Here is a 42,832-nt window from a genome sequence, read left to right on the forward strand (position 1 = left end):
TGCACTTCTTTTGATGGACCGGTTTATCTCTCAATTGACTCAGCCAGCCTATCCAACAATTGTCCATATGTAAGTTGCGAGAATCCTCCATAGACCACTACGGGTGAGGTTGATAGAATACATGAGACTAGTAATTGATAACTATTCTCATTTGTAGTGGCGAAAATGAAGGAGGAATATGGAGATGAAAAAGACGTATTGGATATGTGCTGTCATTCTTCTAATGATATTGACGGCTTGTGGCAATAAAGAACAAGCCAAAACAGCAGAATCAAAGCAAGAAACGAAAACGGTTGAAACAGTGAAAGGAAAGATAGAGATTCCAGCTGAACCTAAACGAATTCTCGTAGATGGATATTTAGGGAGTGTGATTGCACTTGACGTTCAGCCTGTTGGATCGACCACGCAGGATTTAAAGAACGTACACTTGAAAGACAAGATAAAAGGAATAGAGGACATCAGTGACGAGCGTTCAGCTGAAAAAGCACTTAGCTTAAAGCCTGATCTGATTATCACAGCAGTACAGGATGAAAAAGTCTATGATGTGTACAAAAAAATAGCCCCTACCATCGTGTATCCTTATGGCTCTTTCAAAGATGCACATGAAGAATTGACGACACTGGCAAAAGTTTTAAATAAAGAAGAGGAAGGAAAAGCATTCCTCACCGCCTTCGATCAACGAATCGAGGCTGCTAGAAAAAAAGTGAAGTCTGCTTTAAAAGAGAATGAAACGGTCTCGATCATGGGCGCTTTTAAAAATGATGTCTATGTATATGGTAACGGAATTTATCGAGGCGGGCAGGCATTATATGAGCAATTACAGGTAAACCCGCCAAAACAGGTCAGAGATACGATTTTAAAAAGTAAGACAGGGTATGAAGTCATTTCTTATGAAACCCTTCCTGAATATGCAGGAGACTACATTTTCATTGATGAAAGCAACGGCGGAACATTTGATAAAAACAATTCTATTTGGAAGAGTCTAGAATCTGTCAAAAAAGAGCAGACCTATCAAATGGATACAGAGTTCTTCTGGCCTTACGATCCGATTGCAGTAGCAAATCAAGCGGAAGAGTTTGCTGACATATTGACAGAAATGTCTGATCGGTAGGAGGTCTGTCAATTGTTAAAGCGTTTCTTCTCATACTACAAACCATATATGGGGCTGTTTATATTAGATTTTTCCTGTGCGGTACTGGCAGCCTTACTCGAATTATCCTTTCCCCTTGCCATCAGTAAAGTGATGGACGATTTGCTGCCAAACGGTGATTGGGATGCCATTTGGTTTTGGGGCATTCTGCTCCTCGTTTTATACGTGATCAGTTCTACGATGCATTATGTCGTGACCTATTTTGGGCACAAATTAGGCATTAATATAGAAACGGATATGAGGAATCAGCTATTTTCTCATGTACAAAGAATGTCCTTTCGCTTCTTTGACAAAAAGAAAACGGGAAAACTTGTGTCCCGTATGACAAATGATTTAATGGATATTGGAGAAATCGCGCATCATGGCCCGGAGGATTTATTTATCGCTGTGATGACACTCACAGGTGCCTTTGGTTTGATGCTGTCGATTAATTGGCAGCTGGCGGTTCTCACATTTATTGTCGTTCCATTCTTGATCGGATTATCCGTCTACTTTACGAAAAAAATGTCTGCTGCTTTTGATAAAATGTTCTCGAGTATTGGTCAATTCCATTCACGTGTGGAAAACAATATTAGTGGCATACGAGTGGTGAAAGCATTTGGAAATGAATCACATGAAATGGACCGATTTATTGAACATAACGAGCAATTTAGAAAGACAAAGCTAACCACATATCAAATGATGGCTGTGCATACCGCTGTTAGTCATTTTCTTATTAAGAGTGTGACAGTGTTTGGCCTTGTATGCGGCGCATGGTTTGTGCTGCAAAAAAATATGACGTATGGGGAATTTGTGTCATTTGTACTATTAACAGGCATCTTCTTAGGCCCCATTCAACAAATCAATGCAGTCATTGAAATGTATCCAAAAGGTGCAGCGGGCTTTAAAAGATTTGCATCACTCATCGATCAATCGCCAGATGAAAAGGATGCGGATGATGCCATTGAAGTTGATCAGTTAAATGGAGATATCGTTTTTGAGCATGTGTCTTTTCAATATGAATCAGACAAACCGGTTCTTCATGACATCAATCTTGAGGTGAAACAAGGAGAGACCATTGCGGTCGTAGGTCCCTCTGGTGCTGGGAAATCGACGCTTTGTAGTTTGCTGCCACGTTTTTACGAATGGCAGGAGGGTACCATTACAATTGATGGCATAGAGACAAGAAAGATGACACTGCCTTCGCTGCGGAGACAAATTGGTGTCGTCCAGCAAGATATTTATTTATTCCATGGGACCATCCGAGAAAACATTTTATACGGAAAACTCGATGCATCTGATGAAGAAGTGTGGCAGGCAGTGGAGAAAGCCCAACTGAAGGATCTTGTAAATAGCTTGCCAAATGGGCTTGATACGATCATCGGTGAACGCGGGATGATGTTATCTGGCGGACAAAAACAGCGTATCTCCATTGCACGTATTTTCCTTAAAAATCCGCCAATTTTTATTTTAGATGAAGCCACTTCTTCTCTGGATACGGAGACAGAATCCTTTATTCAGGGCTCACTTGAAGAACTATCTGAAGGACGAACCACGTTTATTATTGCGCATCGCCTAGCGACCATCCAGCATGCTGACCGGATTGTGGTTTTGACAAAAGAGGGCATCAAGGAGCAAGGCAGGCATGAAGACCTGCTGGAAATGGACGGCATGTACCGGCGTTTGTATGAAACACAGTTTAGAATGTAAAAGAGGAAAAGCCGGCATATTGCCGGCTCAGCGTGTAGACAAACCCTCGCATTCGGTGTCAGTCCTGCGCTTCGGTGCTCACGAATGTCAAATTCGCTCCGCGCCGATGCTCGTCCTTCCTAGACTGCAAAGGTTTTCTATCACGCTGAAAAGAAGACAAAGGGCTAAAATAAAGTTTATTTTAGCCCTTTGTCAACAATCTGAAGCCGGCATATTGCCGGCTTTTTAGCGTGTGATCATCATTCGACCATTAACTGCGGGGGGCAAATAACATCACACTGACACCAGCTAAACAGATCAAAGCACCCATCCAGTCATAGAAATCAGGGGTTTTGCGATCGACCCACCAGCCCCAAAACACAGCGAGAACGACAAAAACACCGCCATAGGCCGCATAAACCCGCCCAAAGGTCGGGAACTGCTGGAATGTAGGGATGACGCCGTAAGCGACCAAGATGAGGCTACCTGCGATTCCGTAGCTGACGGGTTTTGCTTCACGCAGCCACAGCCAGACAAGATAACCACCGCCTATTTCAGCCAGACCAGCTAATAAAAAAAGAACAATCGTTACAATCATTTTCGGACACTCCAGTTCTCCTGTTTCGTTCTATTATGACATGATGAAAGGATGCGTTCTACCTGATGTAAATTGAGAGACTAATGAGAGTTTGCTAAAATCAACTGAACAGTGAATGAAACACATGCATTCTTGACTTTCCTTGAGGTGGGTGATCCAAATGGTCAATCCCTCCGTTTAGTAAGTACATTCTCATGAGGAACACATTTCCTTTTTCAGTGCTCTTTTTTTCTCCTTGAAAAAAGAGTAAAGTACAAAGGAGGCTGATCTCAGCAATTTGAGTGATGAGCCATACGTGAAGATTTCATGATGAATGCATAATGCTCTTTCTCATGAAAAAGGAAGGAGATGACCATGGACACACTGAAGGATTTTGAGCTGTATCACAAGATCAAACATGATCGACACAAGCCCTCGCTTGAAATATTGTATGATCGCTATGAACGTGTGTTATATTCGTTTATTTATAAAATGACTGGAAACCGTGAGCTGGCGGAGGAAGTGCTTCAAGAAGTCTTTATCAAGCTCTGGCGCGGCATAGGAGAATACAATACAGATAAAGGGAAATTTTCCTCATGGTTATTTATGATGTCACGAAACACGGCAATCGATCTATTAAGGAAACACCGAAATGAAACAGCTCTTGAAGATGAGCATATTGAATACTTGGCAGATCATCAAGAAGATGTGTCAAAAGAAGTAGAATGGAACGAAGAAAAACAAATCATACGTGAAGCAGTATCAACATTGTCGAAAGAACAGCAAACCATCATCGAAGATGTCTATTTTAAAGGAATGACACAAAAGAGCATTGCGGAAAAACTAGGCATCCCTATTGGAACGGTGAAGGGAAGAGTTCGATTGTCATTGAAGCATTTACGAACGAAACTGTCTCGCGGAGGAAAGGAGGAAGAGGCATGACTCAGTGTAAACATCAAGTCATTGATTACTTTAACGGGCATTTACAAGGAGAAGAAAAGGCGCAGTTTGAAGAACACATCAAACATTGCTCGGATTGCAAAGAAGAGCTTGAAGAACTGACATCGCTCATGTCTGATATTCCGTTTCTAGCAGAGGACGAAACGCCTCCGGCAGGGATGAAAGACCGCATTTTATCAAGAGTATTTGAAGAAGAGATACGAGAGACAACAATCGCTGCAACATCGAACCCGCCTCAAGATCTCAAAATAGTGCGTGATGCAAATGAGATGAAACCGCCAATGAAGAAGAAAAATCAATGGCTTTTGCCTCTCGTTGCCGCACTGCTTCTCATTTCTGCAGCTGGGAACGTGTATTTCTTAACAAATGGAACAGATCAAGCAGAAGAATCTATCAAAGTTGTTGCGACAAAATCACTGGCATCTGCCGAATCAGCAAAAACAACGGGTGCTTTTTCAGTGATTGAGCATCACGGCAAAAAAGAGCTTGTCGTGAGTGCCGACGGATTAAAAGGCCAGCTTGATTCATCAGCTGTTTATCAAGTATGGCTCATTAAAGGAGATCAGCCCGTTCCGGCCGGTGCCTTTAAAACAGATAGCAAAGGAGAGGGCACCGTCACCTATGCGTTATCTGAGAAAGAAGCAAACGAATCATGGGATACGGTGGCTGTCACCCTTGAACCAAAAAAGGATAACAAGCTTCCGCAAGGCCCTGTCGTACTGAGTGCTGCATTTTAAGCTTGATTCATGAAGGATGCCTTTTTCAGGGCATCCTTTTTTGATAGGCAGAAGAAACCTTATGACAAATGAGACGTACTACATATAGAGGTGAGACACATGCAGCGATACATAGAAAAACAACTATTTCTCTTATCAGCTAGACACGCATTTACCGCATTTTATTTTTTGGTGATCCCATTCATTATAAAAGACCTTTTTGAATCAACTCCTTTATTTATGGTCATGATCGCTCTTTTTATCATTCATCATCTAGTGACAAGTATCGTATGGTTTTATAAATCAAGAAACATTCGAAAGCGTCAATCAGGTGACCTAACAAAACGGGGACATTTCGTTGTCCAGATCGTGCAGAGGCTCGAACAGCTCATGATGCTCGGTTTTGTGATGTTATTGATCAGTGGATCGATGCAGGGAGACATTGTGACGCTATTATTCACAATTTTTCTGTTCATCGTCGTTTTCTTGCAGCACATTCAGTTTTATTATGTTCAGTACTTTTTTAAATCGAGCGGCTGGTTCACCTATGTCCTCTCTTTACAAAAGGCTCGTCCTTCTTACATCGTGAGGGAACGAAGGGCTTTGAAGAAATCCTAAATGTGCAATCCCTTGCTGACTGATCCATCAGCATCAGAAATGTATGATAAAATGTGGAAAAGAAGCATGGAGAAAGGGAGTGCGAGCGAGTGAAAGCAGTTGGATTATTTGAGTATTTGCCAATTGAGCATGAACAAAGCTTGATCGATCAGGAGGTGGCAAAGCCCAAAGCAGCTGACAGAGATATTTTGGTGAAAGTAGAGGCTGTGTCGGTGAATCCAGTGGATACAAAGGTGAGGTCACCGAAGAATCAGAAAGAAGATGAATTGAAAATTCTTGGCTACGATGCAAGCGGTACGGTAGTGGAAGTGGGCGAAGCATGTACGTTGTTTCAGCCGGGTGACCACGTCTATTACGCAGGAGATATCACGCGACAAGGCTCAAATAGTGAATACCAGCTTGTGGATGAGAGAATTGTGGCGAAAAAGCCTGCAAATCTCTCTTTTGCCGAAGCAGCTGCCATGCCTCTTACAACAATTACGGCATATGAAGCGCTATTCGACCGAATGCATATGAAGCGGAATGCAGAAGGCTCGACCTTGCTGATCATCGGTGGAGCAGGCGGAGTGGGCTCTATCGCCATTCAACTCGCCAAATTAGCAAAGGCGACTGTGATCGCCACTGCATCAAGACCTGAAACAAATGAATGGTGTCTCTCATTAGGGGCTGATCATATCATTGACCATCACCAGCCGCTCTTAGCGCAGCTTCGGGAAAAAGGGATTGGCGAAGTGGATTACATTTTATGCTTAAATGATACAGATGGTCATTTCAAAGGGATGGCAGAAGCGATTAAACCTCAAGGGACGATCTGTACCATTGTTGAAAATCAGCACCATTTAGACATTCAATTACTCAAAAATAAAAGTGCTGCATTTGTATGGGAATTCATGTTCACACGGCCGATGTACAAAACCTCGGATATGATGAAGCAGCACGAGCTTTTAAAAGAAGCGAGTACATTATTTGAAGAGAAGAAGTTAAAACATACATTAACAAAGGTGCTCAGCCCCATCAATGCCACCAATTTGAAGCAAGCACATCAAACACTTGAGCAAGGGAAGATGATAGGTAAATTTGTTCTAGAAGGATTTTAAGGAGGGACAGCAGATGACATCATTACAATATCCGATTGGCTTATATGAACCGGTGGACCAACAAACGAAAAAGCAGCTGGAGGCATGGATTGATGAGCTGGCACTCATTCCTCAAAAGTATGAAGAGGCAGTTGTCCCATTGACAGATGATCAGCTGGATACCCCATACCGGCCAGGTGGATGGACTGTTCGTCAGCTCATTCACCACGTAGCGGACAGCCATCTGAACGCTTACTTGCGATTTAAGCTTGCGCTGACAGAAGAAACACCGCACATACGTCCATATGATCAGGAGGCATTTGCTTCACTTCCTGACAGCAAGGCGCCTATCAGTCTATCACTGCCGTTAATCAACAGTCTGCATCGCCGATGGGTCACATTACTTCGCGAGATGACAGAGGAAGATTTCAACGCTGCATATTACCATCCAGCCGATCAACAAACGGTGTCCTTATATGATGCAACAGGAATGTACGTCTGGCATTCACAGCATCATCTCGCCCATATCACGGAATTAATCAAAAGAAATCATTGGAAGTAAAGGAGTCAACACATGTCTAGTAGAAGAATTGTCGGCGCTATGTTTATCTGCATGGCGGCATTGTTTTATATAGCAAAATTCGTTTTGTTTGAGATTCGTTATGGTGGAAATGTAGGCGCAGAAAGAACGATCGAGGAACTGGAAGATATACTCCCAGGCGGTACGTGGATCAGCATCATTTTTCTCATTATTGGTTTAGGTTATCTCTTGTGGGATGACAGGGAAGTCATTCGTCAGTATCTTTTGAACCCAGATAGACAAGGAAAAGAAGAATGAAAAAAGACGGACCTCAAGTGACCGTCTTTTTTCCTTTTTAGCCACGTTCGGGACGAAGTGCTTTTTCTAAAATAGCTAGACCTTCATTGACTTTTTCTTTTTCCTCGTCATTGAGCCGTTGCAGGGAATTTTTAATTTTTTCATGCCCTTTTTGATAAATACTTCTGAAAATATTTTTCGCTTCCTCTGTCAATTCTACGACAATGATTCGACGGTCACGCTCAGAATGCTTTCGTTCCACAAAGTTCGATTGTTCTAACCGATCAAGCAGCCCTGTCATATTGGACAAAGAAGCCCCCATTTTTTCAGCAATTTCGGACACCTTAAGAGAGCCATGGTTATTGAGCAGCATGAGCACCTTCATTTGAGGCATACTCATATCCAGCTTCATCCATTCAGAAACATCTCCAAGTCCTGCAGCAGTGAGCACTTTCATATACAGCACCCATGTCTTTTTTTCCTCAGGAGATAGGATTTCCTCTTTTAATACGGTGGTGTCATGAATATTATATTCCACGCTTGTTCACTTCCTTTAAGCGGCTCTTTTCTTTATATTACTGATTTTTACTTCTAATTGAAAGTATCATGAAGCTTTTGAATGTTAAACTGCATGAATTAAGTGGTATTTGTTGTATAATAATGGTCAGTTGAAATTAATGAAGCAACTTAGAAAGTTGGGAAAAACATGTGGAACAAAAAAACGGGTATGACGATCTTAAAAATGCTCTTTCCGATCGTGATCATCCTTGTCTTAGTTTTTGTCGCCAAGCAGGAGCTGAGCGGCCTTTCCATTAAAAAGACGTTTTATATTATTGACAGCTTGAATCGAATGGACTTGTTTATTCTTGTCTTTCTTGGACTTGTCGCTGTTTTATCCATGTCCTTATATGATTTTATTTTAAGAAAAAGCCTTGATATGCCCATCAGCGGCTGGAAAACGATCCGTATTTCTTGGATCGCCAACTCCTTTAATAGTGTACTTGGATTCGGTGGTTTATCAGGAGCAGGGCTTAGAACGCTTCTATACAAGGAATACATAACTGATACGAAAAAACTGCTGAAAGGCATTGCCCTTTTAACATCCTCTGTTCTGCTGGGCTTATCTATTTTCAGTGATTTGATTTTAGTTAGGGTCCTGCCAGTTGAAAGTATTATTAGTCAGGAGCCGTGGTTATGGGCATTTGTCATTATTTTTGCCTGTATTGTGCCCATTTACATCATCATGGCGTCCATTCGAAAAAGCTCGATTGAGAGCGGTGAAAACGGACTGAAGCACCCGATCTATGCTTATATTGGTGCATCGTTTTTAGAGTGGCTGGCAGCTGGTCTTGTCATGTACATGGCTGTTGTCTCTATGGGGATGAACGTTGATGTCCGTATTGTATTAGGCGTCTTTGCGATTGCGTCAATCGGCGGTTTAATCAGTATGGTTCCGGGCGGATTTGGTTCGTTTGATCTGATCTTTTTACTCAGTATGCAATACATTGGGTTTGATAAAGAGATGGTGCTGACAGCGCTTGTCTTGTACCGCTTCGTTTACTCCATTTTCCCGTTTATTCTTGGACTTTGTCTAGCGGCATACGATTTAACTGGAACAACACTCAGGCGTCTTGAAGGCAATCCGAGAATGGCGCCTGCAATTGAAACAACAAACGTCTTAATTGTTTTGCACCGAGCTCTGCTCATCCGTTTATTGTACGGATCTTTGTCCATTTTAACGTTTGGAAGCGGTTTGCTCATTATGGCTTCCGTTGTGCTTCCTGTTGATCGTTTAGGTGTGATTACAACCATTCCACGCTTTTTGTTATCAGGATTTAATGGTCTTTCTTTAATGTTCGGGATCATTTTAATGATTTTGTCCATTGAAGTGTATAAAAGAACAAAACGGTCTTATCTATTGACAATGATTGCCCTAGCAGGCGGCTTTGTGTTTACTTTACTAAAAGGGTTTAACCTGAGTTTGATCTTTATATTGCCGGTCATCATGGTGGTATTTTTCTCGCTTCGAAATCAATTTGTGAAGCAGCAGGCCCCTTATTCTTTGAATCAGTTTGTGGCGGCCGCCGCCGGATATTTACTCGTGTTGTTTAACTATAATGTCATTGGGAACTTCATTTGGATGAAAATTGGTCATTTTCTAAGCAAGGACTATTTGGTTCATAATGAACGGCATATCACGATGACCAGCATGATTGCTTTAATTGGCGTCCCTCTTTTCTTTTTCATTAGCAAATTGATTTTTAATAAAAAAGCAGTTCCAATCGGCGAAGAAGCCGATGAAGAAAAATTAAAAACTTTTCTCGAAGAAAAGGGAGGAAATGCTCTTAGTCATCTAGGTTTTTTGGGAGACAAAAAACTGTTTTTCTCAAGTGATGGAGAGGCGATGCTTCAGTTTGGCCGGATTGGCCGCTGCGTTATTGTGCTTGGAGATCCTTCTGGGCGTAGAACCTCTTATCCGCTTGTACTGGAAGAATTTTTGGAGCAGACAGAAAAAGCAGGCTATCGTGTCGCTTTTTATCAAGTAGAACGTGAAGGAATGGCGCTTTATCATGACCTAGGTTTTCACTTCTTTAAGCTTGGAGAAGAAGCCATGGTCGATTTAGAAACGTTCTCTTTGTCAGGAAAGAAAAAATCAAACTTACGGGCTGTCGCAAATAAATTTGAACGAGAAGGCTATACGTTTGAAATGCTGGAGCCGCCCTTTTCAGAGGAATTGATTTCAACCTTAAAACAAATCTCTGACAGCTGGCTGGGCAAGAAAAAAGAAAAAGGATTTTCATTAGGCTATTTCCATGAAGACTACCTTCAAAAAGCACCGATTGCGATTTTAAAGGATGAACAAGGGCAGATCATATCTTTTGTGTCCTTAATGCCGATGTACCAAAAAGGAGAGATATCCATCGACCTCATGCGTCATATGCATGATGCACCGAACGGGATGATGGATGCACTCTTTATCCACCTTTTTCAATGGGCGAAAGAAAAAGGCTACACATCCTTTAACATGGGAATGGCGCCATTATCGAATGTAGGCACGTTCCACCAGTCCTTTCTGACAGAACGTTTGGCGAGTGTCATCTTCAATAACGTCAGATATATGTATAGTTTCAGCGGCTTACGGTCGTTTAAACAAAAATATAAACCAGAATGGCGCGGAAAATATTTAGCGTATAAAAAGAATACATCACTGCCTGTCACAATGGTGCTCGTCACTAAGCTGATAGGAATGGACCCAAATCGAAAACGGCGTCCATAAGTCCAAAGAACCTTTACCTTTCACTAGGTGAAGGTTTTTTTAGACAAAAGAATAGCAAAAGTGGTAAAGTTGAAGGGTAAGGGGGATGTTCACATGACACTAAATGAATGGTTTACAAAGGGATTAGCTGAACGTACATATGTACACAACATGGAGAAAAACCGTGAAAACTTACTCACGGTGTACAACCAGTACGCAATTCATCAAAAGGAAAAAGAGCTGCTTCAAAAACTTCAAAAGAAAAAACTGAGAGCGCTTGTGATCACGGCAGATTGGTGCGGCGATGCGATGGTTAATGTACCTATTTTCATGCGTATTGCAAATGAAGCACTGATTGATGCGCGCTATTTCATTCGGGACGAGCACCTTGACCTGATGGATCAGTATTTAACGAACGGGACCGCAAGATCGATTCCGATTATCGTCATCATTGATCAGGACGGGAAAGAAGTGGGGAAATGGGGACCTCGCTCAGCAGAAGCTCAGCGCTTTGTCGACGAGAAAAAGCCGGATAAAGATGCACCCGATTTTGAGGAAGCATTTAAAGTGTTTGCGAAAGAAGCCGCACATCACTATACGACAGATCGTTACTTATGGAAAGATATTGAGAAAGAAATAGTAGAAGTTTTGGCAAAAATATAAACCAAAAGACTACTTCGCCGCAATGGGAAGTAGTCTTTTTTTATCTTGTTTTTGCGTTTCACCTACAAAACACCGCATAAAGATGTAGAAAAACCGCAGAATTCTATCAAATACCGCAGAAAACCGCAAAGCATCACGATTTTCCCAACCACTTTTAGTTGAAAAACCTCATATATGCCATGAAATCAGCTATTTTGCCCTTATCTAAAGGCTCATATAACGCACATCGGATGGCTTTTTCCCAATACAAGAGGCCCAGCAACTATAGTAATCTAGTTGTAATCTCCTTTGAACGAACTAAAAAAAATAAATGAAGGAAAAGGGCTGGCGATCAATTTATGAAAAAAATCATCTATCTCGATCAAGAAAAAAAGAAGCTCGCTGAATCAAAGAAAAGAGAACAGCGTTCCATCAAATCACTCAGACTGCTTGTGTTTTATGACGGACAAAGTCCTTCATGTGCAAAAGCAATTGACCTGTTGAAATCACTCGATTGGAAAAACCGAATTCACTTTGAATCATTTAGACACTCACAGCTGCTGAGACTGAATAAAATTAGTGAAGAGAAGGCAGAGAAACGAATCGTGTCTATTTCCTTAGCAAAAAATCAAAAAAACTCAGGGATTTATACGTGGCTAAGAATGGCTTGTCACATCCCTGCATTATGGGGAACGGTCCCATTCATTGTACTCAGCATTTGGCTTGGCTTTGGGCAGCATGCTTACGATTATTTTGCGAGAAAACGGTACATTCATTCTGTCGAACAAGTCACCCGTCCCGATACAGATCAACAAAAGACCATCTAATCATAGAAAAAGCATGACCTTCGATCGGCAGAAGGTCATGCTTTTTTGTAATACGGGATATATGATGCTAAGTGATCAAGCAGCTTCGTTGTGTAAGACATATATGCACGCTTATCAAGCTCAGAAGCCGCATAGGAAAGCAAGGTTCTAAGAGCAAACAAGTACTCATTGTGGAGCTGATTGTGTTCAAAGTAAGGAATCGCTGCTTCTACTAAATAAGTTTTCAAATCATGAGGATTCTCTTCAATCATCAATTTATAGATTTTAATCATATATAAACAGTTAGGTTGAATACGAGGCTGTTTGAGCAGCTCGTGTATGTATGGAAGCGCCTTTTTGCGATCATATTCCGCATACAATGTCGCGATTTCATAGAGCGTTTCACAGTAACGATCTTCTATCTGTTCTTGATTAAAATAATTGAGTGAATCTAGTAAATAAGGCACAGCGGATGAGAAATCGCCTTGGCGTTTTAAGAGAACCCCGTAATAAAAATAAGCTGTCATCTTAATATAAGCATCAGGGTGAAGCGATGTGTGTAAAATCACCTCTTTTAAATATCTTTTAGCTGTTTGAAAGGCCTTTAATTCCAGTGAGATGACCCCATGAATGAGTGTACAATGAATGACCCGCTTGAAATTATTTTTTTGTCTATACAAATCCATTGCTTGATGTGTGGCCTCAAGCGCATCACCGAGATGCCCCATAGCTCCAAGTGCTTTTGCATAGTGATAATACAGGTCACTCTGTTCAACAGAAGCGTAAGAAAAGCAGCTTTCAAGTCTTTTCAATCCTTCTTCGAGCTGACCGATTTTAATCTGGTGGATGCCATCTAGATATTCAAACGTTTCTTTTTCTGTGTCAATAAAGGTTTTTTCAAACTTCTTAAGCACGCGGTGTGTTTTTAAGGCAAGCTGCTGTTTTTCTGTTAATAAATAAAATTGAAATAAGGACAAATGATACTGAATCCCTAAATCTAGCGAAAAGAACTGTTCCTCGTGATGAATGATCATTTCTGCATTTTGCTCTGCTTGATCGAGCGCATAGAAATACATGTTCATTTGAAACTCATCGAGCAATGACAGCAGGTGACGCGCCTTTTGCGACAGCGTTTCTTGACTAATTCCAAGCCGTTCAAGCAAAAGATTGATCGTATCTTGATTGGCCTCTTTTGAGCCATTTTCAATTTTACTTAAATGAGAGACAGAACAAATTCCTTCTGCCAACTCCGATTGGGTCATATTTTGTTTATAACGATAGAGTTTGATGATTTGCCCAATATTGATTTTCATTCCATCCAGAAGCCTCCCTTCCAATCATGGGTTGAAAGCTTTTTGAAAAAATAGCCGCATGAGACAAAGTGGAAATACCTGAAATCATTTCATCATCTTGGCTTTTTTCTCAAAATTTGTTTAAAACGTAATATGATTGTAACATTACTTGAAAAAGTCAAACAACTTTTTAGCAGAGAGGTGAGGTCCTATTTGCAAACAACACATGATCATGTTTATAATGTGAATGAGAATCAATTTCAATTAAGGTTGATTGAAAGGATGACATATATGCCAGAAACAAAACAACAAACAGAAGCGTTAACGGTTCGAGACGCTGTCAGATATAGACGATCGATTCGAAAATTCAAAGAAACGCCGGTGAGCATTGAGCAGCTTCAGCCATTATTAGAGGACGCAGTCTATGCACCCAATCATAAAATCACGGAACCTTGGCGTTTTTTATATGCAGTGACGGATGAAGCGAAAGAGGTATTTGTTGAGCGGTTTATTGCTTTCTTTAAACGCAACAATCCAGACGCAAAAGAAGAAAAGATCAATCAGTACAGAGATTATTTTTCTAAAGTACCAGCACTTTTACTTGTTGTTCTAAAAGAAGACGAAAATCCAGTTGTGAGAAATGATGATTTTGCCGCTGTGAGTGCGCTCATTCAAAACTTCCAGCTGCTGGCTTGGGATCAAGGAATCGGTATGGTATGGAAGAGCGGCCGTATTTTATACGACAAAGGGTTTCAACAGGATATGGGATTAAAGGAAAACGAACGCTTTGCAGCGATTCTTCACATCGGTTATCCAGAAGAGGTACCTGAGGAAAAGTCACGTCAGAAGGCATCAAGCCTGCTAACTGAAATCAAATAAAAACAGACCTTTTGATAAGGTCTGTTTTTTTACTTATTGTTTTTTGGCACGCTGATCGGCTGCTTTCATACGTGCCATCGCTTTTACGTCATTCGGATCTGCAAGTTCTTTGGAAAATTCAACATATTCGCCATCCGTCTCTTGTGCCGCAAGCTGATGGTTGGATTTTTTGTGTTGGTCTTTTTTCAAAGCTTTTCCCTCCTTTACAAGATCACTTTAGTTATGTGCTTGTAAAAGAGGAATATCCGTTTTATTTGTTTCTTTTTTCTGCTGCTCTTTCCGCTTTTTTGAATTCCTGCTGATACAGAACTTCCTGGGTTTTCTTCAGTTTTGAAGTCGGCTGGTGTTCTTTTTTCTTCATCAAAATCGCCCCCTCATCTCATTTTTAATAGGATGGGTGTTTTTGACAAAATTTATTCCTCTGAATGCAAAATCGCTTCTTTTAGCTCAGGGTGTAAAAATTCATAAGAAGACAGCAGTGCCTTTTTCGGCAGAGCACGTTGGCCTTCTAATACAAGCAATGACATGTCGCCAAGTGCGGTTTTGATGACAAAGGACGGCACCTTCAGCCAGTGAGGGCGATGAAGGACAGATGCAATGGTTTGCCCCAGCTGCTTCATTTGAACAGGATTTGGAGACGTGACATTGAGTGGACCTGATATGTGTTCATGCTCAATGGCATACGCAATAAGATGTGCTACATCCTCAACATGAACCCAAGATACCCATTGCGAGCCAGAGCCAATCGTTCCACCGGCAAACAGCTTGTATGGCAAGGTCATAAGAGGAAGTGTGCCTTTTTCTCCTAGCACTACCCCAAAGCGTGTATAAACCGTGCGAATACCGAGCGCCTCAATTTTTTGACCTTCAGCTTCCCAAAGTTTAGATGTATAACTTAAGAAATCTGTCTCGGCTGGAGGGGCCTCCTCCGTAAAATCCTCTGTCTTGGAAGTGCCATAGATACCGACAGCACTTGCTTGAATGAGCACAGATGGTTTCGATTCCTGCGCTTCTATGATGCGTCTTACTTCTTGCGTTGATTGAAGACGGCTGGAGAGAATGCCTTTTTTTGCTTTGTCCGTCCAGCGTGTGAAAATGGATTTTCCAGCAAGGTTAATCCATACATCAATCGCAGGCAATTCATGTTCAGGCTTAGCACCATCTGTCAGCCACTGCACGTAATGTAAATGATTTTGTTCGGATTCCTTTGGATTTCTTGTTAAAATATATAGATGATGTCCTTCAGCTGCGAGCACCTTTGTGACATGCTGGCCGATAAACCCGGTTCCTCCGGTAATGGCGATATTCAATTGACATCTTCTCCTCTCATATACATACCTATATCTTTCACGATTTTGAATCAGAAGAAACATCCTGACTGTTTGAAAAAAGGAGTGATCACAGGATGCCCTATATTACGAAAATCTCTGCTCAGAAAAACAATACAGAACGCGTGAACATCTTTCTTGATGAAAAGTACGCTTTTAGCGTTGATCTAGATGTGCTCGTCCAGCATGATTTGAAAAAGGGAAAAGAGCTGGACGAAGCCGATATCATAGAGATTCAATTCGGTGATGCAGTAAAAAAAGGATTTCAGCAGGCCGTCGATTATTTATCGTATCGGATGAGATCAGTGAAAGAAGTCACCGATTATTTGACGAAAAAAGACATACCAGCACCTGCTATTAGTGAAATTATACACAAATTAAAACATTATAAGTATGTAAATGATCTTGAATTTGCAGAAGCATATGTAAGCACCCACCGAAAAACGAATAGCAAAGGCCCGTCAGTGCTAAAAAAAGAATTAAAGCTGAAAGGCATAGACGATGACACCATCGAACAAGCACTATCGCAATATCCAAATGATTTGCAGCTAGAAGAAGCAGTGAAACAAGTGCTGAAGCTGGTTAAGAAAGAGAAAAACCGGTCCGCAAAAGAAATTGAACAGCGTATCAAATTGCAGCTTCAGCGAAAAGGATTTTCATTTGATATCATTGATAAAGCCCTTCAAGAAGCCTATGATGGACAAGAAGAGGAAAAGGAAGAAGAAGCCCTTCACCATATGCTTGAGAAGGCAAAACGCAAGGTAGGATATGACGGATCATTTGAGAAAAAAATGAAAGTGAAGCAATTCCTTTACCGAAAAGGCTTTGATCTTGATACAATTGATCACGTTTTAGACAAAGGGGAATGACAGATGGAAAAACGCTATAGTGAAATGACAGAATACGAATTAAAGCAGGAGATTGCCGCTCTTTCTGAAAAAGCAAGAAAGGCTGAGCAGCTAGGCATTGTGAATGAATTTGCCGTGTTGGAGCGGAAAATTGACATGGCGAAAGCCTATTTATTAGATCCAGCTGCTATTCAGACCAAAACGACTTATCACATCAAAGATACAGACGAGCAGTTTTATGTGGAGTATTTAAATGGTGTTTTTGCTTGGGGCTACAGAGTTTCAGCGCCAAATAAAGAAGATGCTCTGCCGATTTCAATGCTTACGCAAAAGGACTGATCCCTAGAGATCAGTCCTTTTCTTTACTTCGAACGTTGTTTACGGACGTTGTTCTGAAGTACGATGTCGTGCTGCGTTTGCTGCGTTTCTCCGTTGACCTGAGAGGCAGAATGTTTAGCATTCGCCCATGGTTGAGGGTAAGCGGTTGTTCTTAATTGAACAAAGTCTTCCATATACGATTTCCCATTTGAACTCATATCTCAAGCACTCCCTTTGGAAAAATTAGCGTTTCCCTGATGCCCTCATACGTTCCTGTGGACGTGTATTCGTCTCACCGTTCGGCCTTTTAGACGCATAAGCATCTGTGGCTCCTGGTTCGCCTTCAAACTTGTGATTCACTTGATTTGGAAAGCCCTTTGCTTTATTACGCATACTGATTCCCTCCAAACAATACAAATCATTTGCGTCTTTTGAAGACGTAAGGGTAGTATATGAAAAAAGAGATTTTTTTAAAAAGGCACTTTCTGCTAGATGAAGGAGGAACCAGTATGGAACAATATTTTGAGCGATTAACCGAACAACTAATGGAAAAAAACAATATGCTCACATATGAAGAAGCACGTACATGGGTAGAGCTCCTTTGGAGTGATTTTGAAACAACCTATGCAAAGGCTGGCCGCAAATATAAAGGACAGGAAACGACTGAACGGATTGTCCGAGAATGGATCGAAAGCTACGGCGCTCAGCTGCATTTATTTCAAAATAAACAATCGAAGGCAAATGAGCATCTGCAACAAAACGACAAAGGGCTACTGCATTAAAAGGGTTGCCCTTTTCACTTCGACTCATCTTTTTCAACAAACAGGAAAATATATAAATGACCAAACAATTTTATGAAACAATACCCAGTCTGTGATCAAAATTACAGGCTTTTTACAATGGATAAACTTAAAATTACATTAAATTCATGTTGGTGAAAATCACTGGAAATAAAACTCTGATATAATGTAACGATTAAGGATACATGAAATTTATGGATAATAAAAAAGGGTTTCGTTTTCTGACAAAAAAGGAATAATGAACATAACAGACTATGTGAAAAAAGTGAAGAGAAGGTGCGATATGGAACGGGAACTGCTCTCTGTTATAATTCCTTCTTACAATGAAGGTGAAAACATCAGACGAATCTTTGAGGCACTCGAGGAAGAGTTTCGCGATTTTCATTATGACTTTGAAATCATCTTTGTGAATGATGGAAGCAAAGACAATACGCTTCAATACATGAGAGAGCTCTCTCACAAAAGTGCAAAAGTCAAATACATTTCCTTTTCTCGTAACTTTGGGAAAGAAGCTGCAATTTTAGCAGGTCTTGAGCATGCAAAAGGGGAAGCTGCGATCATTATGGACGCCGACCTGCAGCACCCAACGTATTTGATTCAGGATTTTGTTAGAGGCTACGAAGAAGGTTATCATCAAGTCATTGCCAAACGAAACCGTAAAGGGGACAGCAAGCTTCGTTCTTACCTATCATCGATGTATTATAAAGTGATGAACAAGGTGGTCGAAGTGGACTTGCGTGATGGTGTAGGAGATTTCCGCTTAATTTCCCGTCAAGCGATCGACGCATTGCTTCAGCTGAAAGAGGGAAATCGTTTTTCAAAAGGCCTTTTTTGCTGGATTGGCTTTGAAGAAAAGGTCATCTATTATGAAAATGTGGAAAGACAGCATGGTGATACAAAATGGTCACTGAAGAAATTATTTAACTATGGGATTGATGGTGTCATTTCCTTTAACAACCGCCCGCTGCGTATTTGTTTTTATACGGGTATTTTGATCTTATTTCTCTCTTTGATTTACATCGTGGCGACCTTTATTCAAATCGTCAGAACGGGCATCATGGTACCGGGTTATTTCACTTTAATCTCAGCTGTGCTTTTCCTCGGTGGTGTCCAGCTCTTGAGTCTAGGTGTGATCGGAGAATACATTGGCCGAATTTACTATGAAACGAAAAAGAGGCCGCATTACTTAATTCAAGAATCAAATGTCATGGAACAAGAGACAAGCTCAAAAAAACAAGACCGAGTGTTAACGCAGTTATTTAAATAACGTGGAGTCAAATAACCGGCAAGCACGAATCGCTTGCTGGGTTGTTTTGTTTCAAAGAACAGTGGATCTTTTGGAGAAAGGATTTAGATGATGAAACGTAGATGGATACTCATTGGAATGTGCCTCATTCTTGCTTTATTAGGCCACTCCTTTTTCTTATATGAATATACGCAAGGCCGATATATGACGGGAGATGGGGATGGCATTTCGCAAATGCTCCCGTTTAAAAAGCTGCTGTATGACGAATATGTCAAAGGGAACTTCTTTTATTCCTATCAATTTGGTCTAGGTGGCGGTACATATACGCAATTAGGTTATTATTTTACAACGTCGATGGTCTTTATGGTCACAGTCGCTGTTGTCTGGCTGTTAAATGCGCTTCACCTTGTACAGTCAACAGACATTCATTTTTGGGCAAATGCTGTTATTTGGCTGAGTGTGATCAAGCTGACAGTCATTCTGTTCATCGCATATCGTGTGCTCCTTTCGATTGTGCAGCATAGGCTGGGCGCGCTCACAGGTGCCGGTATTTACGGACTGTCTATTGTGTACTTTCGGCATCAAACGTTTTGGGAGTTTTTCACCGACAGCATGATGTGGCTTCCGCTCCTTGTGCTCGGGGTTGAACGTATTTTCAAAACAGGCAAGCCGGCTTGGTTTATTGCGGCTTGCAGTCTCATGCTGATCAATAATTTTTACTTTGCTTACATTCACTTTATCTTTTTAGCCATTTATCTCGTCTTCAGATATATGATTAAGCTTCAAAGCGAGGAGCGAGGCTGGAAGGTGTTCTGGACCCTTGCGATCTCTACGTTGTTATCGTTTGGGATCAGTGCTGCCTTTTTTATCCCGTCTGTTTACGGCTTTCTCAATAATGTAAGACCGCCGTATGAACAGGCAATTCCTTGGTTCGAGCTGCATGATCATCTGCTGTTTACAAGCAGGGTGTATTTATTGCCGGTCATCTTTCTGATTTGTCTGTTCCTCGTTCCGCTATACCGGAACAGATGGTTTTTCATGTTCACATCGATCAGTGTTCTGCTGATCATTTTTCACTACAGTCCAAAGATGGCGAGCGTGTTTAATGGTTTTTCTGCACCGCAGTACAGATTTGAATATATTCTTGCTTTTACAGTTGGAGCAGCCGTAGCCATCACCATCAAGCATTTCTCGCAAATTGAGTGGAAGTGGAAAACACGTGCGGTTTTAGGCGCTTGGATTGTATTCCTTCTCGCAGTCACCCTTTCAGAACGAGCAAAGGGAAATATGGATGTTGTTGTATTTACCGGAATAGGACTGCTTGTGATCAGTTTGTTCTTCCTCTCGATACATGCGGGAAAACGTCTGCACCTTCGTCTCTTTTCAGCTGTGCTCATCGTTGTGAGCTTACTGACAGCAGCTGTGTATCAGCAGGGCTACTTATTTGAAAGAAGCAATATTAAGAGCGTATCAGATACGTATCTGAATAGTGAGGCGTATGCTGGACATGAGCAAATGAAGCTCATTCAGCAGATTCAAAGCCGCTCAAAAGAAGATCCGCTTGCCCGGATTGATTGGATGAACGGCGTGCGCAACAACACCCCGTTATTTGAAGGCTTTCAAGGCATGAGTGCGTATTCAAGTATATTGAATCAGCATCTGCTCCATTTCTACTGGAATGACCTGCAAATTGATATGGGACGGGAAAGTGTCAGCCGGTATGCAACAATGGGGGACAGGGCGAATTTATACAGTCTGACCTACGGGAAGTATTATATGAGAGACAAAAGGATGTCTTACTCACCGCCAGCTGATTTCAAGCCAATCTTGGAAAGCGAGCATTATGAAGTGTATGAAAATACACGTCCGCTCCCATTTGCAAGAACAACGAGTACCGTCTATTCAGAAAAGTCACTAGAGCATGCGTCAGCACTTGATAAAGAACATGCGATGTTGCAAGGTGTGATCTTAAACAAAAAAGGAAATGCTGAAATCGACCAATCGCCTGATCGAATAAAGGATACAAACATTCATACTGAACAAGCGGTATACGAAAATGGTGTGCTTGATGTATACGGGAAAACGGGTGGGCTGAAGATCACCCTTCCAGATGATATCGCTCGCGTGGGGGATGTGTATGTGAGTTTTTATGTGAAGCGGACCGACCGAAACGAAGGGTTTCAGTTATCTGTGGATGACTACGTCACATCACGCAAAAGCAATACGTCTATCTACAAAACAGGCGTTAATGACGTGACGATTCGAGTCCCTGCGGAAAAGAATATCTCCATACGAGTGCCAAAAGGGACGTATGAGCTGAGTCAATTAAAGCTGTATCATGAGCCTTACCGCACCCTTGCGCGGGTATCTGAAAAAGAAAAACAGGATGATGGCAGCCAGCAGGTGAAGCTTAAAAATAACCGCTTTACGATTTCTTATGAGAACAAGCGCGGCGATGATTATATGATTCTGCCTGTTCCATATGAAAAAGGCTGGGAGCTCACGGTGAATGGCCATCAAACCGAGATTGAACAAGCCAATTATGCGTTTATCGGTTTTCCAATAGAAAAAGGCAAAAACGAGATCGTGCTAACCTACTATCCGCCTTATATCAGAATACTAGCGTTCATTTCACTGATCAGTTTGATCGCTGCGATTTTATATGCATGGAGAAAACACAAGAAACACCACTTTTCATCATAAGTGGTGTTTTTTTATCTTTCTCATCATTGATACAATCTACATAAAAGCATGAGAATGGGGGAAAACCATTTGACGTTAAACAAAGAATCCATTATTGATCATTATGAACACGCCATTGAATGGGTACAGTCGCTAATGGACGTAACAGACAAAGAATGGCGTAGAGCGATCGTTGATGGAAAATGGAGCATGGCTGAGATCATCGCACATTTTGTCCCGTGGGATGAATTTATTTTACACGATCGCCTAAAGGAATTTTGGAACAATAAAGCGTTACCTCAGGCACCTGATGTGCATGAAATGAACCGGCAGTCAGCCGAAAGAGCAAGAAAGGAAGAGAGAAGCGAGACGATCGGGCGATTTATTGCTGTTAGAACAAAATTGCTTCAAGAAATGAAGAAAATCGAAGCACCTCGCTGGACTACACCCTTTCTGATCGGTCAAACCGAGCTGACGTTATCAAGTTATTTTCAAGGTTTGATTAAACATGATCTCCATCATATGGAGCAGATTAAAAAAGTACTCTCTACAGAAAGACGATAGAGCGTCACGAGGCTTCCTTATCAAACGAAAACGTCGCATAATCAAACAAAAAATGAAATAGCCAAAGACTTAGCGCAAAGAGAATTTCTTCAGAAGTAGTCAGCAAAATGCCGTCAACCAATTCATCTGATAAGTAGACAGCACCCCAAATAAACAAAAGGTGAAATAAGACGGCATAGAAAACGATGGATCTTTTTTTGGACCGACACTTACGAACAAAACACATGAGCACGTGTTCCAGATGTTCAAAAGAGATCCCGAGTACAACGTAGATGCCCATAAACAGAAGCAACGATAAAACCGATTGATAAAAAGCACCCGTCAAATGAAAGAACAGTACACAAAACAACAAAAATATGTAACAGACAGCTGATAGCGCTATCAGGCATTTCACCCCTTGCCATAAAGCGTGAACAGATTGCTGCATGGGTAAACAACACTCCTTTACATGAAGATACCTGCAAAAAGGACAGCCTTTTTGCAGGAAGGTAGAATTAATCCTCTTTTTTAGGTGCAGCGATGACAGGGTGTTTTTCTGTATCAAGCAATTTCAAGAATTCTTCGCCTTGATCTAAATGATCCAAAACAAGCTGTTTCGGTGTAACCGCAAGCCACTGATTGAGCGAGATATCTGCATAATGATCACTCTTGAAGATTTCTAAGAAATAAAGCGGTTCGTCGCCTGTATTTTCTACATAATGCCCCATCGCAAATGGCACATAGCCAACGTCTCCCGCCTGATAGTTGAAGGTTCTCGCATGTCCATCAGAAGCAAACACCGTCATTCGAGCTTTTCCAGAAATGAAATATTGCCATTCATCCGTATTTGGATGCCAGTGCAGCTCACGGATGGCACCTGGATCAACTTTCACAAGAGCGGATGCAATCGTTTTAGACGCTTTAAAATTGGTAGAGTCCGCAATCCACACTTGTCCACCGCTTGACGTAATTGGCTCCTGTTTTAACAGCTCATATTTAAAGGAATTCGGGACCTCTCCTTGCTCTGTTTTCACCTTGTCACACTCAAGGGAACCAGGAATTCCTTTTTGGAAAATATACTTCTCTTTCTCTGGCAGCTTCTCAAATTGCTCCTTTGTCATTCCAAAGTTTTGGAGAACAACTTCCTCTGGGGTATGGGCAAGCCAATCAGTCACTTGGAACGTACTATTTTCAGAGAAGGAACCATCATCAAACACAAGCAAGAATTCCGCTCCCGGTTCAAGTGCTTGAATAGAATGCGGCAAGCCTGAAGGGAAGTACCACAAATCACCCTCTGTTACATCCTCTGTAAAATTGCGCCCCTCTGCATCAACCGATGTAATTCGGGCTTCCCCATAAATCATGTACGCCCATTCCGCTTCCTTATGCCAGTGAAGCTCACGAATCGCACCAGGCTTTAGCCGCATGTTCACAGAGGCAAGACTTTTAGAGATTGGCAGTTCACGCACCGTTACCTCGCGGGCATAGCCGCCTTTTTCTAAACGGTTGTGCGTATCAGAAAAAGAATATTTCATGTTGGGAACCGTTCCATGATCGGTTTCTGGTGGCGTGAGCATATCTGGGTTTTGTCTGTCTCGCTCGAGATTACGTGGAATTTTGACCGTTGCTCCTTTTTCTCCTCGAATCGGCTGCGGTACACCATTTTGCTTTTCACTCATGATAAAATCCCCTTTCAACATCGTATTGTGTGAGGTGACAAAAGGCCTTTCATTTCGCCCTCGTTTTCATAAGGTGAAACGAATCAAGAAGATGTCAATCTGATTCATCATTTTTTTGAGCAGCGACCAATCGTTGGATGAGCTTACTTAATTCATCAAACTTTCGTTCAAAACGTGTCAGCAAATAAACCGTCAAAATGGCAGGAAAGCCAGCCTGACCGAGCTGCTTCAACCATTCCTCCGAAAAAAAGGTCTCCATTTGTCTCACCTCCCAGCGGATGCTCGTCTTCTCTATAAGTGGTATGAAAGAAGAAATAGGAAATTAAAGGGGGAGAAAATGAACCATTAGACCCGTTTTACAAAGTTTACTTTTTTTAACTTTTGTCCACTTAATGCAAGTAGAGAGAACAAAGGGGAGGATGCACATGGATTATCGGCTGTTACTGAAAGCGAAATGGAAGGAGATCATTGATCACCCGCTCATTCAGCAATTTTTAAGCAATCCTAAAAACGAGCAGCTGCTCCGGCAAGTCATGGAAGAGCCAAACGAAGAAAATGCGAAAAAGCTAGATTCCGAGTTCAAACAGTTCTATCAAAAAATCCGCATCATCAAGTATATTTCCACAATGATCCGTATCTTTTCAGTCGACTTTGACAAACGAGTCAAAAAAAAGCAGCAGCGTTTTCCGCTCATACTCGATCATCCTGATACGCAAGAAGTGAAAGACCCTGTTCAAACAGATACGTATGAAGCCGTGATCTTCAACCAGCAAGACTTAGGAGAGCACTTGCAAGACCAAAGGTTGTACAAGGCCTACCAGCAGCTCACAGACAAACAAAAAATGGTCTTAACCCATATTTATGTTGAAGGTCAAACAATGAAAGAAATAGCCGACCGGCTAGGCGAAACGAGACAAAACATCTCAAACATCCACAAAAAAGCGCTCAACAAACTAAAAGAAGAAACAGGGGGAGATGCCCGTGAACGAAGACAAAATCACCAATGGAGAAATGGAAGAACTCATTGAAACCTTCACACCCATGATCAAAAAGAAACTACAAAACACGGCATATCAAGAAAGAGAAGACCTTGAACAAGAACTTTATATCAAACTCATCGAAAAAGTAGACTGGCTGATTTACCAAGAGGGACCGGGCTTTTGGGAGTTTATTGTGGAATATATGACGAAGTTGTAAGCACAAAAAAAGACTCGCTCACACAGAGCCGAGTCTTAATTTTTTTTGCAGTTTTTCTTCACTGAAAATCCAGCCGGTATAGGAGTTTTTGATTTGGTGGTCCATGTCGATATGGCAGATCGCGACAAAAGGATAGTGACCTTTGCTGCGGTAGCGCAAATCAATGAACCGCACTTCATAATGATCTTTGTATTTATCCACTTCCCACCGGTAGACAGGGGAGAAGGAGAGAAAGGCTGAAATGTTTTCATCTTGTTTGGCAATTTTCATAATCTCAGTATCAGGGACCGGCACACGGTTAAAGGTGTCTAAAATGATGATCTCACCATTCATACTGCGTCCAACATGGAAAGAGGATTTACATTTCACGGCAATGCGCCATTGTCTGAACTTCATTGTAGGCGAAATAATAATGTCTTCAATCTCATCGAACCTTGCACGTAGTTGACGTTTAATCTGAAGCTGCATGATGACCCTGACGATATAGTAACAAAAAATCACCGCATACAGCGTAATGAACGTATAGCCAGGATGACCGCCAATCGCCCAAACGACAATGGCGACAAGGTGTGTAAAAAAGATAAACGGATCAAACGTATTAATGATCCCAAGCGCTACCCATTTCTTTGAAAATGGACGAATGGCCTGCGTGCCGTAAGCATTGAAAATATCGACAAACACATGAAGCACGACGGCTAATAGTGTCCATAACCAAAGATGAAGTAAATCCGCCCCCGGCACAAATGGGAAAATCACAGCCGGAATCAGCAATGACCAAAACAGTACGGCCGGAATGGAATGAGTAAATCCTCGGTGATTTCTTATATAAACTGCATTATTTTTTAGTTTTAGCACAGTATCAATGTCTGGTGCTTGGGAGCCGGCAATAGTCGCGATCATCACGGCATGAGCCATGTGTGGATCTGCGCTGACGGCTGGATCTAAAAGCGCAAGTCCCCCAAGAGAAATGCCCATTACTACATGAGTACCAGTGTCCAATTGATTACCTCCTAGTTGTCATGCTTAGGAACAATCATACAAAGTATACGTTTCTCATCAAGACTATGTGCAAAATCACTTTTGCTTTATCCCGATTTAATGTAACATGTTAACGTATCTACAAACAGTATACAACAAATAAGGTTCTTTTCAGAACGTTAGCTCTCGGTTCGATAAGAAGGAGTATAGAGATGAAAGACATTCAAGAAAAGCTGGACCGCAAAGATATTGCGGGTTTTCAGCATGATTTAATCGATTGGTATGAAAAAGAACAACGAACACTTCCATGGCGTGAAAATCAAGATCCATACCGCGTCTGGGTATCAGAAGTGATGCTCCAGCAAACGAGAGTGGATACGGTCATTCCGTACTTCAACCGGTTTATGGAGCAATTCCCGACGGTGAAAGATCTTGCTTTAGCTGATGAAGAAAAGGTCATGAAAGCATGGGAAGGTCTGGGCTACTACTCAAGAGTGCGTAATTTACAGGCTGCTGTGAAAGAAGTATATGAATCCTACGAGGGCGTTGTCCCTGATACGAAAGAACAATTTTCAAAGCTGAAAGGTGTAGGTCCGTATACGAGCGGCGCAGTGCTGAGTATCGCTTATAACAAGCCATACCCTGCGGTAGACGGCAACGTGATGAGGGTTATTTCCCGTATCTTGTCCATATGGGATGATATTGCAAAACCAAAAACGAGAAACATTTTCGAATTTGCGGTTGATCAGCTCATTTCCCGGGAAAAGCCGTCAGAATTCAATCAAGGGCTAATGGAGCTAGGTGCACTTATTTGCACCCCAACCTCCCCTGCATGCCTCATTTGTCCTGTAAACATGCATTGCTCAGCACTGGAGGAAGGCGTTCAGCATGAGCTGCCGGTGAAAAGTAAAAAGAAAAAGCCGACTGCGAAATCAATGGCAGCGGTGGTGTTATTTGATGATGCAGGCCACCTCTATATTCATAAGCGTCCAAGTACAGGTCTGCTTGCGAATTTATGGGAGTTCCCAAACATGGAAACAATGAAGGGAAGAAAAACGGAAAAAGAGCAGCTGATTGATTTCTTAAAAGAGGAAGCGGGTGTACAAGCAGAACTTGGTGATTTAGAAGGCACCATTCAACATGTATTTACCCACCTCATCTGGAATATTTCTGTTTTCTTTGGACGTGTGACCTCTGTATCTGATGACACGATGCTGAAAAAAGTCACAACAGAAGAATTTGAGGCATATGCTTTGCCAGTCTCACATCAAAAAATATGGAAGATGGCACTTGAACAGCCTAGTCATATTTAACCGTTGTACCATGGGTATAATCGGCTTCATTTCGGTGCAGACCCCCGCGGTTTTCAATTTCAGAAATGATTTCTCGATACTTAGATTGCCCTTCTTCGTTTAAATAAGGTAAAATTTGTTGGAAAGCATGATGAAAAAATGCAAGCTCAGTATCTTTCCATTGATCCTTTGACATCATGCCAAGCTGGCTTAAATCGCGTCCGACATACATGAATGTAACCTCCTAATAGGAACTTTCCTATTAGTGTGAAGCGAATGGACGAAAACTATTCAAATCAGGAGATGAACCATAATGAACAAGCGTAAATGTGCACTAATTACAGGCAGCAGTAGAGGTGTCGGGAAAGAAGTAGCCCTTCGCCTGGCTGAAAAAGGATATGACATTGTCATTAACTATGCAAGAAGCAAAAAAGCAGCACTTGAAACAGCTGAAGAAATTGAAGCGATGGGTGTTAAAACATTAGTTGTCAAAGCCAACGTTGGTCAGCCAGAGAAAATCAAAGACATGTTCCAGCAAATTGACGAAACGTTTGGCCGTTTAGACGTATTTGTGAACAATGCGGCATCTGGCGTTCAGCGCCCAATCATGGATCTTGAAGAAAATCATTGGGACTGGACTATGAATATCAATGCGAAGGCCTTGTTATTCTGCGGACAAGAAGCAGCCAAATTAATGGAGAAAAACGGCGGCGGACATATCGTCAGCATTAGCTCACTAGGCTCTATTCGCTACCTTGAAAACTACACGGTGGTCGGTGTATCTAAAGCAGCACTAGAAGCTTTGACACGCTACCTATCCGTTGAGCTGTCACAAAAAAATATCGTCGTAAATGCCGTATCAGGCGGCGCCATTGATACAGATGCACTCAAGCACTTCCCAAATCGTGAAGAGTTATTAGAAGACGCTAAGAAAAATACACCAGCAGGCCGTATGGTGGAAATTAAAGACATGGTCGACAGTGTAGAATTCCTTGTATCAGGCAAAGCAGATATGATTAGAGGACAGACGATTATCGTCGATGGCGGACGTTCTTTGCTTGTTTAAAAAAATGATGAATAAGATGTACACCTTCTGCACAAATTAATGTGCGTGGAGGTGATAATGATGGATAAACAACAAAACAAAACAAACGCACAACAAGTGAAAAAACAAAACCAAGCTGCTGCACAAGGCGGTCAATATGGCACTGAATTTGCTAGCGAGACTGACGCACAGCACGTAAAAAAATACAACCAAAAAGCTGAGCAAAACAAACAACAAAACAGCTAATCACTGAAACAAAGGGAAGCACTTCATCTACGAATGAAGTGCTTTTCTTTTTGCCTCTTTCCACCATCCGACAAAACCTGTAAAACCTCTACATAAACAGTCAAAGGACTTCTTCCTTCTTTCAAGAAATGGTATAGATACAAAAAGTGGAATCGAAGGAAAGGGAGGAGTTAGATGTCTGATTTCGATCAGCTTGTCAAAGAACAAATGCAGCTTATGGATCAGCTGCTCGATGTACAAGGAGAACTTGATCTGTACTTAGAGACAGAAAAACAATTGCTGCAAGGTGAAAAAAAGGAAGAGCGGCATAAGCTTCATGATCAAATCAAACAGAAACGAGAGGAACTGCAAAAAGTCCAGACACTATTTACAAAACAGACTAAACAAGTCATCAATTCGTATAAACAAATGGAGAAGAGCTCAACCGTGATGTAAAAGAGTGTGCCGTTCAATTGGGTTGAATGGCTTTTTCATTTCATTTTTTAATGATGTAACGGTATAATATAATAGAGACATGTTTAGTTGGGAAATTAGGTCTTTGGACTGTTAGGTTTGTTTGTTATAGAAAGTAGGGGAGAAAATATGGGCTATCCCAAGGAAGGAGAAACCATCCAAATTCAAAGCTATAAACATAATGGCTTGATCCACAGGATTTGGAATGAAACCACCATTCTGAAAGCAACGGAATTGTGTATCATTGGTGCAAACGATCGAACAATGGTGACTGAATCCGATGGCCGAACATGGATGACAAGAGAACCGGCTATTTGCTATTTTCATGCAAAACAATGGTTTAATGTCATTGGGATGCTTCGAGATGATGGGGTGTATTATTACTGCAACATCAGCTCTCCTTTTGCGACAGATGAAGAGGCGATTAAGTATATTGATTACGACTTAGATGTCAAAGTCTTTCCGGACATGACGTATAATATTTTGGATGAGGATGAATATGCAGATCATAAGAGGCAGATGAATTATCCAAAAGAAATCGATAGTATCTTACGAGAGCATCTAAATACATTACTGCATTGGATTCACCAGCGGAAGGGACCGTTTGCTCCAGAATTTGTGGATATGTGGTATGAACGTTTTTTGCGTTATACAAAATAAGTAACAGCAGCTAAAACCTGTTTGGCTTTTCAAAGCCAACAGGTTTTTGATTGCGTACGGATAAGAGGCACTGATAGATTGGGAAGGAGATTTACATGGGGGTCATAAAACGTTACATGGCTTTTGTAACACCGTATAAAAAACAGATTGCATTGACAATGGTGATCGGAATGATTAAGTTCTCGATCCCCTTAACATTGCCTCTGCTTTTAAAGTATGTCATTGATGATGTCATTCAAGGCTCTGGATCGGCTGAAGAAAAAACATCCACTCTCTTTATTATTATGGGAATCATGCTTGTATTATTTTTAGTGATGAGACCGCCTGTTGAGTACTACAGACAATACTATGCGCAGTGGACAGGCAGTAAAGTATTATTTGATATTCGGGAAAAACTGTTCTCGCACATTCAAAAGCTAAGCCTTCGTTATTACGCCAACACGAGAACAGGGGAAATTATTTCAAGGGTCATCAACGATGTGGAGCAAACAAAGGAATTTGTCATCACAGGGCTTATGAACATTTGGCTTGATTTGATGACCGTCCTGATTGTGATAGCCATTATGTGTACACTGGATCTTAAACTCACCATTGTGTCTGTCATTATTTTTCCGCTGTATGCGTTAGCAGTGAAGTATTTTTACGGACGGCTTCGCAAGCTGACAAAAGAGCGGTCGCAGGCACTGGCTGAGGTACAAGGGCACCTGCATGAGCGAGTACAAGGAATGCCTGTCATTCGCAGCTTTGCGATTGAAGAATACGAACAAGAGAATTTTCACGATGAAAATAAAAATTTCTTAAACAAAGCGATCAATCATACGAATTGGAATGCCAAAACATTCGCTGTCGTCAATACGATCACAGACATTGCGCCGCTGCTCATCATTGCTTTTGCTGGTTATACCGTCATTAACGGGTCGCTTTCAATTGGGACAATGATTGCCTTTGTCGGCTACATTGATCGGATGTACAACCCGATTCGCCGTCTCATTAACTCATCGACGACTTTAACTCAGTCAGTAGCATCAATGGATCGTATTTTTGAGTTTATTGATGAACCGTATGAAGTAACAGACAAGCCGAATGCAAAAGAAGCCAATCACTTAAAAGGAGAGGTAGAATTTAAAGATGTGTCGTTCCGTTACGAACATACACAGGAAGAGATTTTACACAATATCTCCTTGAAAGTAGAAAAAGGCCAAACCGTTGCGCTTGTAGGAATGAGCGGCGGAGGGAAGTCGACACTCGTCAGTTTAATTCCAAGATTTTATGATGTCACAAGCGGATCACTCGAAATTGACGGCATTGATATTAAAGAGTACAAGGCAAGAAGCCTGCGGAATCAAGTCGGGATGGTGCTCCAAGATACATTCTTATTCAGTGACACCATTAAAGAAAATATCGCTGTGGGAGACCCGGAAGCATCCTTTGAGAAAATTGTGTCGGCGGCCAAAGCGGCTAATGCCCATGAGTTCATCATGTCTCTTCCTGAAGGATATGACACAAAGGTAGGAGAACGTGGCGTAAAGCTATCAGGCGGTCAAAAACAACGAATTTCAATTGCGAGGGTATTTCTTAAAAATCCACCGCTGCTTATTTTAGACGAAGCGACGTCTGCACTTGATTTAGAAAGTGAACATTACATTCAAGAAGCGATGCAAAAGCTGGCAAAAGATCGCACAACTTTTATTGTTGCGCACCGTTTATCAACGATTACACATGCGGACCTCATTGTGGTCATGGAGCAAGGCGAGATTGTGGAAAAAGGAACACATGAGGAGTTAATGAACCGAGACAGCCACTATCGCCATCTATTTACCATTCAAACATTAAATTAGTAGAAGCCTATCCGATTCTAGCGGATAGGCTTTTTTATGCTTGTCAAAAACATGACATATTTCCCAGCTTGTCTCAATACAATTTTAAAAAGTATGACGGGGTGGTGAAGATGTGAAAGAACAAGAATTATTGCTAGATGTCAAACAGCTGTCTATTGCCTTTCAGCAAAAAAAGCAGAGAGTGCCGATCGTCCATGACATCTCATTCTCTATTCAAAAAGGAGAAACCTTAGGTATTGTGGGCGAATCTGGCTGCGGGAAAAGCATCACATCGATGTCTTTAATGGGGCTGAATCACCAAACAGAAACAACAGGTCACATACAATTTGAAGGTCAAAACCTGCTGTCACTGTCGGAGAAACAATGGCGAGAGGTCAGAGGGAATGACATCTCAATGATTTTCCAGGAACCCATGACTTCTCTCAATCCACTCATGACCATCGGCAAGCAAATGACAGAAGCCCTTTTCACACATCAGACTATCAACCAAAAAGAAGCAAAAGTGAAGGCGGTAGATTTGCTTCAAACGGTTGGCCTGAAACAAGCAGCGTCATTACTCAAAAAATATCCACATGAACTATCGGGCGGCATGCGTCAGCGTGTGATGATTGCGATGGCGATGCTGTGTCACCCAAAGCTCATGATTGCAGATGAACCAACGACTGCACTTGATGTCACCATCCAAGCACAAATTCTTCGTTTGCTCAAAAAGTTAAATGAAGAGATGGACACCGCTATATTATTTATTACTCATGATTTAGGCGTCGTGCGGCAAATATGCCAGCGTGTCATGATTATGTATGCCGGTCGAATCGTAGAAGAAGGAACCGTTGACCGTATTTTCCAAAAACCTCTCCATCCCTACACGAAAGGTCTTTTCGCCTCTGTTCCATCATTTAAAGAGAAAAAAGAAAAACTCATGTCTATTGCGGGTCATGTACCTAAGCCAGGAGCTATTCAGTCCGGCTGTCAATTTGCACCACGCTGTCCATATCAAATGACGCAATGTCTTGAAAAAGACCCATCTTTACAATCCATTTCACACAATCACCGCGTCGCATGTTTTCTAATGGAAGGAGGAGAAGACACTGAATCACCCACTGTTGCAAGTGAATCAACTGACGAAGCGTTATGACACATCGGCATTTTTTTCTAAACACAAACAGACGACTTTGGCTTTAAATCAAGTGTCCTTTCACGTGAAAGAAGGAGAGACGCTCGGCATTGTGGGCGAATCTGGCTGCGGGAAATCAACCCTTGGCAAAAGCTTAATGAGATTAATCGAACCGACTTCTGGCTCAATCCAAATGAAAGGAAAAGAAGTGACGCTTCTGAAAGAACGAGACATGCGTTCCTTCAGAAAAGACATTCAAATGATTTTCCAAGATCCATACGCTTCCTTAAATCCACGAATGAAAATCAAAGACATTTTAGAAGAACCGCTCATTGTTCATAAACATGGAACAAAAGCAGAAAGACAAAAGCGGGTAAAAGAGATGCTGCACATTGTTGGGTTTGACCCATCCTATGGAGACCGTTATGCGCACCAATTCAGCGGCGGTCAGAGGCAGCGTATTGGAATTGCTAGGGCGCTCATTACTCATCCAAGTCTTGTGATTGCCGATGAGCCAGTTTCCGCTTTAGATGTATCGGTTCAAGCGCAAATATTGAATTTAATGCTCGAATTGCAAAAGACGCTTTCTCTGACGTACTTGTTTATTTCTCACGATCTAGGCGTTGTCAAGTATATGAGCGACCGAATTGCAGTGATGTACGCTGGCCGTATTGTAGAAATGGGTCCTGCGGAGGACGTATTTCACAAGCCGCTTCATCCTTATACATCGCTTCTTCTGAAATCCATTCCACATATGGATCACGTGCTGGAAACGCAGGATGTGTCAGCGGAAGAATCCACCCTGGTGTCAGAAGATGGCTGTCCTTTCTATAAAAGATGTCCAAAAAGGTGGGCGCAATGCTTGCAAGATGTTCCGCCTTTGTATGAGGAGGAAACAGGCCATGCAGCTGCGTGCTATTTATATCAAAAGGAGGAACACAATGAAGAAGACATGGTTATTCAGTAGTTGTTTCATTTTTGTGCTGGCACTTGCGTTATTTTTAGGGGGCTGTTCATCTTCATCAACATCAGAAGAAAAAGCCACCAAAAACACTCTCGTATTTGGCAGAGGAGGGGACTCTACGTCACTTGATCCGATTACAACAACAGAAGGCGAAACCTTCAAGGTCACAGAGAATATGTTTGAAAAGCTTTTGAATTACGGTGAAAAAGACACGACTATCCATCCGGGCCTCGCAACAGAATGGGATGTTGCGAAGGACGGAAAATCGTACACGTTCTTCTTAAGAGAAGGTGTGAAATTTCACGATGGCACAGACTTTAATGCAGAAGCAGTGAAATTCAACTTTGACCGCTGGATGAATGGAGATGCCGAAAAATTTCCTTACTACGGCATGTTTGGCGGCTATAAAAAAGATAAAGGGCATGTCATTAAAGACATCATCGTTAAAGGAGAGCATGAAATTGAATTTCAACTCAAACGCCCGCAAGCAACATTTCTGAAAAACATCGCCATGTCACCATTTGGTATCGCTAGTCCTGCAGCAGTTGAAAAAAGCGGTGATTCATTTAGAGAAAACCCAGTGGGCACAGGACCATTTAAGTTTAAAGAATGGAAGCAGAACGACCGTATTGTCTTAGAAAAGAACGAAGATTACTGGCAAAAAGATAAACCAAAACTGAAACAAATCATCTTCCGCTCTATTCCTGAAAACTCTGCTCGTTTAAATGCGCTTAAAACAGGCGAAATCGACTTAATGGATGGCGTCAATCCGTCCGATTTAGATGGCATTAAAACAGACAAAGCGCTCCAGCTGATTGAGAGACCATCCATGAACGTGGGTTATATCGGGCTGACAGTGACTAGAAAGCCGCTTGATAACAAGTTGGTTCGTCAGGCACTAAATTATGCAGTTGATAAAGAATCAATCATCGAGTCGTTTTATGGAGGGCTTGCTGAACCAGCAAAAAATCCACTTCCTCCGTCATTAGAAGGCTACAATGACGAGATTGAACCATATCCATATGATCCGGAAAAAGCAAAAGAACTATTGAAAGAGGCAGGCTTCCCTGACGGTTTTCGCATCAAGCTTTGGGCAATGCCTGTGCCGCGTCCATATATGCCAGACGGGATGAAGGTAGCTGAAGTCATTCAGTCAAACTTTGAAAAAGTTGGTGTCAAAGCCGAAATCGTCACATATGATTGGGCGACTTATTTAGATAAAGCAAGTAAAGGCGAAGCAGATGTGTTCTTATTAGGATGGACAGGGGACAATGGCGATCCTGATAATTTCATCTACACATTATTAGATAAAGACAGTATTGGCGGTAACAACTATACATTCTTCCAAAACGATAAAATGCATGACATCCTCATTGAAGCGCAGACCGATACGGATCAAAAGAAGCGAAATGAATTATATCAAGAAGCTCAAGAAATCATTCATGATGAAGCGCCTTGGATTCCATTAGTCCATTCAATTCCAATGCTTGCAGCATCTAAAGATTTAAAAGGCTACCAGCCGCATCCGACTGGTTCCGAAGCATTGACTGACGTATATTTCGAATAAGCAAATAAGGGAGATCGTTCGATCTCCCTTATCCAAACAATGAAAAGGCGGTGAAAGCTGTTTGTTTGCTTATTGTATGAAGCGAGCAGGAATGCTCATTCCAGTACTGATCGGAATGACCTTAGTTGTATTTTCTATTATTCGGTTTATCCCTGGAAATCCGGCGCAGGTCATCTTAGGACAGCGGGCAACGAAAGAAGCAGTAGAGCAATTGACGATTCAGCTTGGTTTAGACCAGCCGTGGTACGTACAATATGGTCACTACATGCTGGGGCTTTTAAAAGGCGATCTAGGGACTTCCATACGAACAGGAGCGGCTATTGCCCAGGAAATGAAGCCTTACTTATTTGCTACATTAGAATTGACTTTCTTCGCTATGTTGCTGGCGATTATTGTCGGTGTGAATGCCGGAATCATTAGTGCGTGGTTTAAACATTCTTTCTTTGATTATGTGGCCATGTTTATTGCGCTCATTGGGGTGTCCATGCCGATTTTCTGGTTAGGCTTAATGGGACAGTGGCTATTCTCGATTGAATTAGGTATTTTGCCGACTACAGGACGAGAAAACGTCAGAAATCCGGTAGAGTCGATCACCTATATCCATACGCTGGACACGATTTTGCAAGGACGATTTGATCAATTTTTTGACAGCATCAAGCATTTAATTTTACCAAGTACCGCTCTCGCAACGATTCCTGCTGCGATTATTGCAAGGATTACGAGGGCAAGTATGCTGGAAGTTCTTCATTCAGATTTTATACGAACAGCAAAAGCAAAAGGGGTACGTTCATTTTTCATCATTTACCAGCATGGGCTGAAAAATGCGCTCATTCCGATTTTAACGATTATTGGTCTTCAAACAGGTCTCTTGCTAGGCGGAGCCATTTTAACAGAAACGATCTTTGCTTGGCCGGGAATTGGGCGGTATATTTACGATGCCATTAGCTATCGTGATTATCCTGTCATTCAAACTGGCATTCTTGTTGTTGCGCTCATATTTGTGCTGATCAATTTCATTGTGGATATCTTGTATGCAGTCATTGATCCGAGGATTAAATACTAGAGAAGGGAGAGTGACGACATGGAAGCGCAAAAAGAGCTTCAAGCACCTGAACAAAAGGAAGAACGCTCTCAATCACTGATTCTTGAATCGATGAAACTGTTCTTTCAGCACAAGCTGGCGGTCATTGGCACTGTGATTGTCTTTTTATTTCTGATCCTAGCAATCTTTGCACCGCTCATTGCTCCTTATGGAATCAACGAGCAGTCACTAGGCGAACGATTTAGTGCCCCTTCGGCTGCACATTGGTTTGGTACGGATGATTTCGGGAGAGACATATTTTCTAGAGTCGTGCATGGAGCTCGGATTTCATTATGGGTGGGTTTCTTCTCCGTTCTCGGGTCGGTTATTTTAGGGACATTGCTTGGATTGATGGCAGGTTACGGCGGCAGATTGCTGGATGCTGTCATCTCAAGACTATTTGATATTTTACTCGCTTTTCCTAGCATTCTATTAGCGATTGCGATCGTTTCCATCTTAGGCCCTTCCTTACAAAATGCCCTTATTGCCATAGCGATTATTAACGTCCCGACTTTTGGGCGGCTGGTTCGTTCAAAGGTGCTGAGCATTAAGCAAGAAGAATATGTTTTAGCAGCAAAGGCAGTCGGGATGTCACACCGCCGCATCGTTCTTCGTCACATTCTGCCAAATAGTATGGTGCCGGTCATCGTTCAAGCGACGCTTGCGATTGGTACTGCCATTATTGAAGCGGCGGCTTTAGGATTTTTAGGATTAGGTGCACAAGCGCCAAGCCCAGAGTGGGGGAAAATGCTTGCAGATGCGAGACCTTATCTCGTACAAGCGCCATGGACTTTATTTTTCCCGGGGATTGCGATCATGCTGACGGTTCTTGGCTTTAACTTGATGGGAGATGGATTAAGAGACACCCTTGATCCTAAAATGAAGAAAATAAAATAAGACCGATTCTAAGAATCGGTCTTTTCTATTTAAGCTTCTTTTTCTTCTGTCTCAATCTCACTATCTTTTGGGTGATATGTTTGGAAGCTTGTAATCAAAGTATCTAGATGCTCCAATTCATCACGGTATTCAATAATACTCGACATCACATTCAGCATATTGTAATCCAGCAAGTCGTTTTCTTGATTTTGCTGGTGCTGAATAAATGATTTCGTTAATGCTTCAAGACGAAGAGAGCATTCATTCTGAAAATCATCGTCCTGCGGTTTCATTTTTCCAACAAACTTCATCAAGGTACGTTCATGCCAATAAAGTAAATAATCAATCTCATCTGTTAAGCTCTCTCTGAAATGCTCTGGCATCAAATGAATCTCATTTTCTAACTTATGAAGCTTTTTCAGCAAGTACAGCGCTCGATTAGACGTCATGATTGCCTGTCTGAATAAAACAAGCTTTCTAGATTTGACATAAGTTGTTTTCTTTAAATAGCTTCGTTCTTCTTTGTATAACAAGTAAATGTGATCTAATTTGATCATGCGTTCTTTTATTTGATCGATGTCATCCTTTAAAGTGGAATGATCAGTTGACTGTCTGGAGCTCAGACGGATCCATTTTAAAATCTCCTCCGTATTTTCCATAATGTGATGAACAAGCTTTGTTTCATACTTTGGCGGCAGGAAAATCAAATTCACTAAAAATGAAGAAAGTACGCCTAACACCACAGTTGCTGTTCGAATTAAGGCAAAGGAAAGGAAATGATCCCCTGCACTTTCTAAAATCGCGATGACGGTTACGAGTGCAATCGGAATCGTGTGTTCAATCTTCAGCTTTAAATTAATCGCAATGACCATGACGGCAGTTAAACCGATGATGACGGGTCCTGTGCCAAAAAGCAGACCGAACGTAATGGCAAGTGCTGCTCCAATAATATTGGCTTGCACTTGATCAACAATCGTTAAAAATGATCGATAAATAGATGGCTGGATAGCAAATACAGCTGCAATTCCCGCGAAGACGGGTGTCGGCAACCCAAGCCATGTTGCCAGGTAAAGCGCGAGTACAATGGCAATACCAGTTTTTAAAATACGGGCTCCAAGTTTCATTGGTTTTGTCCCTGCATTCCTTTCTTTTCGATAATAGATGACCACTTGTCATATATCATAAATATTTTGATGAAACAACTAAGTAATATACAGCGGTCTTCCGAAATATTCAAGTGATTTTTGAAAGTTCATGAAAACATCAAAAGAAGGTATTGAGAAAAAATGTAACAGATTCACTCGCTTTTGACAATCAAGAGCTGGTAAATAAAAAAACAGACGCATGAATTTACGTCTGTTTTTCTCTTCATTATGATTGTTTCAGTTGTTCAAACGCATGATCTACTGCTTTGAGCGTTTCAGAAATATCATTTTCAGTATGTGCAATGGTTAAGAACCACGCTTCATATTTAGAAGGAGCGAGGTTAATACCTTGTGCGAGCATGAATTTAAAGAAACGGGCGAACATTTCACCATCCGTATTTTCAGCCTGCTCGTAGTTCACAATCGTTTCCTTTGTAAAATAAATGGTGAGAGCACCTTTTAAGCGATTCACTGTAATATCTACTTGATGTTTTTTTGCGTGGGCTAAAATTCCCTCTTCTAACATGGCCCCGAGTTGATCAAGACGTTCGTAGACCCCGTCTTGTTTTAACACTTCCAAGCATGCAATACCAGAAAGGATGGAGGCGGGATTACCTGCCATCGTACCAGCTTGGTAGGCTGGTCCAAGCGGGGCGACTTGCTCCATAATTTCTTTTTTGCCGCCGTAAGCGCCGATTGGAAGACCGCCGCCGATAATTTTACCTAATGCAGTGAGGTCAGGTTTTACTTGAAGCAAGTCCTGTGCACCACCATACATAAAGCGGAAAGCTGTAATGACTTCATCATAGATGACTAGAGCCCCTTTTTCATGAGTCAGGTCATTCACCTGCTGCAGGAAACCGTCTTTAGGCTCTACGATGCCAAAGTTGCCGACAATTGGCTCAACAAGAACAGCTGCTACTTCATCACCCCAGCGGTCTAATGCTTCTTTGTAGCTGTCTATATCGTTGAATGGAACGGTAATGACTTCATTGGCAATACTTTTAGGCACGCCCGCTGAATCTGGTGTTCCTAAAGTGGAAGGTCCAGAGCCGGCCGCAACTAGCACAAGATCAGAATGACCGTGGTAACATCCGGCAAACTTAATGATCTTTGTTCTGCCTGTATAAGCGCGAGCGACACGGATTGTCGTCATCACAGCTTCTGTACCTGAATTGACAAAACGAACTTTGTCCAAAGCAGGCATCGCTTCCTTCAGCATCTTAGCAAAAGTGACTTCATGTTTCGTTGGTGTTCCGTAAAGGACACCTGTCTCGGCTGCTTTCGTGATGGCTTTTGTAATATGAGGATGAGCATGTCCCGTAATAATTGGACCGTATGCTGCCAAATAGTCGATATAACGGTTTCCGTCAACATCCCAAAAATAAGCGCCTTCGCCTTTTTCCATTGCAACAGGTGACCCGCCGCCCACTGCTTTATATGAACGAGATGGGCTGTTAACCCCTCCAACAATATGCTCCAGCGCCTCTTGATGTAATTTTTCTGATTCGGTGAATTTCATAAATAGCCTCCTATCTCAACGTATCACGTCGTCTATCATTATTTTAACATGCCGATGCAAGCGTCCTTAGTTGAATATCTTCTCGAAATTGGATAGGCTAATGAAAAAATAGGTTGGAGGGATTGTATCATGACAATCGAAGTGGGGCAGCAAGTACCTGATATTGAATTACTTGGTGATAATGGAGAGAAAGTAAAGCTCTCTGATTTTAAAGGGAAACACATTGTCCTTTATTTTTATCCAAAAGATATGACGCCGGGGTGCACAACGGAAGCTTGTGATTTCCGTGACCGCCATCAAAGCTTTGCGGAATTAGATGCTGTGATCATCGGCGTAAGCCCAGACGGTCAAGACAAGCACCAAAAGTTTAAAGAAAAACATGACTTACCTTTCCTGCTTCTTGTAGATGACGAACAAAAATTGTCTGAAGCTTTCGGTGTATGGAAGCTGAAAAAGAACTTTGGTAAGGAATACATGGGAATTGAACGCTCAACGTTTCTTATTAATAAAGAAGGAAAGCTTGTGAAAGAGTGGCGTAAAGTAAAGGTGAAAGATCATGTGGAAGAAGCGCTTGAGGAACTGAAAGCTCACGCTTAATATGTTGACGAGATGAGATCGGCAGTCGTGCCGGTCTTTTTTGTATAGAAGAATAGGTAAAAAAGAGGATTGTAATTGACAAAGTTTCGGCTCTGGGGGTACACTATTTATAAAGATTATAATATAAGAATATTTTTGAAAAGAGAGGTGCATGATGAAATGGCTGCTCACGAACTAAAAGACGCTTTAGATGCTCTAAAAGAAACCGGTGTTCGAATTACTCCGCAGCGCCATGCCATCTTGGAGTTTCTCGTAAATTCTATGACACACCCAACCGCGGACGATATATATAAGGCACTTGAAGGAAAATTTCCTAATATGAGTGTAGCAACGGTTTACAACAATTTACGAGTCTTCCGGGAATCTGGATTAGTAAAAGAATTAACGTATGGGGATTCCTCAAGCCGATTTGATTTTGCGACATCTGACCATTACCATGCGATTTGTGAAAACTGCGGAAAGATCGTTGACTTTCACTATCCTGGCCTTGATGAAGTAGAACAGCTTGCATCCCATGTGACAGGTTTTACAGTAAGTCATCATCGCTTGGAGATCTATGGCACTTGTCAAGAATGTGCAAAAAAAGAAAATCATTGATGAAAAAGCTGACCAGTTGAATGGTCAGCTTATTTTTATGACTTTTTTCGATTGTAGGATTCATCAAACTCTTTGCCTTCTAATGCTGGATCGAGTGTAAGTGGCTCTCTGCAATGCATGCACATGTCCACCCGCCCAAGCACTTTTGTTTCCTTCTCACAGCCTGGACATACGACACGGACTGCCTTCGTAGAAAGCATACCGATCCAAAAGTAAACGGCTGTACTCAATCCAATCGATAACACGCCGAGTAGCATAAAGAAGGTCGACAGCCAGACCGATTCCTTGAAGAACACACCGATATACATGATCAAAAAACCAACAAAAACCAAACTAAGTGCAAATGTTCTGATTTTATTAATCTTACTGGAGTATTTCGTCATCCCTAGTCCCCCTTATCTCCAATATAGCACATTTTACCTTTCTGTTTGAATTAGTTATAGAGTTTTGTGAATAAATTGCTTATAATGATTCAACGATCTTTTTTCATGTATTGAAGGAATTTTGATTCTATGAGGAGAAATACATAGCATTAGAGAAGAACCTTACACCCGAGTATTGGAGGAATCACTATGGAAAATCTTCTCCGTCCTATTTATCAAGAGAGAGCAAGTCATCCAGATACATTAGCTGTGATTATAGTAGAAAGAAGGCATAAAGTATCTTCTGAGACGGATAACTTTGATGCAGCGCTTCTAGTCATCGTAAAGGATGCGGAAGAACCTTTATTTATTAAGCACTATGAATCCGATCACCAGACAGCTTCTTTAAATGTTGTCACAGATGATCAGCTGAAGGAATGGATTACCTTAGGTACCAACAGGCGGATTATTGATTGGATTTTAAACGGAAAAGTCCTGTTTGATCGAAATGAATATATTTTCAACTTGATTGATGAACTGAGTACATTCCCGTTTTCTAACCGTAAGCTCAAAATTGGTTTAGAATATGGCAAGCTCATTCGCAGATATATAGAAGGAAAAGCATTTTTTGAATCAAATCAATTCCTCGATGCATATAATTCCATTGTGCATGCCCTGCATCATCTGGCGCGTATTGAAGTGATTGATAAAGGCTTCCACCCAGAAGTGACCGTTTGGAACCAAGTACGTCATATGGAGCCGGAAGTATATAAACTTTATTCAGAGTTGATTGAAAGCCACGAAAGTCTTCATAAACGGTTAGAACTTTTATTCCTAGCGAATGATTTCTTGATTCATTCAAAAGCAGAAATTGGTGCGGCTCATTTGCGTCATGTCATGGAACAGCAGGATATTTGGCTGTTTGGCGAGCTTCTTGCACATCCTGATCTCAAACATTTCACACCTGATCTTAGTGTGATGATTGATTTCTTTGTGGAAAAAGGAATTGTGCTAGTAGAGCCAATTGAGACGAAGGGGCAAAAAATCTATCATCGAGGATATTTTGTTAAAAAAGATATTGACGTATGAATATTATGATGGTATATTATTAAACGTCGCTAATGAGCAACCGAGTTGCTTTGAAAGAAAAGCGGACAAAAAGAAATTTGGAAAAACACTTGACGCACACGATGCTCAAATGTTATATTAAGAAAGTCGCCTCTGAGCGATAACGAAGATGATCTTTGAAAACTAAACAAGACAAAACGTACCTGTTAATTCGAGTTTTTATAAAAAAATCCTATGATACATCATAGGTAGTCAGTCAAACTGACGAGGCAGGAAATGATCACATGCTAAGTTCGCTACATCGTGTAGCAACGCATGTGTGATATGCA

At 41.6% G+C, this 42,832-nt stretch carries 50 protein-coding genes and 1 pseudogene (1 of these 51 running past the window's edge); 35 read left to right on the top strand and 16 right to left on the bottom strand.

The features are described from left to right. The 3 genes from ACNO7B_RS04035 to ACNO7B_RS04045 form a co-directional block, all read left to right on the top strand. A protein-coding gene (locus ACNO7B_RS04035; RefSeq protein ID WP_410685310.1) for a helix-turn-helix domain-containing protein crosses the window boundary here: on the top strand, positions 1–73 show its 3' portion. 1,532 nt of this gene lie to the left of the window's left edge; 73 of the gene's 1,605 nt are visible here — the last part of the coding sequence; its start codon lies beyond the left edge, outside the window; it ends in the stop codon at positions 71–73. A gap of 111 nt (positions 74–184) precedes the next feature. After that, positions 185–1,111, top strand: coding sequence for an ABC transporter substrate-binding protein (locus ACNO7B_RS04040; protein WP_417901225.1), 927 nt, complete (start codon positions 185–187; stop codon positions 1,109–1,111). Positions 1,112–1,123: 12 nt separating this feature from the next. Beyond that, entirely contained in the window at positions 1,124–2,839 is a 1,716-nt protein-coding gene (locus ACNO7B_RS04045; protein ID WP_046342983.1) for an ABC transporter ATP-binding protein, read from the top strand. A gap of 250 nt (positions 2,840–3,089) precedes the next feature. Here the strand turns inward: ACNO7B_RS04045 and ACNO7B_RS04050 are convergent, their stop codons facing one another. Continuing rightward, positions 3,090–3,416 (bottom strand): YnfA family protein, encoded by a 327-nt coding sequence (locus tag ACNO7B_RS04050; RefSeq protein WP_017358827.1) that lies wholly within the window; start codon positions 3,414–3,416, stop codon positions 3,090–3,092. A gap of 354 nt (positions 3,417–3,770) precedes the next feature. On the opposite strand from ACNO7B_RS04050, the gene ACNO7B_RS04055 reads away from it, so the two are divergent. From ACNO7B_RS04055 to ACNO7B_RS04080, 6 genes are all read left to right on the top strand, one after another. After that, complete coding sequence (locus ACNO7B_RS04055) at positions 3,771–4,337, top strand: RNA polymerase sigma factor (RefSeq protein WP_008341682.1); 567 nt, start codon at positions 3,771–3,773, stop codon at positions 4,335–4,337. Next, positions 4,334–5,092: an anti-sigma factor gene (locus ACNO7B_RS04060; protein WP_060832184.1), complete on the top strand. Its 759-nt coding sequence runs from the start codon at positions 4,334–4,336 to the stop codon at positions 5,090–5,092. The genes ACNO7B_RS04055 and ACNO7B_RS04060 overlap by 4 nt, the downstream gene beginning before the upstream one ends. A 99-nt stretch (positions 5,093–5,191) precedes the next feature. Further along, the gene (locus ACNO7B_RS04065; RefSeq protein WP_417901226.1) at positions 5,192–5,689 is read left to right on the top strand and encodes a hypothetical protein; all 498 of its coding nucleotides are present in this window, start codon (positions 5,192–5,194) and stop codon (positions 5,687–5,689) included. Between the two features lie 89 nt (positions 5,690–5,778). Further along, a complete protein-coding gene (locus tag ACNO7B_RS04070) occupies positions 5,779–6,786 on the top strand; it encodes a zinc-binding alcohol dehydrogenase family protein (RefSeq protein ID WP_410685307.1) in 1,008 nt (335 codons plus the stop codon). 13 nt (positions 6,787–6,799) lie between these two features. Further along, a complete protein-coding gene (locus tag ACNO7B_RS04075) occupies positions 6,800–7,327 on the top strand; it encodes a YfiT family bacillithiol transferase (RefSeq protein WP_410685306.1) in 528 nt (175 codons plus the stop codon). A gap of 12 nt (positions 7,328–7,339) precedes the next feature. Continuing rightward, positions 7,340–7,603, top strand: a complete 264-nt coding sequence (locus ACNO7B_RS04080) for a hypothetical protein (RefSeq protein WP_060780894.1) — start codon at positions 7,340–7,342, stop codon at positions 7,601–7,603. Positions 7,604–7,640: 37 nt separating this feature from the next. Here the strand turns inward: ACNO7B_RS04080 and ACNO7B_RS04085 are convergent, their stop codons facing one another. Beyond that, entirely contained in the window at positions 7,641–8,120 is a 480-nt protein-coding gene (locus ACNO7B_RS04085; RefSeq protein ID WP_008341672.1) for a MarR family transcriptional regulator, read from the bottom strand. Between the two features lie 168 nt (positions 8,121–8,288). On the opposite strand from ACNO7B_RS04085, the gene mprF reads away from it, so the two are divergent. The 3 genes from mprF to ACNO7B_RS04100 all read left to right on the top strand — a co-directional run bounded on the left by mprF (position 8,289) and on the right by ACNO7B_RS04100 (position 12,307). After that, positions 8,289–10,859: a bifunctional lysylphosphatidylglycerol flippase/synthetase MprF gene (gene mprF, locus ACNO7B_RS04090; RefSeq protein WP_410685304.1), complete on the top strand. Its 2,571-nt coding sequence runs from the start codon at positions 8,289–8,291 to the stop codon at positions 10,857–10,859. A 93-nt stretch (positions 10,860–10,952) separates the two neighbouring features. Continuing rightward, positions 10,953–11,501: a thioredoxin family protein gene (locus ACNO7B_RS04095; protein WP_008341670.1), complete on the top strand. Its 549-nt coding sequence runs from the start codon at positions 10,953–10,955 to the stop codon at positions 11,499–11,501. A gap of 338 nt (positions 11,502–11,839) precedes the next feature. After that, a complete protein-coding gene (locus tag ACNO7B_RS04100) occupies positions 11,840–12,307 on the top strand; it encodes a thiol-disulfide oxidoreductase DCC family protein (RefSeq protein ID WP_007496690.1) in 468 nt (155 codons plus the stop codon). Between the two features lie 35 nt (positions 12,308–12,342). Here ACNO7B_RS04100 and ACNO7B_RS04105 read toward each other — a convergent pair whose 3' ends face one another. Beyond that, entirely contained in the window at positions 12,343–13,599 is a 1,257-nt protein-coding gene (locus ACNO7B_RS04105; protein ID WP_008341668.1) for a transcriptional regulator, read from the bottom strand. 270 nt (positions 13,600–13,869) lie between these two features. Here ACNO7B_RS04105 and ACNO7B_RS04110 point away from each other — a divergent pair, with 270 nt between their 5' ends. Further along, the gene (locus ACNO7B_RS04110; RefSeq protein WP_024720283.1) at positions 13,870–14,457 is read left to right on the top strand and encodes a nitroreductase family protein; all 588 of its coding nucleotides are present in this window, start codon (positions 13,870–13,872) and stop codon (positions 14,455–14,457) included. Positions 14,458–14,490: 33 nt separating this feature from the next. On the opposite strand, the gene ACNO7B_RS04115 is transcribed toward ACNO7B_RS04110, so the two are convergent. From ACNO7B_RS04115 to ACNO7B_RS04125, 3 genes are all read right to left on the bottom strand, one after another. Beyond that, a complete protein-coding gene (locus tag ACNO7B_RS04115; RefSeq protein ID WP_008341997.1) occupies positions 14,491–14,646 on the bottom strand; it encodes a YfhD family protein in 156 nt (51 codons plus the stop codon). Between the two features lie 61 nt (positions 14,647–14,707). Beyond that, positions 14,708–14,818 carry a YfhE family protein gene (locus tag ACNO7B_RS04120; RefSeq protein WP_017358836.1) on the bottom strand — a complete coding sequence of 37 codons (111 nt, stop codon included), beginning with the start codon at positions 14,816–14,818 and terminating at the stop codon, positions 14,708–14,710. Positions 14,819–14,870: 52 nt separating this feature from the next. Continuing rightward, entirely contained in the window at positions 14,871–15,767 is an 897-nt protein-coding gene (locus ACNO7B_RS04125; protein ID WP_417901227.1) for a TIGR01777 family oxidoreductase, read from the bottom strand. 95 nt (positions 15,768–15,862) lie between these two features. On the opposite strand from ACNO7B_RS04125, the gene recX reads away from it, so the two are divergent. Beyond that, positions 15,863–16,654 carry a recombination regulator RecX gene (gene recX / locus ACNO7B_RS04130; RefSeq protein ID WP_417901228.1) on the top strand — a complete coding sequence of 264 codons (792 nt, stop codon included), beginning with the start codon at positions 15,863–15,865 and terminating at the stop codon, positions 16,652–16,654. Between the two features lie 3 nt (positions 16,655–16,657). Beyond that, entirely contained in the window at positions 16,658–16,972 is a 315-nt protein-coding gene (locus ACNO7B_RS04135) for a YfhH family protein (RefSeq protein WP_058214319.1), read from the top strand. A gap of 23 nt (positions 16,973–16,995) precedes the next feature. Here the strand turns inward: ACNO7B_RS04135 and ACNO7B_RS04140 are convergent, their stop codons facing one another. Together ACNO7B_RS04140 and ACNO7B_RS04145 are read right to left on the bottom strand one after the other, a co-directional pair. Then, a complete protein-coding gene (locus ACNO7B_RS04140; RefSeq protein ID WP_003217811.1) occupies positions 16,996–17,169 on the bottom strand; it encodes a YpzG family protein in 174 nt (57 codons plus the stop codon). A 25-nt stretch (positions 17,170–17,194) separates the two neighbouring features. Next, positions 17,195–17,344 carry a small, acid-soluble spore protein K gene (locus tag ACNO7B_RS04145; protein WP_003217849.1) on the bottom strand — a complete coding sequence of 50 codons (150 nt, stop codon included), beginning with the start codon at positions 17,342–17,344 and terminating at the stop codon, positions 17,195–17,197. Positions 17,345–17,460: 116 nt separating this feature from the next. On the opposite strand from ACNO7B_RS04145, the gene ACNO7B_RS04150 reads away from it, so the two are divergent. From ACNO7B_RS04150 to ACNO7B_RS04165, 4 genes are all read left to right on the top strand, one after another. Further along, a complete protein-coding gene (locus ACNO7B_RS04150; protein WP_017366871.1) occupies positions 17,461–17,733 on the top strand; it encodes a YfhJ family protein in 273 nt (90 codons plus the stop codon). A gap of 301 nt (positions 17,734–18,034) precedes the next feature. Continuing rightward, the gene (locus ACNO7B_RS04155) at positions 18,035–19,018 is read left to right on the top strand and encodes a glycosyltransferase family 2 protein (protein WP_017366872.1); all 984 of its coding nucleotides are present in this window, start codon (positions 18,035–18,037) and stop codon (positions 19,016–19,018) included. Positions 19,019–19,105: 87 nt separating this feature from the next. Further along, complete coding sequence (locus ACNO7B_RS04160) at positions 19,106–21,700, top strand: YfhO family protein (RefSeq protein WP_417901229.1); 2,595 nt, start codon at positions 19,106–19,108, stop codon at positions 21,698–21,700. 48 nt (positions 21,701–21,748) lie between these two features. Beyond that, positions 21,749–22,243 (top strand): DinB family protein, encoded by a 495-nt coding sequence (locus ACNO7B_RS04165; RefSeq protein ID WP_417901230.1) that lies wholly within the window; start codon positions 21,749–21,751, stop codon positions 22,241–22,243. A 4-nt stretch (positions 22,244–22,247) separates the two neighbouring features. On the opposite strand, the gene ACNO7B_RS04170 is transcribed toward ACNO7B_RS04165, so the two are convergent. From ACNO7B_RS04170 to ACNO7B_RS04180, 3 genes are all read right to left on the bottom strand, one after another. After that, positions 22,248–22,670, bottom strand: a complete 423-nt coding sequence (locus ACNO7B_RS04170) for a regulatory YrvL family protein (protein WP_017358844.1) — start codon at positions 22,668–22,670, stop codon at positions 22,248–22,250. A 67-nt stretch (positions 22,671–22,737) separates the two neighbouring features. Continuing rightward, positions 22,738–23,901 carry an oxalate decarboxylase family bicupin gene (locus ACNO7B_RS04175; RefSeq protein WP_008341972.1) on the bottom strand — a complete coding sequence of 388 codons (1,164 nt, stop codon included), beginning with the start codon at positions 23,899–23,901 and terminating at the stop codon, positions 22,738–22,740. A gap of 94 nt (positions 23,902–23,995) precedes the next feature. Beyond that, positions 23,996–24,160, bottom strand: a complete 165-nt coding sequence (locus tag ACNO7B_RS04180; RefSeq protein ID WP_073204399.1) for a YvrJ family protein — start codon at positions 24,158–24,160, stop codon at positions 23,996–23,998. A gap of 166 nt (positions 24,161–24,326) precedes the next feature. On the opposite strand from ACNO7B_RS04180, the gene ACNO7B_RS04185 reads away from it, so the two are divergent. Together ACNO7B_RS04185 and rsoA are read left to right on the top strand one after the other, a co-directional pair. Next, positions 24,327–24,929: a sigma-70 family RNA polymerase sigma factor gene (locus ACNO7B_RS04185; protein ID WP_216943077.1), complete on the top strand. Its 603-nt coding sequence runs from the start codon at positions 24,327–24,329 to the stop codon at positions 24,927–24,929. After that, a complete protein-coding gene (gene rsoA, locus ACNO7B_RS04190) occupies positions 24,877–25,098 on the top strand; it encodes a sigma-O factor regulator RsoA (RefSeq protein WP_216943078.1) in 222 nt (73 codons plus the stop codon). The genes ACNO7B_RS04185 and rsoA overlap by 53 nt, the downstream gene beginning before the upstream one ends. Positions 25,099–25,116: 18 nt before the next feature. Here the strand turns inward: rsoA and ACNO7B_RS04195 are convergent, their stop codons facing one another. Then, entirely contained in the window at positions 25,117–26,097 is a 981-nt protein-coding gene (locus ACNO7B_RS04195; protein WP_012009332.1) for a metal-dependent hydrolase, read from the bottom strand. 191 nt (positions 26,098–26,288) lie between these two features. Here ACNO7B_RS04195 and mutY point away from each other — a divergent pair, with 191 nt between their 5' ends. After that, a complete protein-coding gene (gene mutY, locus ACNO7B_RS04200) occupies positions 26,289–27,389 on the top strand; it encodes an A/G-specific adenine glycosylase (RefSeq protein ID WP_017366880.1) in 1,101 nt (366 codons plus the stop codon). Here mutY and ACNO7B_RS04205 read toward each other — a convergent pair. Beyond that, positions 27,376–27,600, bottom strand: coding sequence for a hypothetical protein (locus ACNO7B_RS04205; RefSeq protein ID WP_008341962.1), 225 nt, complete (start codon positions 27,598–27,600; stop codon positions 27,376–27,378). The genes mutY and ACNO7B_RS04205 overlap by 14 nt on opposite strands. Positions 27,601–27,681: 81 nt before the next feature. Between ACNO7B_RS04205 and fabL the strand changes: the two genes are divergently transcribed. The 10 genes and pseudogenes from fabL (at position 27,682) to ACNO7B_RS04255 (ending at position 37,233) form a co-directional block, all read left to right on the top strand. Continuing rightward, the gene (gene fabL, locus ACNO7B_RS04210) at positions 27,682–28,434 is read left to right on the top strand and encodes an enoyl-[acyl-carrier-protein] reductase FabL (protein WP_007496726.1); all 753 of its coding nucleotides are present in this window, start codon (positions 27,682–27,684) and stop codon (positions 28,432–28,434) included. Positions 28,435–28,509: 75 nt separating this feature from the next. Beyond that, positions 28,510–28,659 (top strand): annotated as a pseudogene (locus ACNO7B_RS04215) (gamma-type small acid-soluble spore protein); the annotation flags it as partial. Between the two features lie 174 nt (positions 28,660–28,833). Continuing rightward, positions 28,834–29,094, top strand: coding sequence for a YgaB family protein (locus tag ACNO7B_RS04220; protein WP_035391255.1), 261 nt, complete (start codon positions 28,834–28,836; stop codon positions 29,092–29,094). A 147-nt stretch (positions 29,095–29,241) separates the two neighbouring features. Next, a complete protein-coding gene (locus ACNO7B_RS04225; RefSeq protein ID WP_008341956.1) occupies positions 29,242–29,772 on the top strand; it encodes a DUF402 domain-containing protein in 531 nt (176 codons plus the stop codon). A gap of 95 nt (positions 29,773–29,867) precedes the next feature. Further along, positions 29,868–31,610: an ABC transporter ATP-binding protein gene (locus ACNO7B_RS04230; RefSeq protein ID WP_008341950.1), complete on the top strand. Its 1,743-nt coding sequence runs from the start codon at positions 29,868–29,870 to the stop codon at positions 31,608–31,610. A gap of 112 nt (positions 31,611–31,722) precedes the next feature. Then, positions 31,723–32,745 (top strand): ABC transporter ATP-binding protein, encoded by a 1,023-nt coding sequence (locus ACNO7B_RS04235; RefSeq protein WP_417901231.1) that lies wholly within the window; start codon positions 31,723–31,725, stop codon positions 32,743–32,745. Continuing rightward, complete coding sequence (locus ACNO7B_RS04240; protein ID WP_082181635.1) at positions 32,714–33,691, top strand: ABC transporter ATP-binding protein; 978 nt, start codon at positions 32,714–32,716, stop codon at positions 33,689–33,691. The genes ACNO7B_RS04235 and ACNO7B_RS04240 overlap by 32 nt, the downstream gene beginning before the upstream one ends. Next, positions 33,666–35,255: an ABC transporter substrate-binding protein gene (locus ACNO7B_RS04245; protein WP_417901232.1), complete on the top strand. Its 1,590-nt coding sequence runs from the start codon at positions 33,666–33,668 to the stop codon at positions 35,253–35,255. Before ACNO7B_RS04240 ends, ACNO7B_RS04245 begins: the two co-directional genes overlap by 26 nt. Before the next feature lie 61 nt (positions 35,256–35,316). Next, on the top strand, positions 35,317–36,318 hold the full coding sequence (locus tag ACNO7B_RS04250; protein WP_017358852.1) for an ABC transporter permease: 1,002 nt from the start codon (positions 35,317–35,319) through the stop codon (positions 36,316–36,318). 18 nt (positions 36,319–36,336) lie between these two features. Next, a complete protein-coding gene (locus ACNO7B_RS04255) occupies positions 36,337–37,233 on the top strand; it encodes an ABC transporter permease (protein ID WP_008341942.1) in 897 nt (298 codons plus the stop codon). A 29-nt stretch (positions 37,234–37,262) separates the two neighbouring features. On the opposite strand, the gene ACNO7B_RS04260 is transcribed toward ACNO7B_RS04255, so the two are convergent. Together ACNO7B_RS04260 and ACNO7B_RS04265 are read right to left on the bottom strand one after the other, a co-directional pair. After that, entirely contained in the window at positions 37,263–38,336 is a 1,074-nt protein-coding gene (locus ACNO7B_RS04260; protein ID WP_025206980.1) for an FUSC family protein, read from the bottom strand. A gap of 247 nt (positions 38,337–38,583) precedes the next feature. Then, positions 38,584–39,879, bottom strand: a complete 1,296-nt coding sequence (locus ACNO7B_RS04265) for a glutamate-1-semialdehyde 2,1-aminomutase (protein WP_007496744.1) — start codon at positions 39,877–39,879, stop codon at positions 38,584–38,586. A gap of 129 nt (positions 39,880–40,008) precedes the next feature. Between ACNO7B_RS04265 and bcp the strand changes: the two genes are divergently transcribed. Beyond that, entirely contained in the window at positions 40,009–40,476 is a 468-nt protein-coding gene (gene bcp, locus ACNO7B_RS04270) for a thioredoxin-dependent thiol peroxidase (RefSeq protein WP_007496746.1), read from the top strand. 159 nt (positions 40,477–40,635) lie between these two features. Beyond that, positions 40,636–41,073 carry a peroxide-responsive transcriptional repressor PerR gene (gene perR, locus ACNO7B_RS04275; protein WP_003217782.1) on the top strand — a complete coding sequence of 146 codons (438 nt, stop codon included), beginning with the start codon at positions 40,636–40,638 and terminating at the stop codon, positions 41,071–41,073. Positions 41,074–41,108: 35 nt separating this feature from the next. Here the strand turns inward: perR and ACNO7B_RS04280 are convergent, their stop codons facing one another. Next, positions 41,109–41,456: a YgzB family protein gene (locus tag ACNO7B_RS04280; protein WP_417901233.1), complete on the bottom strand. Its 348-nt coding sequence runs from the start codon at positions 41,454–41,456 to the stop codon at positions 41,109–41,111. A gap of 189 nt (positions 41,457–41,645) precedes the next feature. On the opposite strand from ACNO7B_RS04280, the gene ACNO7B_RS04285 reads away from it, so the two are divergent. After that, complete coding sequence (locus ACNO7B_RS04285; protein WP_025206981.1) at positions 41,646–42,524, top strand: nucleotidyltransferase-like protein; 879 nt, start codon at positions 41,646–41,648, stop codon at positions 42,522–42,524. The last annotated feature ends 308 nt before the right edge of the window (positions 42,525–42,832 follow it).

This window comes from Bacillus sp. AK25, assembly GCF_048270685.1.
Taxonomy (GTDB): domain Bacteria; phylum Bacillota; class Bacilli; order Bacillales; family Bacillaceae; genus Bacillus; species Bacillus altitudinis.

What these genes read in the sequence shown, in the direction of transcription:
- ACNO7B_RS04040 (WP_417901225.1), top strand. Translation starts at nt 185, where the DNA reads ATGAAAAAGACGTATTGGATATGTGCTGTCATTCTTCTAATGATATTG.
- ACNO7B_RS04050 (WP_017358827.1), bottom strand. Translation starts at nt 3,416, where the DNA reads ATGATTGTAACGATTGTTCTTTTTTTATTAGCTGGTCTGGCTGAAATA.
- ACNO7B_RS04055 (WP_008341682.1), top strand. Translation starts at nt 3,771, where the DNA reads ATGGACACACTGAAGGATTTTGAGCTGTATCACAAGATCAAACATGAT.
- ACNO7B_RS04060 (WP_060832184.1), top strand. Translation starts at nt 4,334, where the DNA reads ATGACTCAGTGTAAACATCAAGTCATTGATTACTTTAACGGGCATTTA.
- ACNO7B_RS04065 (WP_417901226.1), top strand. Translation starts at nt 5,192, where the DNA reads ATGCAGCGATACATAGAAAAACAACTATTTCTCTTATCAGCTAGACAC.
- ACNO7B_RS04075 (WP_410685306.1), top strand. Translation starts at nt 6,800, where the DNA reads ATGACATCATTACAATATCCGATTGGCTTATATGAACCGGTGGACCAA.
- ACNO7B_RS04080 (WP_060780894.1), top strand. Translation starts at nt 7,340, where the DNA reads ATGTCTAGTAGAAGAATTGTCGGCGCTATGTTTATCTGCATGGCGGCA.
- mprF (WP_410685304.1), top strand. Translation starts at nt 8,289, where the DNA reads ATGTGGAACAAAAAAACGGGTATGACGATCTTAAAAATGCTCTTTCCG.
- ACNO7B_RS04095 (WP_008341670.1), top strand. Translation starts at nt 10,953, where the DNA reads ATGACACTAAATGAATGGTTTACAAAGGGATTAGCTGAACGTACATAT.
- ACNO7B_RS04100 (WP_007496690.1), top strand. Translation starts at nt 11,840, where the DNA reads ATGAAAAAAATCATCTATCTCGATCAAGAAAAAAAGAAGCTCGCTGAA.
- ACNO7B_RS04105 (WP_008341668.1), bottom strand. Translation starts at nt 13,599, where the DNA reads ATGAAAATCAATATTGGGCAAATCATCAAACTCTATCGTTATAAACAA.
- ACNO7B_RS04110 (WP_024720283.1), top strand. Translation starts at nt 13,870, where the DNA reads ATGCCAGAAACAAAACAACAAACAGAAGCGTTAACGGTTCGAGACGCT.
- ACNO7B_RS04120 (WP_017358836.1), bottom strand. Translation starts at nt 14,818, where the DNA reads ATGAAGAAAAAAGAACACCAGCCGACTTCAAAACTGAAGAAAACCCAG.
- recX (WP_417901228.1), top strand. Translation starts at nt 15,863, where the DNA reads ATGCCCTATATTACGAAAATCTCTGCTCAGAAAAACAATACAGAACGC.
- ACNO7B_RS04135 (WP_058214319.1), top strand. Translation starts at nt 16,658, where the DNA reads ATGGAAAAACGCTATAGTGAAATGACAGAATACGAATTAAAGCAGGAG.
- ACNO7B_RS04140 (WP_003217811.1), bottom strand. Translation starts at nt 17,169, where the DNA reads ATGAGTTCAAATGGGAAATCGTATATGGAAGACTTTGTTCAATTAAGA.
- ACNO7B_RS04145 (WP_003217849.1), bottom strand. Translation starts at nt 17,344, where the DNA reads ATGCGTAATAAAGCAAAGGGCTTTCCAAATCAAGTGAATCACAAGTTT.
- ACNO7B_RS04150 (WP_017366871.1), top strand. Translation starts at nt 17,461, where the DNA reads ATGGAACAATATTTTGAGCGATTAACCGAACAACTAATGGAAAAAAAC.
- ACNO7B_RS04155 (WP_017366872.1), top strand. Translation starts at nt 18,035, where the DNA reads ATGGAACGGGAACTGCTCTCTGTTATAATTCCTTCTTACAATGAAGGT.
- ACNO7B_RS04160 (WP_417901229.1), top strand. Translation starts at nt 19,106, where the DNA reads ATGATGAAACGTAGATGGATACTCATTGGAATGTGCCTCATTCTTGCT.
- ACNO7B_RS04165 (WP_417901230.1), top strand. Translation starts at nt 21,749, where the DNA reads ATGAGAATGGGGGAAAACCATTTGACGTTAAACAAAGAATCCATTATT.
- ACNO7B_RS04170 (WP_017358844.1), bottom strand. Translation starts at nt 22,670, where the DNA reads ATGCAGCAATCTGTTCACGCTTTATGGCAAGGGGTGAAATGCCTGATA.
- ACNO7B_RS04175 (WP_008341972.1), bottom strand. Translation starts at nt 23,901, where the DNA reads ATGAGTGAAAAGCAAAATGGTGTACCGCAGCCGATTCGAGGAGAAAAA.
- ACNO7B_RS04180 (WP_073204399.1), bottom strand. Translation starts at nt 24,160, where the DNA reads ATGGAGACCTTTTTTTCGGAGGAATGGTTGAAGCAGCTCGGTCAGGCT.
- ACNO7B_RS04185 (WP_216943077.1), top strand. Translation starts at nt 24,327, where the DNA reads ATGGATTATCGGCTGTTACTGAAAGCGAAATGGAAGGAGATCATTGAT.
- rsoA (WP_216943078.1), top strand. Translation starts at nt 24,877, where the DNA reads ATGCCCGTGAACGAAGACAAAATCACCAATGGAGAAATGGAAGAACTC.
- mutY (WP_017366880.1), top strand. Translation starts at nt 26,289, where the DNA reads ATGAAAGACATTCAAGAAAAGCTGGACCGCAAAGATATTGCGGGTTTT.
- ACNO7B_RS04205 (WP_008341962.1), bottom strand. Translation starts at nt 27,600, where the DNA reads ATGTATGTCGGACGCGATTTAAGCCAGCTTGGCATGATGTCAAAGGAT.
- fabL (WP_007496726.1), top strand. Translation starts at nt 27,682, where the DNA reads ATGAACAAGCGTAAATGTGCACTAATTACAGGCAGCAGTAGAGGTGTC.
- ACNO7B_RS04220 (WP_035391255.1), top strand. Translation starts at nt 28,834, where the DNA reads ATGTCTGATTTCGATCAGCTTGTCAAAGAACAAATGCAGCTTATGGAT.
- ACNO7B_RS04225 (WP_008341956.1), top strand. Translation starts at nt 29,242, where the DNA reads ATGGGCTATCCCAAGGAAGGAGAAACCATCCAAATTCAAAGCTATAAA.
- ACNO7B_RS04230 (WP_008341950.1), top strand. Translation starts at nt 29,868, where the DNA reads ATGGGGGTCATAAAACGTTACATGGCTTTTGTAACACCGTATAAAAAA.
- ACNO7B_RS04245 (WP_417901232.1), top strand. Translation starts at nt 33,666, where the DNA reads ATGAAGAAGACATGGTTATTCAGTAGTTGTTTCATTTTTGTGCTGGCA.
- ACNO7B_RS04255 (WP_008341942.1), top strand. Translation starts at nt 36,337, where the DNA reads ATGGAAGCGCAAAAAGAGCTTCAAGCACCTGAACAAAAGGAAGAACGC.
- ACNO7B_RS04260 (WP_025206980.1), bottom strand. Translation starts at nt 38,336, where the DNA reads ATGAAACTTGGAGCCCGTATTTTAAAAACTGGTATTGCCATTGTACTC.
- ACNO7B_RS04265 (WP_007496744.1), bottom strand. Translation starts at nt 39,879, where the DNA reads ATGAAATTCACCGAATCAGAAAAATTACATCAAGAGGCGCTGGAGCAT.
- bcp (WP_007496746.1), top strand. Translation starts at nt 40,009, where the DNA reads ATGACAATCGAAGTGGGGCAGCAAGTACCTGATATTGAATTACTTGGT.
- perR (WP_003217782.1), top strand. Translation starts at nt 40,636, where the DNA reads ATGGCTGCTCACGAACTAAAAGACGCTTTAGATGCTCTAAAAGAAACC.
- ACNO7B_RS04280 (WP_417901233.1), bottom strand. Translation starts at nt 41,456, where the DNA reads ATGACGAAATACTCCAGTAAGATTAATAAAATCAGAACATTTGCACTT.
- ACNO7B_RS04285 (WP_025206981.1), top strand. Translation starts at nt 41,646, where the DNA reads ATGGAAAATCTTCTCCGTCCTATTTATCAAGAGAGAGCAAGTCATCCA.